The 56,784-nt window shown below is 67.5% G+C and carries 56 protein-coding genes and 4 tRNA genes (1 of these 60 cut by a window edge); 15 read left to right on the forward strand and 45 right to left on the reverse strand.

Features of this window, described 5'->3' with window-relative positions:
- On the forward strand, positions 1–60 hold the 3' portion of the coding sequence (locus tag ACQPYY_RS30660) for an NAD(P)/FAD-dependent oxidoreductase (protein ID WP_433591926.1). The gene continues 1,134 nt to the left of window position 1, outside the view; only the last 60 of its 1,194 coding nucleotides appear in the window; its start codon lies beyond the left edge, outside the window; it ends in the stop codon at positions 58–60.
- Positions 61–155: 95 nt separating this feature from the next.
- Positions 156–938, forward strand: coding sequence for a glutamate racemase (locus tag ACQPYY_RS30665; protein ID WP_433591927.1), 783 nt, complete (start codon positions 156–158; stop codon positions 936–938).
- Positions 939–1,093: 155 nt separating this feature from the next.
- Here ACQPYY_RS30665 and tuf read toward each other — a convergent pair whose 3' ends face one another.
- The 7 genes from tuf to hppD form a co-directional block, all read right to left on the reverse strand.
- The gene (tuf, locus tag ACQPYY_RS30670) at positions 1,094–2,284 is read right to left on the reverse strand and encodes an elongation factor Tu (RefSeq protein WP_328602995.1); all 1,191 of its coding nucleotides are present in this window, start codon (positions 2,282–2,284) and stop codon (positions 1,094–1,096) included.
- 116 nt (positions 2,285–2,400) lie between these two features.
- Positions 2,401–4,506, reverse strand: a complete 2,106-nt coding sequence (gene fusA, locus ACQPYY_RS30675) for an elongation factor G (RefSeq protein ID WP_379092437.1) — start codon at positions 4,504–4,506, stop codon at positions 2,401–2,403.
- Between the two features lie 182 nt (positions 4,507–4,688).
- Positions 4,689–5,159 carry a 30S ribosomal protein S7 gene (rpsG, locus tag ACQPYY_RS30680; protein WP_040813378.1) on the reverse strand — a complete coding sequence of 157 codons (471 nt, stop codon included), beginning with the start codon at positions 5,157–5,159 and terminating at the stop codon, positions 4,689–4,691.
- Positions 5,159–5,533: a 30S ribosomal protein S12 gene (gene rpsL / locus ACQPYY_RS30685; RefSeq protein WP_014353064.1), complete on the reverse strand. Its 375-nt coding sequence runs from the start codon at positions 5,531–5,533 to the stop codon at positions 5,159–5,161. Before rpsL ends, rpsG begins: the two co-directional genes overlap by 1 nt.
- Positions 5,534–5,811: 278 nt before the next feature.
- Positions 5,812–6,375 carry a DUF3558 domain-containing protein gene (locus tag ACQPYY_RS30690; RefSeq protein WP_357281732.1) on the reverse strand — a complete coding sequence of 188 codons (564 nt, stop codon included), beginning with the start codon at positions 6,373–6,375 and terminating at the stop codon, positions 5,812–5,814.
- 11 nt (positions 6,376–6,386) lie between these two features.
- Positions 6,387–6,917 (reverse strand): DUF3558 domain-containing protein, encoded by a 531-nt coding sequence (locus tag ACQPYY_RS30695; protein WP_433591928.1) that lies wholly within the window; start codon positions 6,915–6,917, stop codon positions 6,387–6,389.
- Between the two features lie 69 nt (positions 6,918–6,986).
- Complete coding sequence (hppD, locus tag ACQPYY_RS30700; protein WP_379092429.1) at positions 6,987–8,192, reverse strand: 4-hydroxyphenylpyruvate dioxygenase; 1,206 nt, start codon at positions 8,190–8,192, stop codon at positions 6,987–6,989.
- Between the two features lie 163 nt (positions 8,193–8,355).
- Here hppD and ACQPYY_RS30705 point away from each other — a divergent pair, with 163 nt between their 5' ends.
- Positions 8,356–8,874, forward strand: a complete 519-nt coding sequence (locus ACQPYY_RS30705) for an Lrp/AsnC family transcriptional regulator (RefSeq protein WP_379095708.1) — start codon at positions 8,356–8,358, stop codon at positions 8,872–8,874.
- Here the strand turns inward: ACQPYY_RS30705 and ACQPYY_RS30710 are convergent, their stop codons facing one another.
- The 3 genes from ACQPYY_RS30710 to ACQPYY_RS30720 all read right to left on the reverse strand — a co-directional run bounded on the left by ACQPYY_RS30710 (position 8,875) and on the right by ACQPYY_RS30720 (position 13,246).
- A complete protein-coding gene (locus ACQPYY_RS30710; protein ID WP_433591929.1) occupies positions 8,875–9,987 on the reverse strand; it encodes a winged helix DNA-binding domain-containing protein in 1,113 nt (370 codons plus the stop codon).
- 148 nt (positions 9,988–10,135) lie between these two features.
- Complete coding sequence (locus ACQPYY_RS30715; RefSeq protein WP_433591930.1) at positions 10,136–11,110, reverse strand: NADPH:quinone oxidoreductase family protein; 975 nt, start codon at positions 11,108–11,110, stop codon at positions 10,136–10,138.
- Positions 11,111–11,323: 213 nt separating this feature from the next.
- A complete protein-coding gene (locus ACQPYY_RS30720; protein ID WP_433591931.1) occupies positions 11,324–13,246 on the reverse strand; it encodes a protein kinase domain-containing protein in 1,923 nt (640 codons plus the stop codon).
- A 241-nt stretch (positions 13,247–13,487) separates the two neighbouring features.
- Between ACQPYY_RS30720 and ACQPYY_RS30725 the strand changes: the two genes are divergently transcribed.
- Together ACQPYY_RS30725 and ACQPYY_RS30730 are read left to right on the forward strand one after the other, a co-directional pair.
- Positions 13,488–14,267: an acyl-[acyl-carrier-protein] thioesterase gene (locus tag ACQPYY_RS30725; protein ID WP_433591932.1), complete on the forward strand. Its 780-nt coding sequence runs from the start codon at positions 13,488–13,490 to the stop codon at positions 14,265–14,267.
- Between the two features lie 176 nt (positions 14,268–14,443).
- The gene (locus ACQPYY_RS30730; protein WP_433591933.1) at positions 14,444–15,199 is read left to right on the forward strand and encodes a hypothetical protein; all 756 of its coding nucleotides are present in this window, start codon (positions 14,444–14,446) and stop codon (positions 15,197–15,199) included.
- 146 nt (positions 15,200–15,345) lie between these two features.
- On the opposite strand, the gene ACQPYY_RS30735 is transcribed toward ACQPYY_RS30730, so the two are convergent.
- The gene (locus tag ACQPYY_RS30735; protein ID WP_433591934.1) at positions 15,346–17,013 is read right to left on the reverse strand and encodes an FAD-dependent oxidoreductase; all 1,668 of its coding nucleotides are present in this window, start codon (positions 17,011–17,013) and stop codon (positions 15,346–15,348) included.
- A 229-nt stretch (positions 17,014–17,242) separates the two neighbouring features.
- Here ACQPYY_RS30735 and ACQPYY_RS30740 point away from each other — a divergent pair, with 229 nt between their 5' ends.
- Positions 17,243–17,734 carry a SixA phosphatase family protein gene (locus ACQPYY_RS30740; protein WP_379092408.1) on the forward strand — a complete coding sequence of 164 codons (492 nt, stop codon included), beginning with the start codon at positions 17,243–17,245 and terminating at the stop codon, positions 17,732–17,734.
- A gap of 25 nt (positions 17,735–17,759) precedes the next feature.
- Here ACQPYY_RS30740 and ACQPYY_RS30745 read toward each other — a convergent pair whose 3' ends face one another.
- On the reverse strand, positions 17,760–17,963 hold the full coding sequence (locus ACQPYY_RS30745; protein WP_357091136.1) for a hypothetical protein: 204 nt from the start codon (positions 17,961–17,963) through the stop codon (positions 17,760–17,762).
- Between the two features lie 129 nt (positions 17,964–18,092).
- On the opposite strand from ACQPYY_RS30745, the gene ACQPYY_RS30750 reads away from it, so the two are divergent.
- Together ACQPYY_RS30750 and ACQPYY_RS30755 are read left to right on the forward strand one after the other, a co-directional pair.
- Entirely contained in the window at positions 18,093–18,545 is a 453-nt protein-coding gene (locus ACQPYY_RS30750; protein ID WP_379092404.1) for a MerR family transcriptional regulator, read from the forward strand.
- A 3-nt stretch (positions 18,546–18,548) separates the two neighbouring features.
- A complete protein-coding gene (locus ACQPYY_RS30755; protein WP_433591935.1) occupies positions 18,549–19,559 on the forward strand; it encodes an aldo/keto reductase in 1,011 nt (336 codons plus the stop codon).
- A gap of 75 nt (positions 19,560–19,634) precedes the next feature.
- On the opposite strand, the gene ACQPYY_RS30760 is transcribed toward ACQPYY_RS30755, so the two are convergent.
- Entirely contained in the window at positions 19,635–20,255 is a 621-nt protein-coding gene (locus ACQPYY_RS30760; protein WP_379092398.1) for a GTP cyclohydrolase II, read from the reverse strand.
- A gap of 165 nt (positions 20,256–20,420) precedes the next feature.
- Here ACQPYY_RS30760 and ACQPYY_RS30765 point away from each other — a divergent pair, with 165 nt between their 5' ends.
- The 3 genes from ACQPYY_RS30765 to ACQPYY_RS30775 are packed head-to-tail and all read left to right on the forward strand — an operon-like array spanning position 20,421 to position 22,227.
- Positions 20,421–20,876, forward strand: a complete 456-nt coding sequence (locus tag ACQPYY_RS30765) for a carboxymuconolactone decarboxylase family protein (protein ID WP_379092395.1) — start codon at positions 20,421–20,423, stop codon at positions 20,874–20,876.
- Positions 20,877–20,879: 3 nt separating this feature from the next.
- Positions 20,880–21,200 (forward strand): GNAT family N-acetyltransferase, encoded by a 321-nt coding sequence (locus tag ACQPYY_RS30770; RefSeq protein ID WP_357091126.1) that lies wholly within the window; start codon positions 20,880–20,882, stop codon positions 21,198–21,200.
- Between the two features lie 40 nt (positions 21,201–21,240).
- A complete protein-coding gene (locus tag ACQPYY_RS30775) occupies positions 21,241–22,227 on the forward strand; it encodes a pirin family protein (RefSeq protein WP_433591936.1) in 987 nt (328 codons plus the stop codon).
- Between the two features lie 3 nt (positions 22,228–22,230).
- Here ACQPYY_RS30775 and ACQPYY_RS30780 read toward each other — a convergent pair whose 3' ends face one another.
- Positions 22,231–23,070, reverse strand: a complete 840-nt coding sequence (locus ACQPYY_RS30780) for a helix-turn-helix transcriptional regulator (protein WP_379092389.1) — start codon at positions 23,068–23,070, stop codon at positions 22,231–22,233.
- A gap of 170 nt (positions 23,071–23,240) precedes the next feature.
- Here ACQPYY_RS30780 and ACQPYY_RS30785 point away from each other — a divergent pair, with 170 nt between their 5' ends.
- Positions 23,241–24,266: an aldo/keto reductase gene (locus ACQPYY_RS30785; protein ID WP_433591937.1), complete on the forward strand. Its 1,026-nt coding sequence runs from the start codon at positions 23,241–23,243 to the stop codon at positions 24,264–24,266.
- Positions 24,267–24,268: 2 nt separating this feature from the next.
- On the opposite strand, the gene ACQPYY_RS30790 is transcribed toward ACQPYY_RS30785, so the two are convergent.
- The 3 genes from ACQPYY_RS30790 to ACQPYY_RS30800 all read right to left on the reverse strand — a co-directional run bounded on the left by ACQPYY_RS30790 (position 24,269) and on the right by ACQPYY_RS30800 (position 27,046).
- Complete coding sequence (locus tag ACQPYY_RS30790) at positions 24,269–24,745, reverse strand: PaaI family thioesterase (RefSeq protein ID WP_379092383.1); 477 nt, start codon at positions 24,743–24,745, stop codon at positions 24,269–24,271.
- Between the two features lie 130 nt (positions 24,746–24,875).
- Positions 24,876–26,381, reverse strand: a complete 1,506-nt coding sequence (gene mqo, locus ACQPYY_RS30795) for a malate dehydrogenase (quinone) (RefSeq protein ID WP_433591938.1) — start codon at positions 26,379–26,381, stop codon at positions 24,876–24,878.
- A 128-nt stretch (positions 26,382–26,509) separates the two neighbouring features.
- On the reverse strand, positions 26,510–27,046 hold the full coding sequence (locus ACQPYY_RS30800) for a CGNR zinc finger domain-containing protein (protein ID WP_433591939.1): 537 nt from the start codon (positions 27,044–27,046) through the stop codon (positions 26,510–26,512).
- A gap of 39 nt (positions 27,047–27,085) precedes the next feature.
- Between ACQPYY_RS30800 and ACQPYY_RS30805 the strand changes: the two genes are divergently transcribed.
- Positions 27,086–28,036, forward strand: a complete 951-nt coding sequence (locus ACQPYY_RS30805) for an EamA family transporter (RefSeq protein ID WP_433591940.1) — start codon at positions 27,086–27,088, stop codon at positions 28,034–28,036.
- Positions 28,037–28,153: 117 nt separating this feature from the next.
- Positions 28,154–28,807 carry a hypothetical protein gene (locus ACQPYY_RS30810; RefSeq protein ID WP_433591941.1) on the forward strand — a complete coding sequence of 218 codons (654 nt, stop codon included), beginning with the start codon at positions 28,154–28,156 and terminating at the stop codon, positions 28,805–28,807.
- 18 nt (positions 28,808–28,825) lie between these two features.
- Here the strand turns inward: ACQPYY_RS30810 and ACQPYY_RS30815 are convergent, their stop codons facing one another.
- The 18 genes from ACQPYY_RS30815 to ACQPYY_RS30900 all read right to left on the reverse strand — a co-directional run bounded on the left by ACQPYY_RS30815 (position 28,826) and on the right by ACQPYY_RS30900 (position 51,244).
- Positions 28,826–29,305: a hypothetical protein gene (locus tag ACQPYY_RS30815; RefSeq protein WP_433591942.1), complete on the reverse strand. Its 480-nt coding sequence runs from the start codon at positions 29,303–29,305 to the stop codon at positions 28,826–28,828.
- Positions 29,306–29,444: 139 nt separating this feature from the next.
- Entirely contained in the window at positions 29,445–33,398 is a 3,954-nt protein-coding gene (locus ACQPYY_RS30820; RefSeq protein ID WP_379092366.1) for a DNA-directed RNA polymerase subunit beta', read from the reverse strand.
- Positions 33,399–33,501: 103 nt separating this feature from the next.
- Positions 33,502–36,990, reverse strand: coding sequence for a DNA-directed RNA polymerase subunit beta (locus ACQPYY_RS30825; RefSeq protein WP_357281766.1), 3,489 nt, complete (start codon positions 36,988–36,990; stop codon positions 33,502–33,504).
- A gap of 577 nt (positions 36,991–37,567) precedes the next feature.
- A complete protein-coding gene (locus tag ACQPYY_RS30830) occupies positions 37,568–38,311 on the reverse strand; it encodes a hypothetical protein (protein ID WP_379092360.1) in 744 nt (247 codons plus the stop codon).
- A gap of 12 nt (positions 38,312–38,323) precedes the next feature.
- Positions 38,324–38,998: a hypothetical protein gene (locus ACQPYY_RS30835; protein WP_433591943.1), complete on the reverse strand. Its 675-nt coding sequence runs from the start codon at positions 38,996–38,998 to the stop codon at positions 38,324–38,326.
- Positions 38,999–39,027: 29 nt separating this feature from the next.
- Positions 39,028–40,272, reverse strand: coding sequence for an MCE family protein (locus ACQPYY_RS30840; RefSeq protein ID WP_379092357.1), 1,245 nt, complete (start codon positions 40,270–40,272; stop codon positions 39,028–39,030).
- Positions 40,269–41,495 (reverse strand): MCE family protein, encoded by a 1,227-nt coding sequence (locus ACQPYY_RS30845; RefSeq protein ID WP_379092354.1) that lies wholly within the window; start codon positions 41,493–41,495, stop codon positions 40,269–40,271. Before ACQPYY_RS30845 ends, ACQPYY_RS30840 begins: the two co-directional genes overlap by 4 nt.
- Complete coding sequence (locus ACQPYY_RS30850; RefSeq protein ID WP_379092351.1) at positions 41,492–42,751, reverse strand: MCE family protein; 1,260 nt, start codon at positions 42,749–42,751, stop codon at positions 41,492–41,494. Before ACQPYY_RS30850 ends, ACQPYY_RS30845 begins: the two co-directional genes overlap by 4 nt.
- A 3-nt stretch (positions 42,752–42,754) precedes the next feature.
- Positions 42,755–43,762 carry an MCE family protein gene (locus ACQPYY_RS30855; RefSeq protein WP_379092348.1) on the reverse strand — a complete coding sequence of 336 codons (1,008 nt, stop codon included), beginning with the start codon at positions 43,760–43,762 and terminating at the stop codon, positions 42,755–42,757.
- A complete protein-coding gene (locus ACQPYY_RS30860) occupies positions 43,762–44,838 on the reverse strand; it encodes an MCE family protein (RefSeq protein WP_379095705.1) in 1,077 nt (358 codons plus the stop codon). The genes ACQPYY_RS30855 and ACQPYY_RS30860 overlap by 1 nt, the downstream gene beginning before the upstream one ends.
- Positions 44,839–44,846: 8 nt before the next feature.
- On the reverse strand, positions 44,847–46,181 hold the full coding sequence (locus ACQPYY_RS30865; RefSeq protein ID WP_357281777.1) for an MCE family protein: 1,335 nt from the start codon (positions 46,179–46,181) through the stop codon (positions 44,847–44,849).
- A 70-nt stretch (positions 46,182–46,251) separates the two neighbouring features.
- On the reverse strand, positions 46,252–47,040 hold the full coding sequence (locus ACQPYY_RS30870; protein ID WP_379095702.1) for an ABC transporter permease: 789 nt from the start codon (positions 47,038–47,040) through the stop codon (positions 46,252–46,254).
- A gap of 80 nt (positions 47,041–47,120) precedes the next feature.
- Entirely contained in the window at positions 47,121–47,915 is a 795-nt protein-coding gene (locus ACQPYY_RS30875) for an MlaE family ABC transporter permease (RefSeq protein WP_357091085.1), read from the reverse strand.
- Between the two features lie 10 nt (positions 47,916–47,925).
- Positions 47,926–48,984: an ABC transporter ATP-binding protein gene (locus ACQPYY_RS30880; RefSeq protein ID WP_379092341.1), complete on the reverse strand. Its 1,059-nt coding sequence runs from the start codon at positions 48,982–48,984 to the stop codon at positions 47,926–47,928.
- Between the two features lie 278 nt (positions 48,985–49,262).
- On the reverse strand, positions 49,263–49,643 hold the full coding sequence (rplL, locus tag ACQPYY_RS30885; protein ID WP_379092338.1) for a 50S ribosomal protein L7/L12: 381 nt from the start codon (positions 49,641–49,643) through the stop codon (positions 49,263–49,265).
- Between the two features lie 63 nt (positions 49,644–49,706).
- Positions 49,707–50,270 carry a 50S ribosomal protein L10 gene (gene rplJ / locus ACQPYY_RS30890; protein ID WP_357091081.1) on the reverse strand — a complete coding sequence of 188 codons (564 nt, stop codon included), beginning with the start codon at positions 50,268–50,270 and terminating at the stop codon, positions 49,707–49,709.
- Between the two features lie 355 nt (positions 50,271–50,625).
- Positions 50,626–50,928 (reverse strand): hypothetical protein, encoded by a 303-nt coding sequence (locus ACQPYY_RS30895; RefSeq protein WP_357281779.1) that lies wholly within the window; start codon positions 50,926–50,928, stop codon positions 50,626–50,628.
- A gap of 1 nt (position 50,929) precedes the next feature.
- Positions 50,930–51,244 carry a hypothetical protein gene (locus ACQPYY_RS30900; protein ID WP_379092331.1) on the reverse strand — a complete coding sequence of 105 codons (315 nt, stop codon included), beginning with the start codon at positions 51,242–51,244 and terminating at the stop codon, positions 50,930–50,932.
- A 108-nt stretch (positions 51,245–51,352) separates the two neighbouring features.
- Here ACQPYY_RS30900 and ACQPYY_RS30905 point away from each other — a divergent pair, with 108 nt between their 5' ends.
- Positions 51,353–51,604, forward strand: coding sequence for a hypothetical protein (locus ACQPYY_RS30905; protein WP_379092328.1), 252 nt, complete (start codon positions 51,353–51,355; stop codon positions 51,602–51,604).
- A gap of 92 nt (positions 51,605–51,696) precedes the next feature.
- Here ACQPYY_RS30905 and rplA read toward each other — a convergent pair whose 3' ends face one another.
- The 10 genes from rplA to ACQPYY_RS30955 all read right to left on the reverse strand — a co-directional run bounded on the left by rplA (position 51,697) and on the right by ACQPYY_RS30955 (position 56,691).
- Positions 51,697–52,407, reverse strand: a complete 711-nt coding sequence (rplA, locus tag ACQPYY_RS30910; RefSeq protein ID WP_357091073.1) for a 50S ribosomal protein L1 — start codon at positions 52,405–52,407, stop codon at positions 51,697–51,699.
- Between the two features lie 70 nt (positions 52,408–52,477).
- Positions 52,478–52,912 (reverse strand): 50S ribosomal protein L11, encoded by a 435-nt coding sequence (gene rplK, locus ACQPYY_RS30915; RefSeq protein WP_357091071.1) that lies wholly within the window; start codon positions 52,910–52,912, stop codon positions 52,478–52,480.
- Positions 52,913–53,075: 163 nt separating this feature from the next.
- Positions 53,076–53,879, reverse strand: a complete 804-nt coding sequence (gene nusG, locus ACQPYY_RS30920; protein WP_357281784.1) for a transcription termination/antitermination protein NusG — start codon at positions 53,877–53,879, stop codon at positions 53,076–53,078.
- 138 nt (positions 53,880–54,017) lie between these two features.
- Positions 54,018–54,407, reverse strand: coding sequence for a preprotein translocase subunit SecE (secE, locus tag ACQPYY_RS30925; protein ID WP_379092323.1), 390 nt, complete (start codon positions 54,405–54,407; stop codon positions 54,018–54,020).
- 29 nt (positions 54,408–54,436) lie between these two features.
- A tRNA-Trp gene (locus ACQPYY_RS30930) sits at positions 54,437–54,509 on the reverse strand.
- A gap of 180 nt (positions 54,510–54,689) precedes the next feature.
- Positions 54,690–55,733 carry a fused (3R)-hydroxyacyl-ACP dehydratase subunits HadA/HadB gene (locus tag ACQPYY_RS30935; RefSeq protein ID WP_379095700.1) on the reverse strand — a complete coding sequence of 348 codons (1,044 nt, stop codon included), beginning with the start codon at positions 55,731–55,733 and terminating at the stop codon, positions 54,690–54,692.
- A gap of 200 nt (positions 55,734–55,933) precedes the next feature.
- A complete protein-coding gene (gene rpmG / locus ACQPYY_RS30940; RefSeq protein ID WP_029925945.1) occupies positions 55,934–56,104 on the reverse strand; it encodes a 50S ribosomal protein L33 in 171 nt (56 codons plus the stop codon).
- Positions 56,105–56,146: 42 nt separating this feature from the next.
- Positions 56,147–56,219: transfer RNA gene (locus tag ACQPYY_RS30945), tRNA-Met, on the reverse strand.
- An 81-nt stretch (positions 56,220–56,300) separates the two neighbouring features.
- Positions 56,301–56,373 (reverse strand) — tRNA-Thr (locus ACQPYY_RS30950).
- Positions 56,374–56,609: 236 nt separating this feature from the next.
- Positions 56,610–56,691: transfer RNA gene (locus ACQPYY_RS30955), tRNA-Tyr, on the reverse strand.
- Between the last annotated feature and the right edge of the window lie 93 nt (positions 56,692–56,784).

Below are 56,784 nucleotides of genomic sequence, written 5' to 3' on the forward strand. Positions count from 1 at the left end.
GTCATGAAGGCCCGCGGCGAACTCGCCGCGAACCTGCAGCCGGTGGCTACCGCGGGCTGAACCGGAGCCGGGAACCGTTCGGCTACACCCGGACGACCACGACATTCCGACCCGCGGTTCGCGATCAGGCCGGTGCCTTCACTACCGTGCATGGTGTGATCGTCGCGCTCATCGACTCCGGACTGGGGCTGCTGCCCACGGCCGCCTGGTTGCGGAAGCTGCGGCCCGATCTCGACCTGCTGCTGCTCAACGACCCCGACGGCGCGCCCTGGGGCCCCAAGCCCGAGCAATGGGTCATCGACCGGGTGCTGGACACCGCACGCCTCGCCCTGCGCGAGGGCGCGGAAGTCATTGTGCTGCCCTGCAATACGGCCAGCGTCACCGCGCTCGAACACGTCCGCGCCATGGTCGGGCCCGAGGTGCCGGTGATCGGCACCGTGCCCGCCATCAAGCCCGCCGCGGCCGCCTGCGCGAAGGTCGCCGTCTGGGCGACCGCCGCCACCACCGGCAGCGCCTACCAGGCCGGGCTGATCGCGCAGTTCGGCGGTGACGCCGAGGTCACCGGGGTCGCCTGCCACGGGCTCGCCGACGCCATCGACCGCGGCGACCTCCCGGTCATCGCCGAGGCCATCGCCGACGCCGCCGCCCGCACCCCCGCCGACACCGAGGGCATCGTGCTCGGCTGCACCCACTACCCGCTCGTCCTCGACGACATCCTCGCCGCGCTGCCCGCCGGGGTGCGCGTCTTCGACAGCGCCGAGGCCGTGGCCGGGCAGACCCTGCGCCGCCTGGACGCGCTCGGACGGCCCACCGCGGGAGCGGGCGCCGTCCGCATCCTGGCCTCCGGGCGTCCGGCCCGACTGCCCTCCGCCGCAGCGGCTTTCGAATCCGGCCGCCTGCTCGGCGCGACCTGCGAGGACCGGCTCACCGCCTCCTGACCACTCCCGGACACACGAAAGGGCCGCTCCCCCCGAGGGAAGCGGCCCTTTCGCATGCGGCGACTCGGGAGACGCCGAAAAGGCAAACGGCGCCGCCCCTTTCGGAGCGACGCCGTCTGTCAGCGATTCAAGGAATCACCAGATGATTCAGCGAATCACTTGATGATCTTGGTGACGCGACCGGCACCGACGGTGCGGCCACCCTCACGGATCGCGAAACGCAGGCCCTCGTCCATGGCGACCGGCTGGATCAGCTTGACGCTCATCTCGGTGTTGTCGCCGGGCATGACCATCTCGGTGCCCTCGGGGAGGGTCACGACGCCGGTCACGTCCGTGGTACGGAAGTAGAACTGCGGGCGGTAGTTGTTGAAGAACGGGGTGTGGCGGCCGCCCTCGTCCTTCGACAGGATGTACGCCTGGCCCTCGAACTCGGTGTGCGGGGTGGTGGTGCCCGGCTTCACGACGACCTGACCACGCTCGACGTCGTCACGCTTCAGACCACGAACCAGCAGACCGACGTTGTCGCCCGCCTGGCCCTGGTCCAGCAGCTTGCGGAACATCTCGACACCGGTGATGGTGGTCTTCTGCGACTTCTCGCGGATGCCGACGATCTCGACTTCCTCGTTCACGTTGATCACACCGCGCTCGATACGACCGGTGACGACGGTGCCACGACCGGTGATCGTGAAGACGTCCTCGATCGGCATCAGGAACGGCTTGTCGGTCTCACGGACCGGGTCCGGGATCGACTCGTCGACGGCGTTCATGAGCTCCAGCACGGACGCGGTCCACTTCGGGTCGCCCTCGAGCGCCTTCAGGCCGGAGACGCGCACGACGGGGGCATCCTCGTCGAACTCCTGCGAAGCCAGCAGCTCGCGGACCTCCATCTCGACGAGCTCGAGGATTTCCTCGTCGTCGACCATGTCGGACTTGTTCAGCGCGACCAGGATGTAGGGCACGCCGACCTGGCGGGCGAGCAGCACGTGCTCACGGGTCTGCGGCATCGGGCCGTCGGTGGCGGCCACGACCAGGATCGCGCCGTCCATCTGGGCGGCACCGGTGATCATGTTCTTGATGTAGTCCGCGTGACCGGGGGCGTCGACGTGCGCGTAGTGGCGCTTCTCGGTCTGGTACTCGACGTGGGAGATGTTGATCGTGATACCACGAGCCTTCTCCTCCGGCGCCTTGTCGATCTGGTCGAACGCGAACGCGGCGTTCACGTCCGGGTAGGTGTCAGCCAGCACCTTGGTGATCGCGGCAGTCAGCGTGGTCTTGCCGTGGTCGACGTGACCGATGGTGCCGATGTTGACGTGGGGCTTCGTCCGCTCGAACTTCGCCTTCGCCACTGTGGTCCTCCTGGACTAGTTAGTGCGTGCTTTTTTGCAGCAGTGCGGTTTGTATTACAGGGGGTCGTTCGACGACCACGCGGGGCGGACTCTCGAGAATCCGCCCCGACAGCGAATTACTCGCCGGTCGCCTTGGCGATGATCTCCTTCGACACGTTGGCCGGAACCTCCGCGTACGAATTGAACACCATCGAGAAGTTCGCCCGGCCCTGGGTCTTCGACCGCAGGTCACCGATGTAGCCGAACATCTCCGAGAGCGGAACCAGCGCCTTGACGACACGGGCACCACTGCGTTCCTCCATGGCCTGGATCTGGCCACGGCGGGAGTTCAGGTCGCCGATCACTTCGCCCATGTAGTCCTCGGGCGTGGTGACCTCCACCGCCATCAGCGGCTCGAGGATCACCGGACCGGCCTTGCGGGCCGCTTCCTTGAGGGCCATCGCGCCGGCGATCTTGAACGCCATTTCCGAGGAGTCGACCTCGTGGTAGGCGCCGTCGAGCAGCGAAGCCTTCACGTTCACCAGCGGGAAGCCGGCGAGCACGCCGTACTGCATGGCGTCCTGGATACCGGCGTCGACCGAGGGGATGTACTCACGAGGAACGCGGCCACCGGTGACCTTGTTCTCGAACTCGTAAGTGGCGCCGTCCTCGGCGTCGACCAGCGGAGCAAGCGCGATGATGACACGGGCGAACTGACCCGAACCACCGGTCTGCTTCTTGTGGGTGTACTCGTACTTGTCCACCGTCTTGGTCAGGGTCTCACGGTAGGCCACCTGCGGCTTACCGATGTTGGCCTCGACCTTGAACTCGCGCTTCATGCGGTCGACGTAGATGTCGAGCTGGAGCTCACCCATACCGCCGATGACGGTCTGGCCGGTCTCCTGGTCCAGCTTCACGTTGAAGGTGGGGTCCTCCTCCGCGAACTTCTGGATCGCGGTGCCCAGCTTCTCCTGGTCGGCCTTCGTCTTCGGCTCGATGGCCACCTCGATGACCGGGTCCGGGAAGGTCATGGACTCCAGCACGATCTGGTTCTGCGGATCGCACAGGGTGTCACCCGTGGTGGTGTCCTTCAGACCGATGACCGCGTAGATGTGGCCGGCCACGGCCTCGGGAACCGGGTTCTCCTTGTTGGAGTGCATCTGGAACAGCTTGCCCAGACGCTCCTTCTTGCCCTTGGTCGCGTTGATGACCTGGGCGCCGGAGTCGACCTTGCCGGAGTACACACGGACGTAGGTCAGCTTGCCGAAGAACGGGTGGGTCGCGATCTTGAACGCGAGGGCCGCGAAAGGCTCGTCCGAGGACGGCTTCCGGGTCAGGACCTCGTCCTCCTTGCCGGGCACGTGACCCTGCACGGACTCGACGTTCAGCGGCGACGGCAGGTAGTCGACGACCGCGTCGAGCATGGGCTGAACGCCCTTGTTCTTGAACGCGGAACCGCACAGCACCGGGTAGAGCTCGGAGTTGACGGTCATCTTGCGGATGGCGCCCTTGATCTCCTCGACCGAGAGCTCCTCGCCGCCGAAGAACTTCTCCAGCAGGGCCTCATCGGACTCGGCGACGGTCTCGAGCAGCTCCTGGCGGTACTGCTCGGCCTTCTCCGCGAGATCGGCCGGGATCTCGACGACCTCGTACTGCTCGCCGAGCTTGGTCTCGCCCTTCCAGACCTTGGCGTTCATCTCGACCAGGTCGACGATGCCCTCGAAGGTGTCCTCGGCGCCGATCGGCAGCTGGATGACCAGCGGCTTCGCGCCCAGGCGGTCCTTGATGGTCTGAACGGTGAAGTAGAAGTCAGCGCCCAGCTTGTCCATCTTGTTGACGAAGCAGATACGCGGCACGTCGTACTTGTCGGCCTGACGCCACACCTGCTCGGACTGCGGCTCGACGCCTTCCTTGCCGTCGAACACGGCGACGGCGCCATCGAGCACGCGCAGCGAACGCTCCACCTCGACGGTGAAGTCGACGTGGCCGGGGGTGTCGATGATGTTGATCTGGTTGTCGTTCCAGTAACAGGTCGTCGCGGCGGACGTGATCGTGATGCCGCGTTCCTGCTCCTGCGCCATCCAGTCCATGGTGGCGGCGCCATCGTGAACTTCACCGATCTTGTACGTGATACCGGTGTAGAACAGGATGCGTTCGGTGGTGGTGGTCTTGCCCGCATCGATGTGGGCCATGATGCCGATGTTGCGGACCTTGTTCAGGTCGGTGAGCACTTCCTGTGCCACGGAAATCTTCCCCGCTCGTAGCTAGTTGGGATTCAACGGGATGAGCCAGGGAGTTTTTCCCTGAGCCCTCGGTGTCAACGTCGGGCGCGACGCGTAAGTGCCTCGCTTGCGAACAGCTCGGCTGTCGCGCCCGACATGTGACTCGTCTCCCGGCACTTCCGAACGGAGGGCCGGGCCACAGGTCACCAGCGGTAGTGCGCGAAGGCCCGGTTCGACTCGGCCATCTTGTGGGTGTCCTCACGACGCTTCACCGAAGCGCCCAGGCCGTTGCTGGCGTCCAGCAGCTCGTTGGCCAGACGCTCGACCATGGTCTTCTCGCGACGGGCGCGGGAGTAATTGACCAGCCAGCGCAGCGCCAGGGTGTTGGCGCGGCCCGGACGGACCTCGACCGGCACCTGGTAGGTGGCGCCACCGACACGACGGGGCTTGACCTCGAGGGCGGGCTTGACGTTGTCCAGCGCGCGCTTGAGGGTCACGACCGGGTCGGTGCCGGTCTTCTCGCGAGCCTGCTCGAGGGCGCCGTAGACGATGCGCTCGGCGGTGGACTTCTTGCCGTCCAGCAGGATCTTGTTGACCAGCTGCGTCACCAGGGGCGAGCCGTAGACCGGGTCGTTGATCAGGGGACGCTTGGGAGCGGGACCCTTACGCGGCATTAGCTCTTCTCCTTCTTGGCGCCGTAGCGGCTGCGGGCCTGCTTGCGGTTCTTGACACCCTGGGTGTCGAGCGAGCCGCGGATGATCTTGTAGCGCACACCCGGGAGGTCCTTCACACGACCGCCGCGCACGAGCACCATCGAGTGCTCCTGGAGGTTGTGGCCCTCACCGGGGATGTAGGCCGTGACCTCGACCGCGCTGGTCAGGCGAACACGCGCGACCTTACGGAGCGCGGAGTTCGGCTTCTTCGGGGTCGTGGTGTACACGCGGGTGCACACGCCACGACGCTGCGGGCTCCCCTTGAGGGCCGCAGTCTTGGTCTTGGCGACCTTGTCGCGGCGACCCTTGCGGACCAGCTGGTTGATGGTTGGCATAGACCGGCTTTCCTTATTAGTAACCAGGTGTCTGGAACTTCATGTCTTTGTCATTCGAGCTTTCCGCCCAGTTCCCGCGGCATTTCGCCGCCACGGGGTCGGGCGTGTCGTACGCAGCTCGGAGCCCTTTTCAAGGCACGCTGAAAAGGTCAGCCGCTCTCGCTGGCCTACGTACTGCGCATCAACTTGCCCGAATGCTTCCGGGCACAGCGGTCCACGATACCCGCGGGCTCCATGGGGGGCAAAAGAGGGTCCCCCCGCCGGGGCTGGTAGAGCCCTTATCGGGCCAGATTCAACGTCAACTCCACCAGCTTGCGAGCCGCTTCACAGGGGTCCGCGTGCCGAGATCCGTTGCGGTAGTTGACCCACCAGCCGACGATGCCGGTATCCGCGGCCGGTGCGCTCACACCGCACGAGTCCGGATCGTTCGGGCGGTGCGTCTCGAGCGAGCGCCGGCCCTGCACGGTGATGTCGTTGGTCACATACTTCAGGCGGTCGTTGTTGGCCTTCTCGTTGGCCAGCGAACCGAGCTCGTACCAGCTGAGCGTGACCATGCCGCTGCCCGCGGCGCCGCCCGTCAGATTCCACATGCAGACCGCGCCGTTGAACGACGGCTCCACATACATGTTGTCGCCGACCGCCTTGCCGATGTCGTCGACCGCGACCACCTGGCATTCGCGCAGCAGCTTGTCGAAGTTGGTGTTGATGCGGGGCGCGCCGCCGGTACCGGTGGTGCCGCCCGCGGGCAGCGCGGTGCCCGGCACGGTCTTGCCGCAGCCCGCCAGGGCCGCGGTCAGGGCGAGCACGGACGCGGCGACGGCCAGCTTGCTGCGACGCGGCATGGCGGTCCCCCTCATCCGAGCCGCTGCACGGTCAGTTCGGCCATCTTGCGGGTGCGATCGCAGGGGTTGCCGAGATTGCCGCTGCCGAACGCGCCGTAGGAGATGGACCATTCGAAGAAGTCGTCGTCGAGCTGCACCGCGAGATCGCAGACCGCGTTGCTGGGGTCCAGCGCCTGGAAGCCCTTGCGCCCGCCGACCTCGATGCTGGCGGGGGTGCGGCCGACGCTGGCCACCCACGCCTTCTCACGATCGATGGGACTGCCGCGGTACGAGGCGAAAGTCACGCTGGAGGAACTGATTCCACCCGCCTGCCAATTGCAGCCGGTGGAGTTCTTGAAGACGGTGGTGAGGCTGCCCAGACCACCCAGGTCCCGGACCTCGTCGTCGGTGAGGTGACCGCACTCCCCCACGAACGGGCCCAGCGTCGCCACCTTGGGCGGCGTGCGCAACCCCGGAGCGTCCTCGGAATCCTTGGCTCCCCCACACGCCGACAGCAGCAAGGCGAGGACCGACCCCGCGACGATCGCTGACGCCATTCGCATGGCCTGAACTCTACTGGTTTTGCCGGGTCCGGCTCGTCGCCAGGGTTTGCGGTCGTGTTGCTTTGCTGTTCAGAGGTTTCCGCGCGCGTCCTGTTCACGCTCTATCGCCTGGAACAGGGCCTTGAAGTTTCCCTTCCCGAAACCGAGGGAGCCGTGGCGTTCGATCAGCTCGAAGAACACGGTCGGGCGGTCGGTGACGGGCTTGCAGAAGATCTGGAGCAGGTAGCCGTCCTCGTCGCGGTCGACCAGGATGCCGCGGCGCTGGAGTTCGGCGACCGGGACCCGGACGTGGCCGATGCGGGCGCGCAGTTCCGGATCCTCGTAGTAGCTGTCGGGGGTGTCGAGGAATTCGATGCCCTCGCGGCGCAGCACGTCGACCGCGGTGAGGATGTCGCCGGTGGCCAGGGCGATGTGCTGGACGCCGGGGCCGCGATAGAACTCGAGGTACTCGTCGATCTGGGAGCGCTTGCGGCTCGGGGCGGGTTCGTTGAGCGGGAACTTGACCCGGTGATTGCCGTTCGCCACGACCTTGCTCATCAGCGCCGAGTAGTCGGTGGCGATGTCGTCGCCGACGAATTCGGCCATGTTCTCGAATCCCATGACGCGCCGGTAGAACTCGACCCACTGGTCCATCCGCCCGAGTTCCACATTGCCGACCACGTGGTCGATGGCCTGGAAGATGCGCGCCGGCTGCCCGGGGCGCGGGGCGTACCCGGATCGGCGGGGCTGATAGCCCGGCAGGTAGGGGCCGTAGTAGCGGGAGCGGTCGATGAGGCTGTGCCGGGTGTCGCCGTAGGTGGCGATGGCGGCGGAGCGGACGACCCCGTATTCGTCGCCCTCGTCGTGCGGTTCGACCAGGACGGTCGCGCCCTGGGCGCGGGCGCGCCGGATGCAGCGGTCCACGTCCGGCACCTCGAGCGCGATGTCCACCACCCCGTCCCCGTGCCGATCATGGTGCGCGACAAGCGGACTGGCCGGGTCCACCGCGCCCCGCACCACGAAGCGGGCGCCGCCGCTGCGCAGCACGAACGCCTTGTGGTCACGATTGCCGGTCTCGGGCCCGGAGTAGGCCTCCAGCCGCATGCCGAACGCGGACTGCAGGTAGTGCGCGGTCTGGGTGGCATTGCCGACCACCCACACCAGCGCGTCCCAGCCCAGCACGGGGAAGGGGTCCGCGGCGGCGTCGTGGTCGATCAGGCCGACCAGGCGGCGCAGTTCGTCGTCGCCGGGCAGGTCGCCGGACCGCGGGCGCTGGTGTCCTGCGTCGATGCTCATGTGATCAGGAAAAGCCCACCGGTCGCCACTAGGCAATATCGCCGAAATTCACTGAACACTGTGGTGAATCGCACCACCATCCGCTGCCCGGTGCTGGACAATTTGAATAGCAGCGAACTCACGAGCGGAGGCTCCGCTCGACCCCATGAGTGGAGGCTCCGCGATGTCCCGCACGCCCGCCCGGCTGGATGAACTCGACCTGGCCATCCTCACCGCCATGCACGAGTACCAGAAGGCGGGCATCCTGGAACTCTCCCGCCGCACCCGGGTCGCCCGCGCCACCGTGCAGTCCCGCATCGCGCGCATGGAGGAGGCGGGGGTGATCTCCTCCTACGACCCGCAGATCGACGTCACCGCGGCCGGTTTCGACGTGCAGGCCTTCGTCACCCTGGAGATCGCGCAGGGCGCGCTGGACGCGGTCGCCATCGACCTCGAGGCCATTCCGGGGGTGCTCGAGGCCTACGCGACCACCGGTTCCGGGGACGTGCTGTGCCGGATCGGCGCGGACTCGCACGCCGGGTTGCAGGCGGTGCTGCTGAGCATCGACCGGACCAGTTCGGTGGTGCGGTCGCACAGCGTGGTGGTGTTGTCCACGGTGGTCCCCCACCGCACGCTGCCGCTGCTGCGGACGCTCACGCCGACGGGGTCGAGCAAGGCCCCGGCCTACCGAGCCGCGCACTGATCACGGGCGCAGGTCGGCTCCGGGATCGAGGATCTCGACGGCCGGGGTGCGATCCGGCTCCGAGAAGGCCAGCAGGGCACCGGCTTCCGCCTCCACCGCGGCACGGTCCGCGTTGGACCACGCCGCGCGCGGGCTGATCCGCACAGCCGCGGTGTCGCCCTTGGTGAAGACCTTGTAGACGCCGGAGAGGAAGCCGTCGACCAGGATCGGGGAGACCTGGTTGGCGAACGCGCGCAGCGGCGGGGCGTTGCCGTCGGGGACGATGCGGGTGCGGTCCTGGTGGGACAGCAGGGCGTTGTCGTACCAGCCGAGCAGGCGGACGGGGGCGGGGGTGTCCGGGTCGGCCAGGGTGGCGTCGGCGGCGTCGTAGAGGGTGCGGCCGCGGTCGTCGGTGTAGGTGCGGACGCGGTCGCCCAGTTTCGCGACGGCGGCTTTCATGCCGGTCAGCTTGGACCAGGTCTGCATGTCCATGGTGGTGGCCGGGCCGAAGGCGCGCAGGTAGCGGAGGAGCAGTTCTTCCAGGGGGTAGCCGGGGTCGAGGGGTGCGCCGAGCCACGGCTGGACGCGGGACCAGACCGGACGGCTGCTGTCGCCCCAGCGGCCGCGGGGCGGGGTCTGGAGGACGGGCAGTTGGTAGAGCCAGGCCTGGACGATCGCGCCCGGATCGCGGTCGGGATAGCGCGCGGCGGCGTGCTCGCGCAGGGTGGCGGCGGGAGTCGGGTCGTCGCCCAGCACCGATTCGCCGTGGGCGCGAACCTCTTCCGGGTCCAGGCCGACCAGGGCGCCGTAGTTGAAGCCCTTGCGGAACGGGATCTTCTCCAGCTCCGGCTGGATGTGCGGGGCGATGCGCAGCGCGTCCCGCGGGGTGACCAGGTGAATGGTGCCGCGCATCAAGGTGATTCGCACCAGGGAGCGGTCGTCGAGCGCCGCCGATACCGCGGCCGGGTCGAAATCGGTTGCGCGGCTCCACAGGGCGACGAACGGCGGCAGCATGTCCTGCGCCTGCAGGCCAACGAGGTGATCGCACAGTTCGTGCACGCCGAGCGTGGACCGCTCCAGCAGGTGCTGGCGTTCGAGCAAGGTGCGATTCAGAACCCGATTGGACAGCTTCACGTTTCGTGACGCTACGCGACCCGAACCTGTCACGCCCGCACCGGACGACGCCCACGTCAGCGCGCGGGGAACTCGCGTCCACCACGCTGCGGGCCTCGCGTCCACACGGAGGTGAGGCCCTCGTCCTGCACGAGGGTGCCGTCCCCGCTCAGCGCAGGGTGACGACGACCTTGCCGGTGGCGGTGCGCTTGTCCAGCGCGGAGACGGCTTCGGCGGTGTGCGCGAGGGTATAGATCTGCGGCTCCGGCGGGGTGATCTTGCCGTTCGCCAGCAACGGCGCCACCTCCTCCCACTGCTCGCGCAGGTAGCCCGGGTGGGTCATGACCCATTCGCCCCAGGCCGCGCCGATCACCTCGACGTTCTTGAGCAGCAGGCGATTCACCTTCACGGTGGGGATGTCGCCGGCGGTGAAGCCGACCACCAGGACGCGGCCGCCCGAGGCCAGCGAGCGGATGCTGTCGGTGAAGCGGTCGCCGCCCACCGGGTCCAGCACGATGTCGACGCCGCGGCCGCCGGTCAGTTCCTTGACCGCGGCCAGCCAGCCGTCGGTGAGCACCACGTCGGTGGCCCCGTTGGCGCGCGCGACCTCGGCCTTCTCCTCGGTGCTGACCACCGCGATCACCCGGCCCGCGCCCAGCGCCTGCGCCATGCGCAGCGTGGAGGTGCCGATACCGCCCGCCGCGCCGTGCACCAGCACGGTCTCGCCCGGGGCCAGGCGGCCGCGGTTGCGCAGGCAGAAGTGCACGGTCAGGTCGTTGAACAGCACGCCCGCACCGGACTCCAGGGAGACGTTGTCGGGCAGTTTGAAGACCATGTCGTTCGGAGCGATGGCGACCTCGGCGGCGGCATTGCCCAGCAGCGTCAGCGCGATCACCCGATCCCCGGCCTGGACATGCGAGCCCTCGGGAGCCTCACGCACGATGCCGCCGACCTCGCAGCCCACGACATAGGGCAGCGGCGGCTTCATCTGGTACAGCCCGCGAGTCATGAGGACGTCGGGGAAGGCGATCCCGGCGGCGTGCACGTCGATGACGACACCGCCCGGGTAGGCGACCGGCTCCGGGATATCGAGAACCTCGATCACTTCCGGGCCTTCCAGCTTGCTCACCACGGCTGCGCGCATTCGCGAACTCCACCGCCTCTCCGTACCTTCAGCGGGCGGCTGAGCGCCGTCGGCTGTCCTGCATCCGTACTTGCGTCGGGTGCGAACCTGGTTCTGGACGTACCCGGGGAGTTACCCCAAGCGCCACGAAATCAGTCGTCACGTCGCGCATCGCCACCATACATCCGGTGGCTGGAAGCCGTTGGCCACCGCGTACTTCACAAGCCGGTTCGCTCAGCGGTGGGCGTACTCGATCATGGATTCGTTGGCCGCGACCTGACCGTCCTTGGTGATGACCAGGCCGTACGCGGTGATGCGGTACTGGGTGCCGTCCGTCGGGTTGGTGACGGTGAAGCCGCCGTTGCCGTCGGGCACCGGATCGTTGATCTGGATGGTCGCGCCATCACTGATGCGCAGGCCCTTGTAGTAGTAGCGGCCGGCGGCGTTGCGGCATACGACCAGGCGCGAACGCTCCGTACGGCCGATGACCATGGCGGGATCGCTCGAACCGCAACGCGGGCTCGAGTCGAAACCCTGTGCGTCCGAGTTGGATACGTTCGCGCTGAGCGGGACCAGCGTGGTGGTCGGGGCCATCGTCGGCGACGTGTAGGTACCCGCGCTGTTTCCCGCGTGAGTCGTGGTGACGGTGGCGGAGTCCTTGCTGTCACCGGAGTCGTTGCCGGACAACAGTACCCAGGCCAGTACCGACCCCAGCACCAGGACCACGCCGAGCAGGGCGCCCACCACCAGCGGCAGCGAACCGCGGTCCTTGGCCGGCAACGGCAATGGTGCGGAAGGATGTTCGCGCGGCACGGACTGATCGACGAACCCGGGGAGGTACCCGGACTGTCCGGCGACGGTCTGCCGTAGCACCGTCGGATCGACGTTGCCCGGCGCGACCGGAGACGGCTGCCCCGGGACCTGGTCTCCGCGCGAGTAATCCACCGGACCGGCCGAAGGGCCGACCCGAGAGTTGTCCACAGGCATCCCACGGGAGTGATCCACAGGCCCCGCCGGGAACGCGTGTGCGGCACGCGAATTGTCCACAGGCACAGACGGGTGCGGCTGCGGTCCGGACGGATGCCGCACCGGACCGGACGGGTCGGCGCTCCGCACGGGACCGGACCGGTCGGCGCTCCGCGCGGGACCGGACGGGTCGGCGCTCCGCGCGGGGCCGCCGACCGGCGGATTCATCTGGCGTGCGGGATCGGCCGGGCCCGAAGGATTCTCGAGGTAGTGCGGTTCCGAATGCCCGGGCGGGACCGCCGGATTGCCGATGGTCGGCGGAGCGGGCGGCACCGTCGTGCGGGTCGGTTCGCCGTGCGCGGCGCGCATCAGCGCGGCCCGGGCGGCCCGCGCGAGCTGGCCCGCGGTGGCGTAGCGGCGGCCGGGCTCCTTGGCCATGCCGATGGCGACCACCTGGTCCAGGCCGACCGGGACGCCGGTGCGGACGCTGGGGCGCGGCGGCGGGGTCAGCATGTGGGCGCGGATATTGGCCAGATTGCCGGTCACCCGGAAGGGCGGGCCGCCGGTCAGGCATTCGTAGAGCACGCAGGCCAGCGCGTAGATGTCGGCGCTCGGCGAGACCGAGGCATTGTGCTCGAACCGTTCCGGCGCCATGTAGGCGAAGGAGCCGATGGCATTGCCGGTCTGGGTGAGCTGCACGTCGGATTCGGTGTGCGCGATGCCGAAATCCACCAGGTAGGCGAACAAGTCGCCGGTGAGCAGGATGTTGGCGGGTTTGACGTCGCGGTGCACCAGGCCGCTCTCGTGCGCGGAGTCCAGGGCGGCGGCGATCTGCTCCACCACCGCGACCGCGCGCTCGGGCGGCAGCGGGCCCTCCTCGAACAGGTAGGCCTTGAGGTCGCGACCGCGGACCAGCCGCATGTCGATGAACAGGACCCCGTCCACCTCACCCCAGTCGTGCACCGGAATGACGTGGGGTTCCTGGAGTTTGGCGGCGGTGCGGGATTCCCGGCGGAAGCGTTCGACGTAGGTGGGCTGCCGGGCCAGGTCCACATCGAGCAGTTTCACGGCGACCACCCGGTCGCGCACGGTGTCGTAGGCCTCGTAGACCTCGCCCATGCCGCCGACCCCGAGCAGCCGCCGCAGTTCGTACTGCCCGAACCGCGAACCAGCCCTCTCCCCTGCGGCCACCCGCGTCGTCCTCCCTACTGCCGGATGCACTCCGGGAACCCACCGGAGATACACCTGGAAAGGCTACGGGGCGCACGGCCCGGTGTCATTCCTTCGAACAGCGCACCGGCATTCCTTCGACTCGGCGCGAACGGGTACCGCGAGCCCCGTAGAGTCATGTCACCGACTTCGGTCAGCAGGCGCCGCACCCCCGGCGCCGCTGGATAGACATGCGGCACACCGTGCAGCGCGAGGAGCACCAGTGTCACTCGATGAGCCACTCGCCCCGCTTCCCCAGGAGGGCATGGGCTTCGCTTCCGCGTGGCCGGTGCGAGCCGGCGATGTGGACCCGTATCAGCGGCTGCGATTCGACGCCACGGCCCGCTACCTCCAGGACATCGCCTGGGAGGAAATGCAATCCGGCTTCTTCCACCGCACCGATCCGGCCTGGATCGTGCGGCGCACGGTGGTGGACGTGGTCCGGCCCGTGCACTGGCCGGACCGGGTGGAGCTGCGCCGCTGGTGCTCGGCCATGTCGACCCGCTGGACCAATATGCGGGTGCGCATCACCAGCGACAACGGCGGTCTGATCGAGACCGAGGGCTTCTGGATCAATATCAACGAGTTCACCAATATGCCGACCCGGATCAGCGACGAGGGCCTGGCCGAACTCGCCCGCACCACCGATGAGCACCGGCTGCGCTGGCGGCCCTGGCTCACCGACCCCACCCCGCCGGAATCGAATGTGGACCTGCCGTTCCCGGTCCGCGCCACCGATATCGACCAGTACAACCACGTGAACAACGCGGCCTACTGGCAGGCGGTGGAGCAGTACCTGGTGGATTACCCGAAGCTGCTGGCCGGGCCGCATCGCGCCGTCATCGAGTATGTGGCGCCGGTGCTGGCCCGCCAGCATGTGAGCGTGCGCAGCCGGTACGAGCCGGGCGACCGGGCCGGGCATCCCGCCTCGCTGCGGCTGTGGTTCGTGGTGGGCGGGGTGACGACCACCGCGGTGCGGATCGGACCGCTGCCCGGCGCCTGAGCCGGCCCCGGCGGCGGGCGCGTTGCGCAGCTGCGCCGCGGTGTCACAACTGCGAAATCGATTGACCTCCGGCGACATTCCCCGCGCCACGATGCGTTCGCTGAACGTTTGCCTGCGACACTGAGCGGCAGGTCGATCGCCCAGGGGTGGTGATCGGGGACAGGAGATCGTTCGCCATGCGATTCGCTCACATCGCGCTGCTCGTGGCCGCGCCCGCGCTGGTCGTCGGGATGACGGCCTGTGGCAGTTCCCAGGATTCGTCGAAGAACACCACGTCGACCACTGTCGCGGCAAGCAGCACCACCGCGCCGGGCGACACCACCACCGAGCGTCCCGGCCCGACGCACCCGCCGGTGCCCACCACCCAGACCGCCGCCGATGTCGATTGCGGACCGGTTACCGGAGCAAACGGCCAGAGCGCCAACGTGATCGCCTACGCCAGCTCCGGCGGCGTCCCCGGCTGCACCGAAGCCATCACCGTCGCCACCCGCTACGTGCAGGCCACCCGCACCGGCGACGCCGCCCAGGTGGACGGCTGGACCTGCCGGCCCCAGCCCGACGCCGCGGTCCCGCACCTCTGCTTCAAGGAGGGCTTCCTGATCGGCCTGCGCGGCGGCGCGGCCCCCAACCCGCCCGCGCCCCCGACCACCACGCCCCCGCCGACCACCACCAGCGAGGCCCCGATCGCGGACGCCAACTGCGGCACCGTGACCGACGCGGGCGGCGGCACCCGCACCGTCATCGCCGTCGGCACCGCTGCCGGCCGGGTCGGCTGCACCGAGGCCATCAACGTGGCCACCAAGTACGTACGGCAGGTCAGCAACACCGATGTGGCCACCATTGACGGCTGGTCCTGCAACGCCGTCCCCGGCAACCCCGCCGTCCCGTCCATGTGCGCCAAGGATGGCCTGGTCATCAACCTCGGCAACTGAACCCGTACCCACGAAAACGACTGCGGCCCCACCCGATTCGGGTGGGGCCGCAGTGTCATGGCGCGAGGCCACCGATGCTCTGAGAGCGCACCCCTGGTATCCCTCGGGGTTCGGGGGCGGAGCTCCTGGGAGTCCCGAAAGTTGGGTTACCCCTTGGCGGCCTTCAGCAGGTCCTCGACGCTGGTGAACTTCACGCGGGGGCGACCGGCGGCCTTGCCCGCGGTCTTCTCGGCGGCGTCGATGGCCTTCCAGCCCTCGCGGCCGATCTGGTCGGGCTGACGCTCGGCGAGCAGCGCGTCCAGAGCGGCTCGGTCGCCCTGCGGGGCGGCCAGCTTGCCGTTGGTGTAGTCCTCGATGATCTGATCGACGGTCTCGGTCGAGTCGACCCGGTTGGAGCCGATGACGCCGCGCGGGCCGCGCTTGATCCAGCCGGAGACATACACGCCCTGAACGGGATTGCCGTCGGCCAGGACTCGGCCCTTGTCGTTCGGGATGACGCCGTTGGACTCGTCGAACGGCACGTCCGCGACCGGCTCGCCCCTGTAGCCGATGGAGCGCAGCACCAGCGACGCCTCCAGGCTGCCGGTGCGGTCCGAGGCGCGGGCCACGGTGCGGCCGTTCTCCTCGACCAGCTCGTTGTGCACGTACTCCACGCCCTCGGCCTTGCCCTCACCGGTGACGGCGGTGGGCGAGACCAGGTAGCGGAACACGATGCGCTTGTTGTCCGGGTTGCGGGCACCGGCGGCGTATTCCTGGGCGAGGGTGTACTTGAGCTGCAGCGAGGGCTCGACCTCGGGGCTGTCCAGCTCGGCCTGCGAGGCCGGGTCCAGGACCAGGTCCTCGGGGTCGACGATGATGTCGACGCCCTTCAGGTGCGCCAGCGCCAGGAACTCCGGCGAGGTGTAGGCGGCCTGCAGCGGGCCACGGCGGCCCAGCACCACGACCTCCTTGATGTTGCTGCGGCGCAGCGCATCCACGGCGTGGTCGGCGATGTCGGTCTTGGCCAGCTCGTCGGGATTCACGGTCAGCACGCGGGCCACGTCGAGCGCCACGTTGCCGTTGCCGACGATGACGGCGCGTTCGCCGGACAGGTCGAACTCGCGGTCGGCGAAGTCCGGGTGGCCGTTGTACCAGGCCACGAACTCGGTGGCGGAGTGGCTGCCGGGCAGGTCCTCACCGGGGACGCCGAGGCGGCGGTCGGTGGCCGCGCCCACGGCGTAGATCACCGCGTGGTGGTGGCCGAGCAGCTCCTCGTGCGAGATGTGCTTGCCGACCTCCACGTTCAGCCGGTACTGCAGCGCCTCGCGCCGGAAGGCCGACTCGAACAGGTTGGCCACCGACTTGGTGCCCGGGTGGTCCGGCGCGACGCCCGCGCGCACCAGGCCGTACGGCGTGGGCAGCCGGTCGAACAGCTCCACCTCGACGTCGGCGCGGCGCAGTAGCTCCTCGGCGGCGTAGCAGGCCGCGGGGCCGGCGCCCACGATGGCGACGCGCAGCGTGCCCAGCTCCTTGGGCGCGCGGGTCGGGGCGACCAGCGGCTCGAAGTTGGACTCCAGCGGGTGGCGCTGGAAGTAGGCGGCGTTGATATCGCGGAACCGCCCCAGCGAGGCGAGCAGATCGTCCTCGGAGAAGATCGCGTCGACCGGGCAGGCGTCGACGCAGGCGCCGCAGTCGATGCAGGTATCCGGGTCGATGTAGAGCTGCTCCGTCGTCGCGAACTCGCGTTGCTCGGGCGTGGGACGAATGCAATCGACCGGACACTCGGGTACGCAGCTGGCGTCGTTGCAACAACGCTGCGTGATCACATAGGCCATATCTCGCAGATCCTCGAAACTGTCGCGTGGTGCTACTCCGCTCGGGGTTCGAGCAGGGTCGGTAGAACACGTTCTAATATAGGCGGCATTCCAACGGGTGTCGGCACAGCTGTGTGCCGCCAACCACCAGTGTGCCTCGAGTGTGAGCAGTGTCTCGCGGCGGCACCTGGCACGCACCGCTGTGAGTCCGGTCTCCGGGCTCCGCTCGAGGACACCTACCGTAGTGCGTATGGTGCGGACTCTCATCCTGATGCGGCACGGCAAGTCCGGATACCCCGAGGGCGTGGCCGACCACGACCGCCCCCTGGCCCCGCGCGGGCGGCGCGAGGCGGCGCTGGCGGGCGAGTGGCTGCGCGCCACCCAGCCGGAGATCGACGCCGTGCTGTGCTCGACCGCGACCCGGACCCGGGAGACGCTGGCGGCCACCGAGGTCACCGCGCCGGTGTCCTACGAGACGTCGATCTACGAGGCGTCCCCGCACACCCTGATCGAACTGGTGCAGCTCACCGATCCGGGCGTGGAGACCCTGCTGCTGGTCGGCCACTCCCCCGGAATGCCCTGGACCGCATGGGAATTGGCAGCCAACCGGAACTCCGGTCCGGCCGGGGAGATGAGCGAGAAGTTCCCCACCTCGGCGCTGGCCGTGCTCGAATTCGACCGGCCGTGGGCAGACGCCGACCCGGGCACGGGTGAGCTGGTGCGTTTCCACGTGCCGCGTTAGCCGCCCGGGCCGGGTGGGCTCGGGCTCAGCCGAATAGCTTGCCCTTCCACACCACGACTCCCGCCATGATCAGCAGGAGCAGCAGCGCCCAGCCGAAACCCGCGAGCGCCCACACGACACCGAGCACCGCCACCACCGGCAGGACGGCGATGGCCGTGATCACCGGCTGTTCCTTGGCCGTCTCCAGAGCCGATCGCGCTCTGATCCGATCCATGTCTTTTCCAGGCATGCCCCCAGGGTAGGCCCGGAATCGGCCGATTCGCCGACCGTTCGAATCTTCGCGCGCCCAGCCCTTGCTTGGAGTGCACTCCAACCCAGTAGCGTCGATACCGGGGTTCGGCACAGGAGGGCGAGACCGATGAACGCAGCACCGGCGGCGAGCGACACCGTGGACTTCGAGCGACCGCGGTATTCGATCGGCGAAGCCTCCGAGCACAGCGGGCTCACCCGCGACACGCTGCGCTGGTACGAGCGCATCGGGCTGATGGACTACGTGGATCGCGACCATTCCGGTCAGCGCCGCTTCAGCGACCGCGACCTGCAGTGGCTCGCGTTCATCGGCAAGCTGCGCAGCACCGGCATGTCGGTGGCCGACATGGTCCGCTACGCCGAGCTGGTGCGCGAGGGCGACCACACCTTCCCGGAGCGCCTCGCCATGTTCCGCCGGACCCGCGAGGAGGTGCTGGCGCAGATCGAGGAACTCCGATCGACGCTGGTGGTCCTCGACCGCAAGATCGCGCTCTATCAGAGCGGCCCGGTCTGCGCACCACCGCCGGTCCGGGCGAAGAGCAGTGCAAACCAAGGGGATTGAGAGATGACCAGCACAACGGCGCTGCCCACCACCGCGCTCGGGACCACCCGGGTCGGCGCGCAGGGCTACGGGGCCATGGGGATCAGCGAGTTCTACGGCCCGACCGACGCCGCCGAGGCCCGGGCCACGCTGGAGCGGGCCCTCGAACTGGGCGTGACGCTGTTCGACACCGCCGACATGTACGGCAGCGGCCACAATGAGGAGTTCGTCGGCGAGTTCGTGCGCGCACACCGCGAGACCGTGGTGCTGGCAACGAAATTCGGCCTGGAGCGCCGCGCGGACGACCCCGGCTTCCGGGGTATCAACAACTCGCCGGAGTACATCCGCGCGGCCGTGGACGCCAGCCTGGGGCGGCTCGGCATCGACGTGATCGACCTGTACTACATGCACCGCAAGCAGGACGGCGTCCCGATCGAGGAGACCGTCGGCGTGATGGCGGAACTCGTGGCGGCGGGCAAGGTGCGGCAGCTGGGGCTGTCCGAGGTGACCGGCGCGGAGCTGCGCGCCGCGCACGGCGTGCACCCGATCGCGGCGGTGCAATCGGAGTGGTCGCTGTTCTCGCGGGACGTGGAGCGGACCGTGGTGCCCGCGGCGGCCGAACTCGGCATCTCGTTCGTGCCGTATTCGCCGCTGGGACGGGGCTTCCTGTCGGGCGCCCTGCCCGCCACCGGCGAGCTGGCGGAAGGGGATTTCCGGCGGCGGCACCCGCGCTTCTCCGGTGCGAACGCGGTGAGCAACGCCGAATTGCTGACCCCGCTGCGGGTGATCGCCGCGGCCCGCGGTCTCACGCCCGCACAGGTGGCGCTGGCCTGGGTGCACGCCCGGGCGCAGGTCCACCAGCTGCCGGTGGTGCCGATTCCGGGCACGCGCAGCCGCGCCCGGATCGCCGAGAACGTCGCGGCCGCGACGGTGACGCTGACCGCGGCCGAACTCGCGGAGCTCGACGCGATCGCGGATCGGGTGGCCGGAAATCGCTACGCGGACATGAGCTTCGCCTCGGCCGGCCGCGAATAGTCCCGCCACGCAAACGAACCAGGGCCCCTCGCGCATACGCGAGGGGCCCTGGTCGTTCCGGACCAGCCGATCCGGTCAGCCCACGAGGCGGATGGTGTGGCCGGTGTGCTCGGCCTTCGCCCGCAGGTAGCGGAGGTTGCCGGGGTTGGCGTGGACACCGGTCGGGACGGTGTCGCGCACGGTGACGCCGAGGGCGGTGAGCTGCCGCACCTTGTCCGGGTTGTTGGTGAGCAGGTCCAGCTCGCCGACGCCGAGCGCGGTCAGCATCTGGGCGGCAGCGGTGTAGTCGCGGGCGTCCTCGTCGAAGCCGAGGGCGGTGTTGGCCTGGTAGGTGTCGAGGCCGTCGTCCTGCAGGGCGTAGGCGTCGAGTTTGTTGTAGAGGCCGATGTCGCGGCCCTCTTGGCGCAGGTAGAGCAGGACGCCGCCGGTCTCGGCGATGCGTTCCACGGATTCGCGCAGCTGCGGCCCGCAGTCGCAGCGGGCGGAGCCGAAGACGTCGCCGGTGAGGCATTCCGAGTGCAGCCGCACCAGCGGCGTGGCGGCGTCGAGGTCGGGTTCGCCGAGGATGAGGGCGACGTGCTCGCGGCCGTCCTCGAGACCGTCGAAGGTGACCGCCTGCGCGGTGGTCGAGTAGCCGTCGGCGAAGGCCAGCGGGATCCGCACCCGGGTGCGGACGCCGGCGAGGCTGCTGCTCATTGATTGCTCCAGAGACCGAGGACCGTGTCGTCGATTGGTGAACGACGGATGCGGGCCGGTTATTTCACGGCGGTCCGGAATGACCATTTTTCAGACGAGAAGGCACGGTTCACCTTCTCGGCTTACGATGCAGCCACTATGCAGTCACCTGTTACACATGACCGAGTGTGGATCGACAAGCAGTCGCCCGAGATCTTCCACGCGCTCAACGGTGTCGCGCTCGCGGTGCGGAACGCCGCCGCGGCAGCCGATCTGGACCGGGCCGTCATGGAATTGGTGAACGTGCGGGTGTCCCAGCTCACCGGTTGCCCGTTCTGCCTCGACCTGCACACCCGCGCGGCCCGCGAGGCCGGCGTCACGCAACAGCAATTGGATGTGCTCCCCGGCTGGCGACGCAGTCCGTATCTGTTCACGGAACTGCAGCAGGCGGCGCTCTCGGTGGCCGAGACCGTCACTTCGTTGCCGGATGAGGAAAGCATGGGGCGTGAGTATGCTGCTGCGCGGCAACATTTGTCGGATGACCAGATGTCCGTTCTCATCTGGGCTGCCACCACTATCGGCGCGTTCAATCGAGCGTCGATTGTGAGCAAACATCCGGTGCGGGTGCGGAAGGAGAACTGAACAATGAGCGAACAGGCCGTGGCGGCTACAGTCGTTCGTAATGACGCGCAACACCGGTACGAGGTGTGGTACGGGAATTCGCTCGCCGGATTCAGCGAGTACCGCGAGCGCGACGACAACGACACCACCTTCATTCACACCGAGGTGGATCAGGAATTCAGCGGCAAGGGCCTGGCGAATCTGCTCGCGCAGGAGGCGATCAAGGATGTGATCGCCCGTGGCCGCACCATCGTGGCGCGCTGCCCGTTCATCAAGGGCTGGCTGGACAAGCATCCGGAGTTCGACGAATACGTGGTAGGCAAGGGCATCAAGCGGGATCGGTGAGCCGCGTCGAACGGAAAAGCTGAGCTAGGGAGGTGCGGGTGTGAGTGATCTGGAGCCGCGGCCGGAGGAGTCGCTGTGCGAGTCGTCGGGCCGTCCGGGACCGCGGGCGGAGTTCTTCCCGGCCCGGGAGGTGCCGCTCGGCGGCGTCCGCGGGGTGACCGTGTTCCGGTCGCTGCCGCAGCGGGATCTGCCGACGGTCGGCGCGTGGTGCTTCCTGGACCACTTCGACGGCGCGTCGGAGGCCAACCCCGAGGGCCACGACATCGACCCGCACCCGCACATCGGATTGCAAACCGTCACTTGGCCGCTGGACGGGCGGATCCGGCACCGCGACAGTGTGGGCTCGGATGTGGAGATCGCGCCCGGCCAGCTCAACATCATGACCTCGGGCCACGGCATCGCGCACTCGGAATACCGGGTGCCGGGCCATGTCTCGGGGCACGGACTACAGCTGTGGGTGGCGCTCCCGGGTGAATCCCGGGATATCGCACCGCATTTCGAGCAGCATCGGGAACTGCCCGCCTTCCGGGCGCCGTCGATCGAGGGCACGGTCCTGATCGGCACGCTGGACGGGGTCACCTCCCCGGCCACCGCGTACACCCCGATCGTCGGCGCGGACCTGCGCGTCGCGGCCGGAGCCGACACCGCGCTGCCGCTGAACCCGGCGTTCGAGCACGCGGTGCTGGTGATCGCGGGAGCGCTGAGCCTCGACGGCACGGTGGTCGAGCCGGGCAGCCTGTTCTACCTGGGCAGCGACCGGGACGCGATCCGCGTGCACGACACCGCGGGCGCGCACATACTGCTGCTCGGCGGTGAACCGTTCGGCGAGGACCTGGTCATGTGGTGGAACTTCGTGGCCCGCAGTCACGAGGAGATCGAGCAGGCCCGCAACGACTGGGAGAAGCAGGATGTCGGCCGGTTCGCCGAGATCGCGGGCCACACGCCCGAACAGCGGATTCCCGCTCCCCCGCTGCCGGGACTGCATCTCAAACCCCGCAAGCGGCGCTGCGGCGTCCCCCACGAGTAGGAATCAGCTGCCGGTCATCGACTGGGTTCCGATGACCCGCAACAGATCCAGCTTGTCCTGGGTGTCGGTACCCGGCGCGGGGTAGTAGATCAGCACGTGCCGGGTGGCGCTGGGGGTGAGTAGCGGCTCGCAGATCAGTTCCAGCACACCGACTTCCGGGTGGATCATGCGTTTGACGAGCCCGGTGCCGGTGCCGACCTCGTGTTCGTGCCACAGCCGCTCGAATTCCGGGCTGGCGGCGCGCAGCCGGGCCACCAATTCGGTCACGTCGGCGTCGCCCGCGCGGCGGGCGGAGACCGCGCGCAGGTCGGCGACGTGCTTGTGGCTCATGACTTCCCAGTCCTCCGGCGGGAAGATGGCGCGTGAGCCCGGCTCGGTGAACCAGCGCCACGGAATGCAGCGGTCCAGGCCGCGCCGCCGCGAGTAATCCCCGGACAGCAGGGTGTGCATGCGGTTCTGCACCAGCACCTCGCCCAGGTCGGAGATGACCACGGCCGGGGTGTCGTCCAGTTTTGACAGCACGTGCAGGATGCCGGGCCCCACGTGGCTGTCGCCGCCGCGGGCCGGGGCCTGATGTCCGGACAGATGGAAGAGGTGGTCGCGTTCGCTGTCGGTCAGTCGCAGCGCCCGCGCCAGCGCGGCCAGCACCTGCACCGAGGGCCGCGGCCCGCGCCCCTGCTCGAGGCGGGTGTAGTAGTCGGTCGACATGCCCGCGAGCAGGGCCACCTCGTCGCGGCGCAGACCGGGCGTGCGGCGGCGGGCGCCCGGCGGCAATCCCACGGTCTGCGGTTGCAGCTGCTCACGGCGTCGGCGCAGGAAGTCGGCCAGCTCGGTTCGATCCACCTCACCACTGTCCCCCGTCCCCGGCCCGGTAACCAGGTATCGGCAGTCCCAGCCTGGGCGCGCGGATTCATCCACAGCCGTCCACAGCCCGGCCCGGTAACCAGGGATCGCCGATCCCTGGATCAGCGCTCCTCTCCCGCGCTCCCGGGATCGGGCGCAGTGTTGTTCCCATGACCACGAACCTCAGCACCGTCCAGCTCGGCAAGACCGGGCCCGCCGTCTCCCGTATCGCCCTGGGCGCCATGGGGATGTCGGGCATGTACGGGGCGGCCGACGACGCCGTCTCGATCGCCACCGTGCACGCGGCCCTCGATTCCGGCGCGAACCTCATCGACACCGGCGACTTCTACGGCATGGGCCACAACGAACTGCTCATCCGGCGGGCGCTGGCCGACCGCAAGCGGGAGGACGTCCTGCTCAGCGTGAAATACGGGGCGCTGCGCGGCCCGGACAACAGCTTCGGCGGCGTCGACACCCGGCCGGCGGCCACCAAGAACTTCCTGGCCTACTCGCTGCGGCGCCTCGGCACCGACTACGTCGACATCTACCGGCCCGCGCGGCTGGACCCGAATGTCCCGATCGAGGAGACCATCGGCGGGCTGGCCGAGCTGGTCCAGGCCGGGTACATCCGCCACATCGGCCTGTCCGAGGTGGGCGCGGAGACGCTGCGCCGGGCCGCGGCCGTGCATCCGATCGCGGATCTGCAGATCGAGTACTCGCTGATCTCGCGCGGCATCGAGGCCGAGATCCTGCCCGTCGCACGGGAACTCGGGATCGGCATCACGGCGTACGGGGTGCTCTCGCGCGGCCTGCTCAGCGATTCGGTGCGGGCCGGGCAAGCGCGGGGAGGCGGAGCGCAGTTCGCGCCCAGCGACTTCCGCGCCCACAGCCCGCGCTTCCAGGGCGAGAACCTCGACGCCAACCTGCTGCTGGTGGACGCGCTGGGCAAGATCGCGGCCGAGCGCGAGGTGAGCGTGGCCCAGCTGGCCATCGCGTGGGCGCTGTCGCGCGGCGCCGACATCGTGCCGCTGATCGGCGCGCGGAAGCCGGAGCGCTGGGCCGAAGCCGTTGCGGCGGTGGATATCCGGCTGTCCGAGGACGAGCTGGCCACCATCGAGGCCGCGGTGCCCGCCGACCGGGTGGCGGGCGGGCGCTACGCCCCGGCACAGATGGCCATGCTCGACAGCGAGCGCTGAGACTATGTGCGGCGCGGCCGGATGACGGCGGTGAACGCGGCGCGGGCCACGGGCTTGCCGGTGATATCGGCGATGATCACCGGCACCTCCAGCTCGATCTCGGTGCGGGACTCGATGTTCGCGCGGGTCTCGGCGATGGTCTCGGGCGTCAGTTCGGCGGTGCCGGTGAACGGGCCCTCCTGGCCCTTGGCGCGGGCCAGGTATTCGATGCGGCCGTCGCGGGCCACGATGAAGGTGTCGCCGAGCAGGTCCACGATGCCGGAGATGGACGCGCCCATGGCGGCGGTCTCGGCCAGGCCGAACAGCAGAGCCGCGTGGATGTCGCCATTGTGGTTGAAGTGCTCGGGGCGCGCGGCCATGCTGACCACGCTGCGGCCCGGGCCGTATTCGACGCTCTCGATGCCCGTGAACTGGATGAAGCCGAGCTTCTTGAAGCCCGCCATCACCATGTCGCCCATGGTCGCATTCGCGCTGTCCATCGCGTCTCCCGCCGATCAGAATTGAAACCTGTTCCAATTTCATACCGGGCGGGCAGCGCCTTTGTCCACGGCGGTCCGCGACCGAGGCCCGGCAGTTTCCTGCCGGATCAGCCCACGACTCCCTGAAGAATCAGCCCACCACCCGGCCCGCCAGACCCAGCGCCTCCGCGGTCCGGGCCATGGTCTGCCGGGCCAGCCGCGCGTCATCGGCCAGACTGTGGCCCAGCGTCGGCATCAACTCCCGCAGCCGCGGCTCCCAGATCCGGGCGTAGCGCGGGAAGCAGCGCTGCAGCACCTCGAGCAGCACCACCGGCGCCGTCGACGCGCCCGGGCTCGCCCCCAGCACCGCGGCGATCGACCCGTCCTGTGCGGCCACCACCTCGGTGCCGAACTCGAGCACCCCGCCGCGTTCGGCGTCCGGCTTCACCAGCTGGGCGCGCTGCCCGGCGGTGATCAGCGACCAGTCCTCGGCGCGCGCCTCGGGCACGAACTCGCGCAGTGCGGCCAATTTCTTCTTCCGGGTCGAGGCCAGCTGCCCGGCCAGCAACCGCAGCAACTCGGTATTCGCCTTCAACATGGCCGCGATGGACCCGGCATTGCCCGCCCGCAGCGAGGCGGGAGCGTCGAGCAGCGAACCCTGTTTCAGGAAGCGGGGATTCGCGCCCGCGTACGGCCCGAACAGCAGGGCGCGTTCCCCGTTCACGATGCGAGTGTCCAAGTGCGGCATGGCGATCGACGGCGCTCCCGACAGCGCCTTCCCGTACACCTTGGCGTCGTGCCCGGCCGCCACCTCGGGATTGTCGCAGCGCAGGAACCGGCCGCTGACCGGCAGCAGCCCGTAGCCGTCCGCCTCGGGAATCCCGGCCTTCTGCAGGATCTTCAACGCCCACCCGCCCGCGCCCGCGAAGACGAAGCGGGCGTCGGCCTTCCGGGTGAGCCGGTCGTTGTCGGTGCGCCAGTCCACCCGCAGCTGCCAGGTGCCGTCATTGTTGCGGCGCAGTCCGCGCACCTCGCAATTGCGGTGGATCTCCACGTCCTGCCAGCGCAGCCAATGGAACAGCTGACGGGTCAGCTCACCGAAATCGACATCACTGCCGGTGATATCGCGGGTGGCGGCGATCGGCTCGCCGTGGTCACGGCCGGCGGTGAGCAGCGGGGCCCATTCGCCGATCACCGCGGGATCGTCACTGAACTTCATATTCGCGAAAAGGTGATGCGCGGACATGGTTTCGTGGCGGCGGCGCAGGAAATCCACCTCGGTCTTGCCGCGCGCCAGCGTCATATGCGGGACCGGATTGATGAAGGTCTCCGGATTGCGCAGAATCCCCGAGCCCACCAGCGACGCCCACAATTGCCGGGTCAGCTGGAACTGTTCATTCAGCGCGAGCGCCGGCTCGATATCGATGGAGCCATCGGGATTCTCACCGGTGTAATCGAGTTCGCACAGGCCCGCGTGCCCGGTGCCCGAATTGTTCCAGGCCGCCGACGCCTCGGCGCCGACCTCCGGCAATCGCTCGTAGACCCCGATGGTCCAGCTGGGTTCCAGATGCTTGATCAGCACCGCGAGCGTCGCGCTCATGATGCCGCCGCCGATCAGCACGACGTCGTAGGGACGTAGCGGCAGTTGTGTTCTCATCGTCATTACCTGGAACCCCGATTGAATTCGTACAGCGGGCGTGCCGGCGCCAACGACCGGCCCGCCAGGGCGGCCTCGAGAACACTAATGCCGAAGCGCTCTCAGCGCACGCGGAGGGCGGGGAACACTCAATTCGCGGACTTGCGGGCCCGGTACGCGGCGACCGCGTTGCGATTGGTGCAGGCCGTCGAACAGTAACGACGGGAACGGTTGCGGGACAGGTCCAGCACGATGCCCGCGCAGGAGTCGTCGGCGCAGATCGACAGGCGGGAGAGCTCGTCGGCGCGGATCAGGTCGATCATCGCCATGGCCGTCTCCACGGCGATCCGGACCTGCAGCGGAGCCTGGGGCGGGACCGCGTGGATGTGGTAGTCGAGGCCGTCGTGGCGGACCAGTTCGGGGACCGCGCGATGCTCGGCGAGGATGGCGTTCACCATAGCGACGGCGGTGTCGCGGTCGGCGGTGAGCAGGCGGCGCAGCGGCGCGCGCTGGGCGCGAACCGCCGCGAGTTCGGCGGCGGTCCCGGCATGCGCCCCGGTGTAGCGGTGCTTCTCGAAGAAGGCGTCCAGCTGGGCGATCTCGGTCAGGGTGTCCGGCTCCTCGGCCGAGTTCACCAGCTCGACCGCCGCGGCCATGGAGGCCACCGTGTCATCAGCGAAAAGCACATTGACAGATTACACACGTGACCTTTAGCGTCATTTGTCATGGCGACTTTGACTCATGACAGGACGGTGGTGTCGCACCGGATCCGCTCCGGGCTGATCTGCGCCGCCCTGTCGGCCGCCGCGTTCGGGCTCTCCGGGCCGCTGGCCCGCGGACTCATCGACGCGGGCTGGAGCCCCGCCGCCGTCGTCATCGTCCGCGTCCTCCTCGGCGCGGTCGTGCTGCTGCCCGCCGCCGTCGTGCGATTGCGCGGCGACTGGGACCTGCTGCGGCGCAATATCTCCCTGCTCGCGGGATACGGGCTGCTCGCCGTCGCCACCGCGCAGCTGTCGTATTTCAATGCCGTCGCCCACATGGATGTCGGGGTCGCGCTGCTCATCGAATACACCGCGCCGATCGCCGTGGTGGTCTGGTTGTGGCTGCGCCACAGTCAGAAGCCCAATCGCGCAACCGTTCTCGGCGCGATCATCGGGGTGACCGGGCTGGTGCTGGTGCTCGATCTGCGATCGGGCACCAGCACCAGCTGGGTCGGCATCGCGTGGGCCCTGGGCGCGATGGTCGGCGCGGCCGCCTATTTCATCCTGAGCGCGCACGCCGGGGACGCGGTGCCCGGCACCGTGCTGGCCACCAGCGGACTGCTGGTCGGCGGACTCGGCATCCTGGCGGCGGGCCTGCTCGGCGTCGTCCCGCTGCACGCCACCACCACTCCCGTTGCCTTCCAGGGGTTCACCGTGGACTGGTGGGCGCCGCTGCTCGCGCTCGGCGTGATCACGGCCGCCATCTCCTATGTCACCGGTATCGCCGCCACCCGGCTGCTCGGGTCACGCCTGGCGTCCTTCGCGGCGCTCGCCGAGGTCCTGGCCGCCATCCTGTTCTCCTGGACGCTCCTGGGCCAGACGCCCGCGCCGATCCAATTGTTCGGCGGCGCTTTGATTCTCATCGGCGTCGTGGTCGTGCGACTCGGGGAACCCGACGACACGAATGCGCCATAACGCTTCACATCTCGAGTTGATAACGGTAGTTTGTCGCAAAGGTCGGGAAACCTATCGCAAACTCGAGGACCAGCCACCATGGGTATGACCAAATACGTTGCGCCTGCCTTGCTTTGCTTGACCGCGACCACCGTCGCCGGCACGGCCACCGCCGCGCCCGAGCAGGCCCCCGCGCAACCCGCCCTGCAGATCAAGGGCACCGATCACAGCATCGGCTACGACGTCGCGCTCTCCTCGGACCACCGCTCCGCGGTCAGCACCCTGCAGGCCGGGCAGTTCCTCGCCACCTGGGACGGCGAGGCCGTCATCGTCACCGACGACAAGGGCACCTTGGTCTCCACCGTGCCCCTGAAGTACGACATCGATGGCAAGACAGCGGAATTCACCCCGGTCATCGACCAGAGCAACCGCCGCCTCACCCTCACCCCGGTCGCCGCGTCCGACACCGAGCTGCGCGCTGTCGACGCCCAGCAGCACTTCTTCGACGTGGTCCAGGCCAATATGCCCGCGGTCGCCACCGGCGCGGCGATCGGCGCCACCATCGGCTTCATCGCGGGCTTCCCGCTCGGCCTGTTCGTCCTGGACTTCATCACCGCCCCGCTGCTCGCGGTGGTCGGCGGCGTGGTCGGCGGGGCCATCGGCCTGCAGATGTCCGGCGGCCACGAGGCCTCCGAGGCCGCGCTCGCCTACGTCGACACCCTGGCTCCCGGCGCGTCGAACATCTTCCGGCCCGCCTTCGCCGCTATCCCGACTCCCCCGCCCGCCAACTGACGCCTCCCCCACCGGGATTCACGCCAGGAAGCTGACCGACTCCACCGGCATGCTGTTGTTCCAGTGGTACCACCACACGTTCATCTCGTGTGCGAGGTCGAAACGGAAGGTGTGCCCGTTGCCGGGGCCGTCCACGATCGTCCACAGGCCGTTGGGCTGGCCGATCACCTGACTGACGCTGCCGTCGGTCCAGTCGAATCGGCCCAGCGACGGCGAATCGAGGGCATTGAACGGCAATTCGGCGGTGAAGTGGCCGGATTCGATACCGGGCAGCAGCGGACTAGCGCAGGCCCAGACGTCCGCCTCCCGGTGGACGCTCTGGCCTACGCTGCCGGTCCCCGGAATCAGCGCGCCGGTGAGGACGCCGCCGTGGCGGCAGCCGCCCAGTGCGCCACCGGGATCGGCGGCGGCGAGCGGTAGCGACAGTGAGAGCGGCAAGGACAGCGACAGGGCCGCTCCACAGCAGACGGCCGAAACGAGAGCACTACGAGCGAACACGTCAGCTCCTCCCCTGCAACGGGGGCCGGTTACTTCGTCGCAAACAGCATAGACCCGCGCACCGCGCTCGAGCGGGAAAAGAGTTCGGCCCCCGCTCCGACAGGGAGCGGGGGCCGAATCCTATTGCCTGGCTACACGCTTAGCGGTAATCGCTGAAGCCGTAGTCGTCCAGCGGAACCGCGGCACCGGTGGAGGTGCCGAAGCCGTCCGGGCTGTAGTAGCTGTCGTCGTAGGACGGGACAGCGTACGCCGCCTGGCGGGCCTCTTCGGTCGGCTGCACCTGGATGTTGCGGTAGCGGTTGATACCGGTACCGGCCGGGATCAGCTTACCGATGATCACGTTCTCCTTCAGGCCGATCAGCTTGTCGGAGCGGCAGTTGATCGCGGCGTCCGTGAGCACGCGGGTGGTCTCCTGGAAGGAGGCCGCCGACAGCCACGAATCGGTCGCGAGCGACGCCTTGGTGATACCCATGAGCACCGGACGACCCGAGGCGGGCTCGCCACCCTCCGCGACCACGCGGCGGTTGGCGGACTCGAACTCGGCGCGCTCCACCAGCGAACCCGGGAGGAACTCGGTCGCACCCGAATCGATGATGGTGACGCGGCGCAGCATCTGGCGGACGATCACCTCGATGTGCTTGTCGTGGATGGACACACCCTGCGAGCGGTACACCTCCTGGACCTCGTGGACCAGGTGGACCTGCACCTGACGCGGGCCCATCACGCGCAGCACCTCGTGCGGATCTGCCGAGCCCTCGAGCAGCTGCTGACCGACCTCGACGTGGTCACCGTCGGCCAGGAGACGCTCGGAGCCGTCCTCGTGCTTGAACACCCGCAGACGCTGACGCTTCGACAGCTTGTCGTACAGGACCTCGTCCGACCCGTCGTCCGGGATGATCGTGATCTTGTAGAAGCGGTCGTCGTCCTCGAGCCGCACGCGACCCGACACCTCGGCGATGGGGGCCTTGCCCTTGGGCACACGAGCCTCGAAGAGCTCCTGCACGCGGGGCAGACCACCCGTGATGTCGTCACCCGCGACACCACCCTGGTGGAAGGTACGCATGGTCAGCTGGGTACCGGGCTCACCGATGGACTGGGCGGCGACGATACCGACGGCCTCACCGATGTCCACCAGCTTGCCGGTCGCCATCGAGCGGCCGTAGCAGGTGGCGCAGACGCCGGTGCCGGTGGTGCAGGTCAGCACGGAGCGGACCTTCACCTCGGTGATGCCGGCCTCGAGCAGCGCCTCCAGGGCGGGGTCGCCCAGGTCGTGGCCCTTCTCGACGACGACATTGCCGTTGGCGTCGATCGCGTCGGTCGCCAGGGTGCGAGCGTAGGTGCTGGTCTCGACGTGCGCGTCACGGATGACGGAGCCGTCGGCCTGCTTCTCCGCGATCGGCACCACGATGCCGCGCTCGGTGCCACAGTCGGTCTCGCGCACGATGACGTCCTGCGACACGTCCACCAGACGACGGGTCAGGTAACCCGAGTCGGCGGTACGAAGCGCGGTGTCGGCCAGACCCTTTCGCGCACCGTGGGTGTTGATGAAGTACTCCAGAACCGTCAGACCCTCACGGAAGGAGGACTTGATCGGCTGCGGGATGAACTCACCCTTCGGGTTGGTCACCAGACCCTTCATGCCCGCGAGGGTACGAGTCTGGGTGAAGTTACCCGTGGCGCCCGAGTCGACGATCGTGATGATCGGGTTGTCGGCCGGGTAGTGCGCACGCAGCGCCTTACCGACCTCTTCGGTCGCTTCCTGCCAGATCTTGACCAGGGCGTTGTTGCGCTCCTGGTGGTCGAGAGCACCACGCTGGTACTTCTTCTCGATCTGGTCGGCCTGCGCGTCGTAGCGCGCCATGATCTCCGCCTTCTCCGGCGGAACGAGCACGTCCGACATGGAGACGGTGACACCCGAACGCGTGGCCCAGTAGAAGCCGGCGTCCTTGAGCTTGTCGACGGTCTGCGCGACCACGATCATCGGGTAGCGCTCGGCGAGATCGTTGATGATCGCCGCCTGACGCTTCTTCGGCATCGGCTCGTCGATGAACGCGTAGTCCGCCGGGAGCAGATCGTTGAAGAGCACGCGACCCAGGGTGGTCTTGCAGGTCCACGCGTCGCCACGCTGCCAGCCGTCCGGGAACAGCTCGGCCTCGACATCCTTCGGCGGACGCTGATCGGTCAGGCGGACCTTGATCAGCGAACGCACGGTCAGGTCGCCGCGGTCCACGGCCATCTGCGCCTCGGCGGGCGAGGAGTAGACGCCGAACTCGGCCTCGTCCTTGGTGGCGGCCCGGTACTCGCCGACCGCGCCCTCTTCCAGACGGGTCAGGTAGAACAGGCCGGTCACCATGTCCAGACGCGGCATGGCGAGCGGACGACCCGAGGCCGGCGACAGGATGTTGTTCGAGGACAGCATCAGGATGCGGGCCTCGGCCTGCGCCTCCGCGGACAGCGGGAGGTGCACGGCCATCTGGTCACCGTCGAAGTCGGCGTTGAACGCCTCACACACGAGCGGGTGCAGCTGGATGGCCTTACCTTCGACCAGCAGCGGCTCGAAGGCCTGGATACCCAGGCGGTGCAGGGTGGGCGCACGGTTCAGCAGCACCGGGTGCTCGGAGATGACCTCTTCGAGGACATCCCACACCTGGGGACGCTGACGCTCGACCATCCGCTTGGCGGACTTGATGTTCTGCGCGTGGTTCAGGTCGACCAGACGCTTCATGACGAACGGCTTGAACAGCTCGAGCGCCATCAGCTTGGGCAGACCGCACTGGTGCAGCTTCAGCTGCGGACCGACCACGATGACCGAACGGCCGGAGTAGTCGACACGCTTACCGAGCAGGTTCTGACGGAAACGACCCTGCTTGCCCTTGAGCAGATCGCTCAGGGACTTCAGCGGGCGGTTACCCGGACCGGTGACCGGACGGCCACGACGGCCGTTGTCGAACAGCGCGTCCACCGACTCCTGAAGCATGCGCTTCTCGTTGTTCACGATGATCTCGGGCGCACCCAGATCGATCAGTCGCTTCAAACGGTTGTTGCGGTTGATGACGCGGCGGTACAGGTCGTTCAGGTCGGAGGTCGCGAAGCGGCCACCGTCGAGCTGCACCATCGGGCGCAGCTCCGGCGGGATCACCGGAACGGCGTCGAGGACCATGCCCATCGGCGAGTTGCCGTTGGTCTGGAACGCGGCCACGACCTTCAGACGCTTCAGCGCGCGCAGCTTCTTCTGGCCCTTGCCCGTGCGAATGGTCTCGCGCAGGTTCTCGGCCTCCGCGGCGATGTCGAAGGTCTCCATGAGCTTCTGGATCGCCTCGGCGCCCATGGCGCCGGTGAAGTACTCGCCGTAGCGGTCCTGCAGCTCGCGGTAGATCACCTCGTCGATGATCAGCTGCTTCTTGGCCAGCTTGGTGAAGGTGGTCCAGATCTCGTCGAGCCGGTCCAGCTCACGCTGGGCGCGGTCGCGCAGCTGACGCATCTCGCGCTCGCCGCCGTCCTTGACCTTGCGGCGGACGTCGGACTTGGCGCCCTCGGCCTCCAGCTCGGCCAGGTCGGCTTCCAGCTTCTGGGCGCGGGCCTCGAGGTCGGCGTCACGCTGGTCGGCGACGGTCTTCTTCTCGACCTCCATCTCCGCCTCGAGCGTGGAGAGCTCGTTGTGACGCAGCTCGTCGTCCACCGAGGTGATGACGTACGCGGCGAAGTAGATGATCTTTTCCAGATCCTTCGGCGCGAGGTCGAGCAGGTAGCCCAGACGCGACGGGACACCCTTGAAGTACCAGATGTGGGTGACCGGAGCGGCCAGCTCGATGTGGCCCATGCGCTCACGACGCACCTTGGCGCGAGTCACCTCGACACCACAGCGCTCGCAGATGATGCCCTTGAAGCGGACGCGCTTGTACTTACCGCAGTAGCACTCCCAGTCCCGGGTGGGACCGAAGATCTTCTCGCAGAAGAGGCCGTCCTTCTCCGGCTTCAGCGTGCGGTAGTTGATGGTCTCCGGCTTCTTGACCTCACCGAAAGACCAGTTACGAATGTCTTCGGCGGTCGCCAGGCCGATCCGGAGTTCATCGAAGAAGTTGACGTCTAGCACGTAACTTCCTTTCCCCTGTTCGGGTTGAGTATGAGCAAAAGTTCGCTAAATCCGTTGCCCGGGAAGGCTTCTCGAATCCGATCGGCCTTCCCGGACCGTTCGCTCACTGCGCCAGGTCGTCGACCGTCGCAGCCTCGTTGCGGGACAGGTTGATACCCAGGTTCGCCGCGGCGCGCTCCAGGTCCTCGTCGTCGCCGTCCCGCATCTCGATGGCGGCGCCGTCCGAGGACAGCACCTCCACGTTGAGGCAGAGCGACTGGAGTTCCTTGAGCAGAACCTTGAACGACTCCGGGATACCCGGCTCCGGAATGTTCTCGCCCTTGACGATCGCCTCGTACACCTTCACGCGGCCGACCACGTCGTCCGACTTGATGGTGAGCAGCTCCTGCAGGGTGTAGGCCGCGCCGTACGCCTGCATGGCCCAACATTCCATTTCACCGAAGCGCTGACCACCGAACTGCGCCTTACCACCCAGCGGCTGCTGCGTGATCATCGAGTACGGACCGGTCGAACGCGCGTGGATCTTGTCGTCCACCAGGTGGTGCAGCTTCAGGATGTACATGTAGCCGACGGACACCGGGTACGGGAACGGCTCACCGGAGCGGCCGTCCAGCAGGATCGCCTTGCCGTCGTCGTTGATCATCTTCTCGCCGTCGCGGTTCGGCAGAGTCGAACCGAGCAGGCCGGTCAGCTCCTCCTCGCGCGCACCGTCGAACACCGGGGTGGCGATGTTCGTGTCGGCGGGCTGACCGATCATCTCGGCCGGCAGGTTCTTCGCCCAATCGGGAGAACCCTCGACCTGCCAACCGGTCTTGGCGATGTAACCCAGGTGGGTTTCCAGCACCTGACCGATGTTCATACGACGCGGCACACCGTGGGTGTTCAGGATGATGTCGACCGGGGTGCCGTCCGGCAGGAACGGCATGTCCTCCTGCGGGAGGATCTTGCCGATGACGCCCTTGTTGCCGTGGCGACCGGCGAGCTTGTCGCCGTCCTGGATCTTGCGCTTCTGCGCGACGTAGACACGGACCAGCTCGTTGACGCCCGGGGGCAGATCGTCGTCGTCGTCACGCGAGAACACGCGCACGCCGATGACCTTGCCGGACTCACCGTGGGGCACCTTCAGGGAGGTGTCGCGGACCTCGCGGGCCTTCTCACCGAAGATGGCGCGCAGCAGGCGCTCCTCGGGGGTCAGCTCGGTCTCACCCTTCGGGGTGACCTTGCCGACCAGGATGTCGCCGTCACGGACCTCCGCGCCGATGCGCACGATGCCGCGCTCGTCCAGGTCCGCCAGGACCTCGTCGGAGACGTTCGGGATGTCCCGGGTGATCTCCTCGGCGCCGAGCTTGGTGTCGCGAGCGTCGATCTCGTGCTCCTCGATGTGGATCGAGGTGAGCACGTCGTCCTCCACGAGGCGCTGCGACAGGATGATCGCATCCTCGTAGTTGTGGCCTTCCCACGGCATGATCGCCACGAGCAGGTTCTTGCCCAGGGCCATCTCACCGTTCTCGGTGCACGGACCATCGGCGAGCACGTGCCCGGCCTCCACGCGGGTGCCCTCGTCCACGATCGGACGCTGGTTGGCGCAGGTGCCCTGGTTGGAACGCTCGAACTTGCGCAGGCGGTACGAACGACGGGTGCCGTCGTCGTGCATGACGGTGATGAAGTCGGCCGAGACCTCTTCCACCACGCCGGCCTTCTGGTTCACGACCACGTCACCGGCGTCGACCGCGGCACGCAGCTCCATACCGGTGCCGACCAGCGGCGACTCGGAACGGATCAGCGGCACGGCCTGACGCTGCATGTTCGCGCCCATGAGGGCACGGTTGGCGTCGTCGTGCTCGAGGAACGGGATCATGGCGGTCGCGACCGACACCATCTGGCGCGGCGAGACGTCCATGTAGTCGACCGCGCTGGCGTCGACGTATTCCATTTCCTCGTTGCCGTGGCGGGCGAGGACGCGGTCCTCGAGGAAGCGGCCGTCCGCGTCGACCGGCGAGTTCGCCTGGGCGCGGATGTGGCGGTCCTCTTCGTCGGCGGTGAGGTACTTGACCTCATCGGTGACGCGGCCGTCGACGACCTTGCGGTACGGGGTCTCGATGAAACCGAACGGGTTGACCCGCGCGTAGACCGAGAGCGAACCGATCAGGCCGATGTTCGGGCCTTCCGGGGTCTCGATCGGGCACATGCGGCCGTAGTGCGACGGGTGGACGTCACGGACTTCCAGGCCGGCGCGCTCACGGGACAGACCACCCGGGCCCAGCGCCGACAGACGACGCTTGTGGGTCAGACCCGAGAGCGGGTTGTTCTGGTCCATGAACTGCGACAGCTGCGAGGTGCCGAAGAACTCCTTGATCGCCGCCACGACGGGACGGATGTTGATCAGGGTCTGCGGGGTGATGGCCTCGACGTCCTGGGTGGTCATGCGCTCACGCACGACGCGCTCCATACGCGAGAGACCCACGCGGATCTGGTTCTGGATCAGCTCGCCAACCGTCCGCAGACGACGGTTGCCGAAGTGGTCGATGTCGTCGACGTCGACCGGGACCTCGGAGCCGCCGGGGGCGGTCATGAGGCGATCGCCCTGGTGCAGACGGACCAGGTACTCGATCGTCGCGACGATGTCTTCCTTGGTCAGCGTCGAGCCGGTGACCGGCTGGTCCAGGTTCAGGCCCAGCTTCTTGTTGATCTTGTAGCGACCGACGCGCGCCAGGTCGTAGCGCTTCTCCTTGAAGAACAGGTTCTCCAGCAGGGTCTGCGCGGACTCCTTGGTCGGCGGCTCGCCCGGACGCAGCTTGCGGTAGATGTCGAGCAGCGCCTCGTCCTGACCCGGGGTGGAGTCCTTCTCGAGGGTGGACATCATGATCTCGGAGAAACCGAAGCGCTCGGTGATCTCCTCGGTGGTCAGACCCAGCGCCTTGAGCAGCACGGTGACCGGCTGACGACGCTTGCGGTCGATGCGGACACCGACGGTGTCGCGCTTGTCGACGTCGAACTCCAGCCACGCGCCGCGCGACGGGATGACGCGCACGGAGTGCAGCGTCTTCTCGGTCGACTTGTCGATGGAGGAGTCGAAGTACACACCCGGCGAACGGACGAGCTGCGACACGACGACGCGCTCGGTGCCGTTGATGATGAACGTGCCCTTGTCGGTCATCATCGGGAAGTCACCCATGAAGACCGTCTGAGACTTGATCTCACCGGTGTTGTTGTTGATGAACTCCGCGGTCACGAACAGCGGAGCCGCATAGGTCATGTCCTTGTCCTTGCACTCCTCGATGGAGGCCTTGACCTCTTCGAAGCGCGGGTCGGAGAAGGACAGCGACATGGAGCCGGAGAAGTCCTCGATCGGAGACAGCTCCTCGAGCACCTCCTCGAGGCCCCCGGTGGGGTTGGTGACGTCGCCGCGCGCGGTGGCACGCTCACGCCAGTCTGCTGAACCGACCAGCCAGGCGAACGATTCGGTTTGTAGATCGAGAAGTCCGGGAACCTCCAGGGGTTCACGAATCTTCGCGAAAGACACCCGCTTCGGGGCTCCGGGGATACCGGCCTTGGTCTGGGTGGAGACTGCCAAGATGCGTCCTTCCAGCACCTAACGCGCGTCGCGTGGTGGTCCGCGACCGTCGCTTGTCTGCTACGAATTCCGCTGGTTACGACCCGAACGAAACCCGAACAGCAGACAGCGGAAGTAACACCGGAAGGCGAAACTTTCGTGATGCGATCGAGGTATGGACAGGAGGCAGCCAGCGCAACGTCCAAAACTACACCCAAACCTACGGGGGTGTCAAAGTACCACCCGTGGCGATCCGTGGGCGTCAACTTCGCCCCGGTGTGTCTGTGTCGATATTCCCGGCGTTCAGATCGCCGATACCGCCACAGCCGAGTGGCGGTCTTCACAAGTGTCCGGCCGGGCCTCAGAGTCCGCTGGCTGCGTTCACAGTGCCCACGCCGGCGAGTTGTCTCCTGTGACAGCCGCCGCTGTTGTGAATAGCGTGACGGCTAGGACGAAAGTCGTCAAGTGGCGGGCCGAGTTGACAAAACGCGAGATCGCCTGTCGCAGAGCAAGATCACCCTCCGACGTCGCGCAATGCCGGAAAGACGGCGGCGAGCAGGCGATGTGACGACCGACTTACCGGTGATCCCCGACTCCCGCCGGGGATCTCCACGGCCTACTTGTCGGTGATCTCCGAGGCCAGCCAGTGGCCGTCGGTCTTCTGCATCCGCAGCACGATCGGGCCCGACGCGAGGGGCTCGGGCTTGCCGTCCTTGACGGCGGAGATGTTCAGATTCACCAGCAGCTCGGCCCGGTCGCCGGTGAGCAGCGTCACGCCGATCGGGTCGGTCTTGACCGTGGTGTCGGTCTGGGTCTGCTTGATGGTGTCGACCGTGGTGTCGACGAACTTGGCGAAGTCCTTCTGCATCTTCTCGGTGAGGACCGAGTTGACCGAACCCTTCCACTTGTCGATCTCGGCGGCCTTGTAGCCGTAGAGCGTGGTCAGGGCGTGGTCGGCGGCGGCCTTGACCTCGTCGGTGGCCGCGTTGTCGACGTAGGCGAGATTGCCGGAGCCGGAGTTGGGCTTGCTCACCCAGTGGTTCACCGCACCCACGATCGCGAAGGCCAGCAGCAGGGCCGACAGCGCCGCGCAGACGGTCGCGATGCCCCAGTTGGGCCAAAACCCGCCCTGTCCGGTCAGCTTGGAATACTGTTGCGAGGCACGGTCTTTGGCCGGGCCCCGGCCGCGGATACCGGCCCGGACCCGACCGCGCGGGGTGGCGCGCGAGGCGGTGTTCTCGGAACGCTCGGTGGTGGACCGGGCGCTCACGTCCGCGGCGGTGGTCCGCGACGCGGTGCCGCGCTGGGCGGCCGGGCGGCGCGGGGTGACGCGATTGACAGGTCGTTTCCGGTTGGCCATGGTCACTCCCTCCTAGTTGCCCGGCTTGGGCGCCGTGGTCGGCTGCTGGGCGGGCTGTCCGGAGCCCAGCGGCACCGGTTCGCCCAGGTTCTGCGCCTTCTCGGCCTTCCAGGTGCTGCCCTGCTTGACCAGGTCGAGGGTCCACAGCTGGCGGAAGGAGGCGGGCTGGCCGCCGGGCCAGCTGCGGGTGATCTTCAGGACCGCGAAGGCCGAGGCGTGGTCGCGTTCACTGTTGAGCGAGGTGAGCGTGATGCCCTCGACCGCGGACTCGATCCGGGTCTTGGACTCCTGGGCGGTCTGCTTGAGCTGTTCCTGCCCGTCCTCCTGCTGCTTCAGCAGGTCCCCCGTCATCGATGACCGGATGTTCGCCAGCGACCCGTCGATGTCGTCGGGATTGATCGACATGAGGTTGACCGCGGCCTGGCGGGCATCGGTGAGGGCGGCGTCGCGGGCCTCGGCCCGGGACTCGTCCTTGCTGTCCCCGATCCACAGGAACCCGATGACAGCGGCGGCGACGACCGAGACGGCCAGCAGACCGGCCGCGCCGATCCGGGCCAGGGTGCGCGGATCGCGAGGTTCGGTGGTGACGGCGTCGGCCCGGGACGCGTCCGGGGTCGTGTCGGGAACCGGCTCGACCGCCGGCTTCTCGAGGTTCGCCCCCGATTCGCTGTCCTTGTCCTGGCTCACGCCGCCACCATACTTTCCTCTCCTGCCGGTCAGTGCTTGGGAGTGATGCCCATGAGGGTGGACAGCTGGGTGGCCACCGGGTTCAGGTTGAGCTTCTCCGGGTCGTACTTGGGCTTGTCGTCCCACGGCTGCGCGACATTGGGGTCGGCCAGTTCGGCGCGGGCCCCGCCGCGGACGGCGGTCTCGCTGCCCTGCGGCACCGCACAGGTGGCCGCGGTGTTGAGCGGGAAGTCGTCGCGGGTGTCGTCGAAGTTGGGGTTCTGGGCCTTCATCTGGTCCAGAATCCGTTGCGTGCCTTCGTATCCCACCGTGCAGGCGGGCGGGTTGTTGGTCTCGAGCACCAGGCCGAAGTGGGTGGTGCCGTCACCGGGCGCGGTGGAGGAGCCACCGAGCGGCAGCAGCGGCAGCATGGCCAGCACGGGGCCGATGGCGTAGAACTTCGGCGAGATGGCCTGCAACAGGACCCGCAGGTTGGTGAGGTCCTTGGTGAGGGCCGGACCGCTCTCCTGCAGCAGGCGGTTGATCGAGGAGCCCGCGTCGGTGCCGGTGCCGATGAGGCGGCGGACGTCCGGGTCGCTGGACTTCAGCTGCGCGGTGAGCTTGTCGAGGCCGTCGCTGAACTGCAGGATCGCCGGGGACTGTTCGGCCTGGGTGCCCAGCACGGTGTGGGCGGACCGGATCAGGGCCAGGGTCTGCTGCAGGTTGTCGCCGCTCGCGGTGGCGGTGAACTTGTTGAGCGAGTCGATCAGGATCTTGAGGTCGTCGCCCTTGCCGTCGAAGGCCTTGCCGAGCTCGGTGATGGTGGTGGACAACGCCTTCAGGTCGGTGGTGCCGGCGAAGGTGTCGACGCTGGTGAGCAGGTCCTCCACGTGGATGGGCAGCTGCGCGCCGGTGATGACCGAGCCGTCCTTCAGGTACGGCCCGCCGTCGCTGGAGGGCAGCAGGTCCACGAACTGTTCGCCGATGGCGGAGCGGTCGGCGACCACGGCCTTGGCGTTGGCGGGGACCTTGGGCTTGGAGGAGTTCATCTCCAGGGTGATGAGCACGCCGTCGGGGGTGATGTCGAGGTCGCCGACCCGGCCGACGGGGACACCGCGGTAGGTGACCTCCGCGCCCTTGGACAGGTTGCCGGTCTCGGTGGCCTGCACCTTCACCTTGTACAGCCCGAAGCCGAGCATATTGTCCAGCCGCACGTATTTGGCGCCGACGAAGACGACGCCGAGCACGGCGATGATCGCGAAGGCGATCAGCTGATTACGCACCAGACGAGTCATCGCGGACCACCCACTCCCAGCTGCTCGAGGATCGATCCGAGCGGATCGGTCGGTCCCGGCTGCCCGGTGGGCCGCGCCACGGTGGGCGGCAGGGGCAGCAGCGAGACGGTCGGCCAGCCGCCGCGCGGCCCGTTGCCGTTGTAGTACGGGTTGGTCGGATCCACGTTGACCTGACGGCCCGCGGGCGGCAGGTACTGCGGATCCGGCTTGCCCACACCGAGATTCGACAGCAGGCCGCCGATCTGCAGGTCCACCGAGAGCCAGGTGTTGACCTGGCCGCCGAACGCGGACTTGATGGCCTCGTCCGGGAACGGATAGGTGGGGATGAGCGGGAACGCGGTCACCAGGTCACCGGCCGACGCGCCCAGCGCCTGCAGCGTGGGCCGCAGCGAGGACAGGTCGGTGATCAGGTTCTCCTTGGACTTGTCCAGCACGTCGATCCCGGCCTGGCCGACCCGGTCCAGCTGGGTCAGCAGCTGGATCAGTTGCGGCCGTTGCTCATTGAGGATCTTGATGCCCGCGGGCAGCTCGTCGAGGATCTTGGTGATCTGGGTGGTCTGGGTGCTCACCCGGCTGCTCAGCGTGTTCAGGCTGTCCAGCGCGCGGGTGATGTTGCCGACCTGGTCGTCGAGGCCCTTGATCAGGGTGTTGGCCTGGTTCAACAGGTCCCGGACCTTGCCCTCGCGGCCGTCCAGAGTCTTGTTGAGCTCCACGATGATCGGCTGCAGCTGCGCCACGCCGCCGCCGTTGAGCAGCAGCGACAGCGCGCCGAGCACCTGCTCCACCTCGGTGGCGGTGCGGGTGTTCTCGACGGGGATGCGAGCCCCGTCCTTCAGGCGCGCGGAGTCGGCGTCCTTGGCGGGCGCGGACAGCTCGATGTACTTCTCGCCCAGCAGGTTGGTCTGCTTGACCTCGGCCCGGGCATTGGCGGGCAGGTTGACGTCATCGTTGACCAGCACCTGCACGCTGGCTTCCCACGCGTTGTCGGGGGCGATGCGGATCTTGTCGACCCGGCCCACGGCCACGCCGTCCACCTTCACCGTGGACTGCGGGACCAGGTCCAGCACGTCGGCGAAGCGGATGTCGAGGTGCAGCGGATGCTTGCCGATGTTCGGGCCGCCGGGCAGCGGAATGCTCTCCGCGCCACAGCCCGCCGCCACCAGCGTCACCGCGCCGAGCGAGGTGGCGACCAGCGCCGCGCGCCGGATCCGGTTGGCGCTCATCGCTGTCCACCTTCCTGCTGCGACGGCGGCAGCTGGTCGGACGGATTGCCGGGCACCGAGCCGGGCACCGCGTTGCGCTGTTCGTTCTCGCCGCTGAGGATGCCGAAGGGCAGCACCAGCGACGGCGTCTTCACGCCCGCGGTGAGCTGGTCGGTGATCAGCTTGCAGTTGTTCAGGATTGGGCCGAGCTGCCGCGAGATGGCCTCGAACTTGGGGTCGCCGGGACGCAGCTTGCCCAGGTCCAGCATCTTGCAGACGACGCCGAACGGGTCCTGCAGATCGGTGAAGTTGGGGCGCATGTCGAGCGTGCCGGTCTCACCGTTGTGCACGTTGATCAGGTTGCTCAGCGCGGTCGGGATGAGCGGCAGCGCCTTGGCCAGATCGTCGCGCTGATCGGCGAGGGTCTGGGTGACCTTGGTCAGCGCGTCCGCGTTGGACTGCACCAGTTCCCGGTTGTTGTCGATGAACCGGGCCACGTCGCCGAGCGCGACCGAGAGCAGGCTCAGCGCGTCGCCGAGGGTTTGGCGCTCGTCGGACAGGAACCCGGCCAGCGAGGCCAGCTGGGTGTTGAAGGTCCGGACCTGCGCGTCGTTGTCGGCCAGGGTCTGCACGAAGGTCTGCAGGTTCTTGACCGTGTCGAAGATGTCGGTGCGCGAGTCGGAGAGCGCGTGCGCGGCCCTGGAGAGCTGGGTGAAGCTGTTGCCCAGCGCGTCACCGTTGCCGGCCAGGTTCTCGGCGCCGGTGCGGGCCAGCTGGTTCAGCGCGCCGTCCTTGTTGGCGCCGTTGGGGCCGAGCGCCTCGGACAGTTCGGTGATGCTCTTGTAGAGGCGGTCCACCTCGACCGGGGTCGCGGTGCGCTCCTTGGGGATGGTGGCGTTGCGGCCCATCTTGGGTCCGCCCTTGTAGGCGGGCGCGAGCTGGATGTACCGGTCCGACACCACCGAGGGGGTGATCTGGGCGGCCTTGGCGTCGGCGGGGATGTCGTACTTACGGTCGACCTTCATGACGACCTCGACCACGTCGCCCTTGGGGGTCACCGAGTCCACGTGGCCCACCGGCACGCCCAGGACCCGGACGTCGGAGCCCTTGTAGATGCCGATCGACTTGTCGAAATACGCGGTGATCTTGGTGGTTTCGAGCCGGTCGTAGCTCCACCACGCGACGCCCGCGAGTGCGACCGCCAGGACGGCCACCAGGGCGATGATCTTGTTCTTACGGCTGGTGCCGCTCAACGCGGTCAGCGGATTCTTCGCCACGAGTTACCCTCCCAACTTGCGAATCGGATCGCGGTTGCCCGGAATATCGGGCAGCGCGGGCGGAATCAGGTTCGTGATGACCGCGTCGAACCAGCGGCCGGTGCCCAGCACGTTGGAGTACAGCCCGTAGAAGGGCGCCGCCAGCGTGAGCGTCTTGGACAGGTCGGCCTGGTGGTCGTTGAGCAGGTCGATCGTCTTCTCGAGGTTGGTCAGCGCCGGGCCGATCTGCTCCTCGTTGTCCTTGACCAGCGCGGTCAGTTCCGCCGCAACGGTTTTCGCGCCGGCCAGCAACTGGTGGATGGCCTGCTGGCGGACATTGAGTTCCGCGATCAGCTGGCCGCCGTTGGCGAGCAGCCGCTCGAACTCCTGATTGCGGTCGGCCAGCACCTTCGAGGTGGTCCGGGTGGCGGCGAACAGCTTCTTGAGCTGGTCGTCGCGCTTGGCCAGCGACTCCGAGAGCCGGGCCACGCCGTCGATGGACCCGCGCAGCTGCGGCGGGGTCGCGGAGAAGGCGTCCGAGAGCACCTGGAAACTCTGCGCGAGCTGCCCGGTGTTGGTCTCCTCGATGTTCTTGGCGGCATCGCTGAAGGCGTCCACCACATCGTAGGGAGACACGGTGCGCGACAACGGAATCCGGTCACGCGGGTTCGCGGTGCGGTCGCCCTTGGGGTCGAGCGCCAGGTACTTCTGGCCCAGCAGCGTCTTGATCTGGATGGACGCGCTGGTCTCGTTGCCGATCCAGGCGTCCTGGGTGCGGAAGTCGACCAGCACCTTGTCGCCGTCGAGGCGGACATCGGAGACCGCGCCGACCTTCACGCCGGCGATGCGGACCTCGTTGCCCTTCTTCAGGCCCGCGGCCTCGGAGAACTCGGCGGTGTACTTGGTGCCCGCCCCGATCAGCGGCAGCTTGTCCAGGTTGAACGCGGACAAGGTCACCAGCAGCACCAGGATCAGGCCCAGCCCGCCCATGAATGCCGGACTGCGCTTGCCCATGACAATGCGGTCATCCATCAGCGGCCTCCCTTCCCGTGGCAGCGCGGCGCCGGGTTCGTGTAGATCGGCTGATTCACCGTCGGCAGATTCTGGAGCGCGGGCGGGAAGTTCAGCTGCGGCGCGTCCTTGGTGCCCGGCCCCGCGACGATGTCGATGCCGCACAGATAGAACTGGAACCAGGAGCCGTAGGAGGCGGCGCGGCCCAGCTTCTCCATCTTGATGGGCAGGTTGGTCAGGCCCTCTTCGACCTCGTCCTTGCGGTCGTTGAGGGTTCCGGTCAGCTGGTTCAGGCCCGCGATCGCGCCCTGCAGGTTCGGCCGCACCGGTACCAGCAGGTCGGCGGTCGCCTGGGCCAGACCGCCCAGCGAGGAGACCGCGGAACCGATGGTGCCGCGCTCGGCGTTCAGGCCGGAGACCAGCGCCTCGGTGTTCACGATCAACTGGTCGAGCTGGTCGCCGCGCGAATTGATGCTGTCCAGCACCAGATTCAGGTTCTTGATCAGCTCACCGATCACCGCGTCCTTGTCGGCGATCTTGTTGGTCAGCGAGGCGGTGTTGGCCACCAGGTCCGCGATGGTGCCGGACTCGCCCTGGAAGACCTGGATGATCTCGTAGGACAGCTTGTTGACGTCCTCGGGGGTGAGGGTCTGGAACAGCGGGCGGAAGCCGTTGAACAGCTCGGTCAGATTGACCGCGGGCTTGGTGCGCTCCAGCGGGATCGTCGCGCCCTTGTTCAGCTTGCGGCCCTGCTGCCCGGTCCCCTGCTCCAGCGCGATGTAGCGCTGGCCCACCAGGTTCCGGTACTTGATGGTCGCCGTGGTCGAGGCGGGCAGCCAATCCCGGTCGGTCAGTTCGAATTCCACATTGGCCAGGCGCTTGTCCACGATGGCCACATTGGTCACCTTGCCGACGCGGACACCCGCGACCCGGACCTCGTCGCCCTTGTTCAGGGAGGTCACGTCGGTGAAGCGGGCATTGAACTTGGTGCCGCCGCCACCGTAGTTGGCGATGGTGAGCGCCAGCACGCCCGTCAGGAAGACCGTGACGAGAATGAAGGCGATCAGTTTGGTCAGCGTCGGCCCGAGGCCACGCAACAGATCCTTCACTTGACGCTCACCTCACTGCCGCGGAAGGCGGGCGCGGCGATCTTGGTGACCCAGCTGGGCACCTCCTCGGGCGAAACGCCGTGGGCGGCACCGTAGATCGTGCCCAGCGCCTGGGACTCCTGCGGCGAGTACGCGGTCGTCGGCGTCTGGGGCCCGTACACCTTGTACTGCGGCGCCTGCATCCGGCCGATGTTCTGGTCACCCGGGTTCCGGCTGGGCGGCTGGTAGGAGCCGTCATTGGCGGAACCGTCGGTGTACTGACCCGGATCGGTGAAGGGCGGGTACATCGGAATGCAGAGCGGGCCGCGCGAATCGAACCAGCGCGGCTCGTCCTGGTTGGGAACGTAGCGCCCGCGCGGGTTCACGATCGAGACGCTCACCCGCGAACCCGGCATGTCGGTGCCCTTGCCGAAGAGCGTGTCGATGCGCGGCTTCAGCTCGGCGAAACCGGCCAGCGCGCAGCTGTAGCTGGGCGAGTACTTGGCCAGCTGCTCCAGCGCGGGCCGCGAGTCCGCGGCCACGTCGATGATGTTGTCGCGGTTGAGCAGCAGGAAGTCGGCGGTGGTGGTGGCGCTCGGGGTGAGCGTCGCCAGCAACGTGTCGATCTGCGACTTCTTCTGCACCACGGTCGCGTTGGTGGTGCGCAGGTTGTCCAGCGCGGACACCAGCTGCGGCGCGGCGTCGGAGTAGGTGGTGGCCACGTCGGCCAGGCTCTTCAGATCGTCCTGCAGGGTCGGCATCACGCCGTTCACCTGGGTGACGATGTCGTCGAGCCGGTCGATGGTCTTGCCCAGCTCCTCGCCCTGCCCCTGCAGCGCGTTGGACAGCGCGCCCAGCGTGGAGGACAGGTACTGCGGCGGAATCGCCTGCAGCAGCGGCAGGATGTGGTCCAGCAGCTGGCTCACCTCGACGGCGTTGCCGGAGGTGTCCTGGTGCAGGGTGAGGCCCTCGGTGAGGTGGCCCTGCGGGCTGTCCGGCCACACCAGGTCGATGTAGCGCTCACCGAACAGCGTCTTGGGCAGCAGCCGCGCGGTCACGTTGGACGGGATCTTGTCCGCCTTGGCGGGGTCGATGGCGAGGTCCAGGTGCACGTTCTTGCCGTCGTAGCTGCTCGAGCGCAGCTCGCCGACGGTCACGCCGCGGACCTTCACGTCCGCGTTGCGGGTCAGCGCGTTGCCGACGGTGTCGGTGACCAGGTTGACCCGCACCGTATCCACGAACTGCTTGTTGTAGACGGCGATGGTGGTCCACAGGAACAGCGCCACCAGCGCGAAGAACAGCACGCCCAGGGTCCGCTTCTTCAGCGTCTGCCCGCGCTCCGGGTTGCTCATGCTGACTCCATCCGGGATGAGCGGGCGGCCTGCGTGGTTACGCAAGCTGCCTCCTCCGGCCGCTGACCGTTCATCCCGCCACCCGCACCGTCGTCGTCGTGCCCCAGATCGCCAGGGACAGGAAGAAGTCCAGCACGTTGATCAGCACGATCGCGGCGCGCACGGCGCGGCCCACGGCCACGCCGACGCCCGCGGGACCGCCGGTGGCGTTGTAGCCGTAGTAGCAGTGCACGAGGATGATCACGAACGCGAAGACCAGCACCTTCACGAACGAATAGAGCACGTCCTCGGGTGGCAGGAACAACGCGAAGTAGTGGTCGTAGGAGCCGCTCGACTGCCCGTTGAAGTAGATGCTGATCAACCGCGAGGCCAGGTAGGTGCCCAGCAGGCCGACCACGTACAGCGGGATCACGGCGAGGAAGCCCGCGATGGCGCGGGTGGTCACCAGGAACGGCACCGACGGCACCGCCATCACCTCGAGCGCGTCGATCTCCTCGGAGATCCGCATGGCGCCCAGCTGCGCGGTGAACCCACAGCCGACCGTCGCCGAAAGTGCCAGCGCCGCAACCAGGGGCGCGAGCTCACGGGTGTTGATGTACCCGGTGAGGAAGCCGGTGAGCACGCCCGAGCCCAGCGCGTCGAGCGCCTTGAAGCCCTGCAGGCCCACCACCACACCGACCGAGGCCGACATGAACACGATGACGCCGATGGTGCCGCCGATGACCGCCAGCGCGCCCGACCCGAAGGTCACCTCGGCCAGCAGCCGGGTGACCTCCTTGCGGAAGTGCACGATGGTCCGCGGGATGGCGCCGATCGCCCGCGAGTAGAACGACATCTGGTCGCCGGCCTTGTCGACCATGTTGACCGGAGCCATGAGCGCGGGCTTGACCCGGCGCGCCGACCGGGAGAAAACGGTGGAGCGCTGCGAAACGACCATTGTCACGCGCCCTTTGCGGGTACGACCTGAAGATAGATCAGGGTGAGGATGAGGTTCAGGAAGAAGAGCACGAGGAACGTGATGACCACCGACTGGTTCACCGCGTCGCCCACGCCCTTGGGTCCGCCCTTGGGATGTAAGCCCTTGTAGGCGGCGATGACGCCCGCCACCACACCGAAGATCAGTGCCTTGATCTCACCGATCACCAGGTCGGGGATTTGCGCGAGGGCGGAGAAGGACGCCAGGTACGCGCCCGGGGTGCCGCCCTGCAGCCCCACGTTGAAGAAGTAGCCGCCGCAGATGCCGACGACCGAAACCATGCCGTTGAGCAGGAAGGCGACCAGCATCATGCCCAGCACGCGTGGAACCACCAGGCGCTGAATGGGATCGATGCCGAGCACTTCCATGGCGTCGATCTCCTCGCGAATGGTGCGCGAGCCGAGATCGGCGGCTACGGCGGAGCCCGCGGCTCCGGCGATGATCAATGCGGTCACCACCGGTGCGGCCTGCTGGACCGTGGCCAGCACGCTGGTCGCGCCGGTGAAGTTCTCCGCCCCCAGCTGCTTGATGAGCGAGCCGGTCTGCAGGGCCACCACGGCGCCGAACGGGATTGCCACCAGTGCGGCGGGGAGGATCGAGACACTCGCGATGAACCACGATTGCTCGATGAACTCCCGCCACTGGAAAGGCCGGCGGAACGTCTTCCGGAACACGTCGAGAAAGAGTCCGAAAACATTGCCGGCCTGGGCAAGTCCCGACTCGACCGAGGTGCGCAGTCGCGTCGAGGAGGGGTTCACGGGCGGTATGTTACCCGTTAGTTAGGTTCTGTCGAACCGTGGAGTCGTAGCCACCCTGGTACGCGGGCATCACCTGCGTGTCGGCATCGCCGTTCTCGGCCATCGACTCCCGGATCGCCTCCTGCGCGGCGGGCGGCAGGGTGTGCATGATCTGGCGGACCCGCTCACGGCGACGGCCCACCGCGCCACGCACCGGCATGCCCGGCTGCGCCCGCATCTGCGGGATGATGCCCTCGATCTCCTCGGCGCCACCGGCGTGGTGACCCGAGTCGAACATGGCCTGCTCGCGGGCCATCTGGGCTTCGTCCTTCTCCTCGGACATACCGATGGGGCCCTGCATGCGGCCGTTGAGGAACTGCTTGACCACCGGCTCATCGGAGGTGAGCAGCACCTCGCGGGGGCCGAACATGACCAGGTTGCGGCGGAACAGCATGCCGATGTTGTCCGGCACCGTACGGGCCAGGTTGATGTTGTGTGTGACGATCAGGATCGTCGCGTCGATCTGCGCGTTGATGTCGATCAACAGCTGCGAGAGGTACGTGGTGCGAACGGGATCCAGACCGGAGTCCGGCTCGTCGACGAGGATGATCTGCGGGTCCAGCACCAGCGCGCGGGCCAGGCCGGCACGCTTGCGCATACCGCCGGAGATCTCGCCGGGCAGCTTGCCCTCGGCGCCGAGCAGACCGGTCAGCTCGAGCTTCTCCATGACGATCTTCTTGATCTCGGATTCGCTCTTCTTGGTGTGCTCGCGCAACGGGAAGGCCGTGTTGTCGAACAGGTTCATCGATCCGAACAGCGCGCCGTCCTGGAAGAGGACGCCGAACAGCTTGCGGATCTCGTAGAGCTCCTTGTTCGAGCAGGTGGTGATGTCGGTGCCGTCGATATAGATCGAGCCCTTCTCCGGACGGAGCAGACCGATCAACGACTTCAGGAAGACGGACTTACCGGTACCCGAAGGGCCGAGCAGAGCGCTTACTTCCCCCGACGGCAGCGTCAGCGAGACGTCCTGCCAAATACGCTGGGATCCGAACGACTTCGTGATGCCTTCGGTCCTGACCTCGACGCCCACGCCAACCTCCACTTTCTCCGACGAGCGCCCTACATGTGGGACGTTCCGCCACAAATTTCGCGCGGTGTGGCGCGTCACAGTAGGTCCGGTCACTGTATCGCATATATACCGTCTCGGACACCGGGACCTGACCGGTCGGTAGCAACATTCGCATTGCGGTACCGATCACGCGCCAATCACGGCAGCAGAATACGCGAAAAGGGCGGTCCCACAATGGGAACCGCCCTTTTCACAATTACCGCGCCACCGGGGTTGCGACCCCGGTGAGACACACCGTCTTACTTGATGGTGATCTTGGCGCCGGCCTCTTCGAGCTTCGCCTTGGCAGCCTCGGCGGCGTCCTTGGCGACCTTCTCCAGGATCGGCTTCGGGGCGCCCTCGACCAGGTCCTTGGCTTCCTTCAGGCCCAGGCCGGAGACGATCTCACGCACGACCTTGATGACCTGGATCTTCTTGTCGCCGGCACCCTCGAGGATGACGTCGAACTCGTCCTGCTCCTCGGCGGCGTCGGCCGGAGCAGCGGCGCCACCGGCGACGGCGACGGCGACCGGAGCGGCAGCGGTGACCTCGAACTTGTCCTCGAACGCCTTCACGAACTCGGACAGCTCCAGCAGGGTCATGCCGGCGAAGGTCTCGAGCAGCTCATCAACGTTGGCCATTGATATTTCCTTTCGGTAGTTCCGTCACCGCGCCGCGGCGACGAATAGGTTTGGGGTAGTGACTTATTCGGCGTCGGCAGCAGCGTCGGCGGCCGGAGCGGCAGCGCCACCCTCGGCCTGCTTCTTCTCCTGCAGCGCGGCCATGAGGCGCGCGACCTGGTTGCCGGGGGCGGCGAACAGGCCGGCAGCCTTCGACAGGTTGCCCTTCATGGCGCCGGCCAGCTTGGCCAGCAGCACCTCGCGCGACTCGAGGTCGGCGATGCGCTCGACCTCGGCCACGGACAGCGCAGCGCCGTCCATGTAGCCGCCCTTGATGATGAGCGCCTTGTTGTCCTTGGCGAACGCCTTCAGCGCCTTGGCGGCCTCGACCGGCTCGCCGGTGATGAAGGTGATAGCGGTCGGACCGACGAACAAGTCATCCAGGCCAGCCACGCCCGCCTCGGCGGCAGCGCGCTTGACCAGGGTGTTCTTGGCGACGGAGTAAGTAGCGTTCGCGCCGAGCGCACGACGCAGCTCGGTGATCTTGCTGACCGACAGACCGCGGTACTCCGTGACAACCGTCGCGGTGGACGCCTTGAACTGCTCGGTGATCTCCGCGACCGCGGTGACCTTCTCAGAATTCGCCATACTTCGCCTCCTCTCTGGATGGTCGGTTCTCGTATGAACTACCGAGTTCCGCCAACAGGGGCCGGCGACAAAGCTAACGCCCCGGTCGCAGAGCGAACCCGGGGCGTACAAGAAACGATCGCGATCTCTCGCGGGTTTCCCGACCTCGGTTCTCCCTGCGTGGGTCGCCGGCAATATCGCCGGACCTTCAGCCGCCTGACGGCAGCAACCAACGGTCTTCGGTAGAACGATGTGGGGTGATCACCGAAACTCCGGAGAGCATGTCGATGACCGTCGTCCAATATAGCGGACCAGCATCGATACGCCAAAACGGGGTGCGGAGAGCAGCGCAGGCCCGCTCGATCGCCGTGCGCTGCTACGCACTGCCGAAGTAGAGGTTGTCCAGCATCTTGCAGTGTTCGGGACGGTTGGGGTCCTGAGTGCCCTGGCCGGTGCCCGACCCCGAGCCGAGCGGGCAGCCCAGCGCGATCGCCGATCCGGCGTAGGGGAAGAAGAGCACGATCAAGGGCAGGGTGCCCAGCGGGCCGGAGCCGTCGGCCAGCGAACCGCTGTCGGCGATGGCGGTCGGCGGTTCGAGGGGCTGGGCGGATGCGACGGGCGCCGCGATCGCGCCCGCCGCCACCGTGGCGGCGGTCAGGGCGAAAACGAGTCGGCGCATGTCAGCGCACCCCGCTCAGGGTGCTGCTGCCCGAGAAGAAGGCGTACATCAGCTGACATTGCGGTGTGGTGGAGCGAGGAGCGTCCCAGTATCCGCAGCCCAGCAGCTCGGCGGATCCCAGGAATGGAATCCCCACCAGCACCGCCCCTGGCAGCAGGTACAGCAGGGACCCGTCGCCCCAGTTCGTGGGGATGGCGGATCCGGAATCGGCGACCGGCGCGGGCACCAGCGTGACAGGCTCGGCAACGGCGGCTGGGGCGGCCAGCAGTCCGGCGAGGAGAGCGGATGCGGTGAGAGTCAAGGCGAGGCGGCGCATGTGCGCACCCTGTCATCGAATTTCCGGACGCGACAGACTGTAAAAATGGGGTATTTCAAAATGGCTGATCTCGGATAGTGTCGGCGCAACTGGTTCCAGGAGGAAGCAATGACCAGAACGGTCTCGAAAGTCCTTGCCGCCGTGGCGCTTTCCACCGCGATCGCGGGCCTCGCCGCGGCTCCGGCGAACGCCGATGTCACGTTGCCCCCGCGCACGACCGGATCGGCGGGCGTCGACGCCGGATCCGCCCTGCTCCAGACCGGATCGGCCGCCATCGTCACCCCGATCGTGGGAACGCTCATCCGATCCCTGTGCACCATGAGCACCGGCGACCCGATCTGCGGCCTCCACGACCTGTGACGCTCGGGGCACCCCGCCAACACCAAGGGCCGGCACGATTTCTCGTGCCGGCCCTTGGGTGTTCTTGCGTCGCTACGCTACGCGGAAGGGACTCAGTCCTCTTCGGCGAAGTTGCGGGTGCGGTTCGGATCCACCGGGATGCCCGGTCCGGTGTTCGTCGAGAACGTCACCTTCTTGACGTAGCGGCCCTTCGCGGTGGAGGGCTTGACACGCAGGATCTCGTCGAGGGCGGCGCCGTAGTTCTCGGCCAGCTTCTTCTCGTCGAAGGAAGCCTTGCCGATCACGAAGTGCAGGTTGGCCTGCTTGTCGACGCGGAAGTTGATCTTACCGCCCTTGATGTCGTTGACAGCCTTGGTGACATCGGGGGTGACCGTGCCGGTCTTCGGGTTCGGCATCAGGCCACGCGGGCCCAGCACGCGAGCGATACGACCGACCTTGGCCATCTGGTCCGGGGTGGCGATCGCGGCGTCGAACTCCAGCCAGCCGCCCTGGATGCGCTCGATCAGGTCCTCGGCGCCCACGGCGTCGGCACCGGCGGCCTCGGCCTCGGCGGCCTTGTCACCGACGGCGAACACGATGACGCGGGCGGTCTTACCGGTGCCGTGCGGCAGGTTGACGGTGCCGCGGACCATCTGGTCGGCCTTACGCGGGTCGACACCCAGACGGACGGCAACCTCGACGGTCGCGTCGGTCTTGGTGGTGGCGGTCTCCTTCGCGAGCCGCGCGGCGGCCAGCGGAGCGTAGAGAGCAGCGCGGTCGACCTTGGCGGCCGCCTCGAGATAAGCCTTGCTTCGTTTTGCCATGTTGATCTGTCCTTGTCTAAGTCAGAAGTGGTGCGGGACAGGCGGTCCCTCCCACCGAGCCGGAAGGCTCTTACTCCGCGATGGTGATACCCATCGAGCGGGCAGTACCAGCGATGATCTTCGCCGCGGCGTCGATGTCGTTGGCGTTCAGGTCTTCCTGCTTGGTCTTGGCGATCTCACGGACCTGGTCCATGGTGATCTGCGCGACCTTGGTGCGGTGCGGCTCGGCGGAGCCCTTCTGCACACCGGCGGCCTTCAGCAGCAGACGCGCGGCGGGCGGCGTCTTCAGCTTGAAGTCGAACGTGCGGTCTTCGTAGACCGTGATCTCGACCGGGATGACGTTGCCACGCTGCGACTCGGTCGCCGCGTTGTACGCCTTGCAGAACTCCATGATGTTGACGCCGTGCTGACCCAGCGCCGGACCCACCGGCGGAGCCGGGTTGGCCTGGCCGGCCTGGATCTGGAGCTTGATGAGCCCAGCGACCTTCTTCTTCTTCGGGGGCATCTTTCTTCCTTGGTTAGGTTCCTTACGGATCACCCGTAAGCCTTTTCCGGGACTTGCGCCCAGGGCAGCTCGAGATCAGGCCCTAGGCACAACCCGGCAAGTCTACGTGAACGCGAAAAAGGCGGTGACACCGGGTGAAACCCGGGCCACCGCCTCCCTGCGACTAAATCTTGGCGACCTGCGTGAACGCCAGTTCGACCGGAGTCTCGCGGCCGAAGATCGAGACCAGCACCTTGAGCTTCTGCTGCTCGGCGTTGACCTCGGAGATGCTGGCCGGCAGGGTCGCGAACGGGCCGTCCATGACGGTCACCGACTCGCCGACCTCGAAGTCGACCTCGATGATCGGCTTCGCGACGGCGGTGTCGCCACCGGTCGTGGCGGCGGCAGCGGCGGCGGCCGGCGCGGCGGCCTTCTTCTGCTGCGCGGCCGGGACCAGGAACTTCACCACGTCCGGGATGGTCAGCGGCGAGGGACGCGAGGTGGCGCCGACGAAACCGGTGACACCGGGGGTGTTGCGCACCGCGCCCCACGACTCGTCGTTCAGCTCCATGCGGACCAGGATGTAGCCCGGCAGCACCTTGCGGTTGACGTTCTTCTTCTGGCCGTTCTTGATCTCGGTGACCTCTTCGGTCGGCACCTCGACCTGGAAGATGTAGTCCTCGAGACCGAGGTTCTGCACACGGGTCTCGAGATTGGTCTTCACCTTGTTCTCGTACCCGGCGTAGGAGTGCACGACGTACCAGTCACCGGGCGCGCGACGCAGCGCGGCGGTCATCTCGGCGACCGGGTCGGCGGGCTCGTCGGAGATCTCGGCCGCGGGCTGCGCGGGCTCGGCCTCTTCGGCGTCCGCCGCGAACTCGTCGGCGTCGGCGAAGCCCTCAGCGTCCTCGACGTCCGCGGTGGTCTCTTCGATCACCACGTCATCCACCGGGAATTCCTCGGTTGTGCCGTTCTCCGGGGTGCTCACTGGGGCACTCGCTTCCTTAGTCGTCACGTAATCCTCTGCGCGCCGGGGCAAGGCATAGCCCGGCGGATGTTCCCGCTCCCCGCCTCTGCCCGGGGGCCGGTCACCGGCCGCGACGGTCAGACGCGGTCACCGTGCCGCCTAGCCGAAGAGCCAGTTGACACCCTTGATGAACGCCACATCCAAACCGCTGATGTACGCGATGATGAAAATCACGAACACCAGGACAACGCTCGTATAGGTGACCATCTGCTTGCGGTTGGGCCAGATGACCTTGCGAAGTTCCGCGATGACTTCCTTGAGGAACTTCATCAGGCTCTTGAACGGATTGCCCGAACCGCTCTGCCCGGCCTTCTTGCCTTTGCCGGACTGCTTGGTGGCTGCCTTGGCCGAATCCGACGGTCGTTCGATCGTCGCGACGGCGCTGGACGACGCGGCGCGGGTGCGCCGGGCGGACCGCTTGCCGCTCGGACGAGCCACCGCGGCGGTGTCGTCGCCATCTTCGTGGCGAGTGTCCCGCTCGTCGCTCACGTCGATCCTCTCTAAGTCGGCATCCAGGGCAGGGGCGACAGGACTTGAACCTGCAACCTGCGGTTTTGGAGACCGCTGCTCTGCCAGTTGAGCTACGCCCCTTCGGCTGGACGGGGTTGCTTCCAGCCACTGTTCTTTTCAGTTGTACTACAGGGTCATTTCATACAACACGCGCCGCTCCTCGGAGCAGCGCGCATCGGCTGGTGACCCCAGATTTTCGAGTGTACGTTACCCCGACTGACGATCGCCAATCGGGGTGTCGCGGCCTACCCGGGTTTCCGGTCAGCCGAGCTGCACCGTCGCGGTGGCGCGACCGAAGATCTTGCGGCCCTCCGACTTCGCCACGATGGCGATCACCGCGGTGCGGGTCTCGGGGTCCACCGACTTCACCTTGCCGGTGTACTCGATCTCCGCGGGACGGTCGACCGGGACGTACACGGGGCTGGTGAAGCGGACGTTGTACTCCTTGACCGAACCCGGGTCGCCCAGCCATGAGGTGACGAAGCCGCCGCCCAGGCCCATGGTCAGCATGCCGTGCGCGACAACGTTTTCCAGGCCGACCAGCTTCACGACGTCGTCGCTCCAGTGGATCGGGTTGGCGTCGCCGGAGACGCCGGCGTAGTTCACCAGGTCGCCGCGGGTCAGCAGCACGGTGCGGGCGGGCAGTTCGTCACCGGCGGCGACATCCTCGAAGCGGCGGGTCTGCGCGCTGGCCACCACGGTGCTGGCCGGCAGCGCCGCCACGGACTGGTCGGGGGTGTCGACCTCGATGGGCTCGCCCGCGTCGGCGGCGTCCGGGCCGACCCCATGCATGAGCACATTGCGCACGGCGTCACCGATATTGGGGTCGATGTCACCGCCGCTGCGGCCGATCAGGGTGGTGTAGGTGGTGAGCACCAGTTCGTCGTTCTGGGCCAGCACGTCATTGCGGGTGACGATGATGTCGCCGCCGAAGGCCTGGCGGAACGAGTGCAGGTAGACGACGCAGGACAGCTGGTCCCCGGCCCTGATCGGACGGTGGAACTCCAGGATCTGGTCCGTCTGCATGATCTGGCTCAGGTCGTAGCCGGTGACGATCTGCTCGAAGAGCTTGCGCTGGGCCAGGATTCCGACCAGCGAGATGAAGGTGAGGGGGGCGACCAGGCCGTCGTGACCGTGCGCGGCGGCGGCGTCCTCGTCCCAGTGCACCGGGTGGTAATCCTGCACCGCGCGGGCGTACTCGCGTACTTTCTCGCGGCCGACCTCGTAGTAGTCCTCCACCCGGTAGTGGTGGCCGACCATGGCGGCGGCGTGCGCGGCAGGGTCGAAGAGCTCGGATTCGACCATATCGGCCTCGATATCAATCTCAGTGTTGATCGTCACGGCAGGAAGTCCCTATCTGCTCCCAGGAAACGGGAACGGGCGAGAGCGCAGAACCACCGGTATATACGCCAAGTGCCGGACCGGGTCCCTTGTCCCTTTCTAAGAGACGAAGTGACTTACCGATCCGGCACTCTGTCCACGCGGTCGATTCGCGCGGGATTAAGTTAGCGAGACTCGCGATGCGCCCGGTGGGTACCGCAGTTCGGGCAGAACTTCTTCAGCTCGAGACGGTCCGGGTCGTTACGCCGATTCTTCTTGGTGATGTAGTTGCGGTGCTTGCACTGCTCGCAGGCCAAGGTGATCTTTGGCCGGATATCAGTGGACTTCGCGGCCACGATTGCCTTCTTTCCGGTCAGCCTGATTGGGATATCAGTATGTAGCGATGGCCGGACTTGAACCGGCGACACAACGATTATGAGTCGTTTGCTCTACCGACTGAGCTACACCGCCATCTGGTGTCGGTACTTGACGGCGGGGAGGTCCCGGGTCCTGCTAGGAGAAGCCGAGCCGTTCACCACCGGCAATCCGGCGAGCCCCCTAACGGAATCGAACCGTTGACCTTTTCCTTACCATGGAAACGCTCTGCCGACTGAGCTAAGGGGGCGTGTCTGTCTTGCTCCGGTCTGGACCGGGGCGCTGACGACTTGAACGAGATTACACACATCCCCGCGCACTCTCCAAACCGCCTGGTCATCGACCGTTTTCGAGACCGGGTAGATGCCCCAGGCCGCAGGACGGACGGCCTGCCGTGGACTACGCGCCTAGCCCGTCCGGCGCGGCGCGCCCCGACCCGCGAAACGCAAAGAGCCCCGCAGACTTCTGTCTGCGGGGCTCTTGCAGTGGCGGATGAAGGATTTGAACCTCCGAAGCATTACGCGGCTGATTTACAGTCAGCTCCCTTTGGCCGCTCGGGCAATCCGCCGGGGTACGCCTTCCAGCGCTTCAGCAGAATACCCTGAACCCACGCCCGGAATGCAAACCGGCTGGATACAGCCATGCCGGAGCGGCTAGCGTC

This window comes from Nocardia sp. CA-145437, from assembly GCF_050956485.1.
Lineage (GTDB): Bacteria > Actinomycetota > Actinomycetes > Mycobacteriales > Mycobacteriaceae > Nocardia.

Coding starts and splice junctions, on each gene's coding strand:
- hppD (WP_379092429.1), bottom strand. CDS start 8,192: ATGAGCATCGACGCAGGACACCAGCGCCCGCGGTCCGGCGACCTGCCC.
- ACQPYY_RS30690 (WP_357281732.1), bottom strand. CDS start 6,375: ATGCCGCGTCGCAGCAAGCTGGCCGTCGCCGCGTCCGTGCTCGCCCTG.
- rplK (WP_357091071.1), bottom strand. CDS start 52,912: ATGCCCCCGAAGAAGAAGAAGGTCGCTGGGCTCATCAAGCTCCAGATC.
- ACQPYY_RS30855 (WP_379092348.1), bottom strand. CDS start 43,762: ATGGATGACCGCATTGTCATGGGCAAGCGCAGTCCGGCATTCATGGGC.
- ACQPYY_RS30715 (WP_433591930.1), bottom strand. CDS start 11,110: ATGCGCGCAGCCGTGGTGAGCAAGCTGGAAGGCCCGGAAGTGATCGAG.
- ACQPYY_RS30935 (WP_379095700.1), bottom strand. CDS start 55,733: ATGGTCGAATCCGAGCTCTTCGACCCTGCCGCGCACGCCGCCGCCATG.
- ACQPYY_RS30705 (WP_379095708.1), top strand. CDS start 8,356: ATGTCCCGCACGCCCGCCCGGCTGGATGAACTCGACCTGGCCATCCTC.
- ACQPYY_RS30745 (WP_357091136.1), bottom strand. CDS start 17,963: ATGCCTGGAAAAGACATGGATCGGATCAGAGCGCGATCGGCTCTGGAG.
- ACQPYY_RS30905 (WP_379092328.1), top strand. CDS start 51,353: ATGACCAGAACGGTCTCGAAAGTCCTTGCCGCCGTGGCGCTTTCCACC.
- rpsG (WP_040813378.1), bottom strand. CDS start 5,159: ATGCCGCGTAAGGGTCCCGCTCCCAAGCGTCCCCTGATCAACGACCCG.
- ACQPYY_RS30790 (WP_379092383.1), bottom strand. CDS start 24,745: ATGGACAGCGCGAATGCGACCATGGGCGACATGGTGATGGCGGGCTTC.
- ACQPYY_RS30870 (WP_379095702.1), bottom strand. CDS start 47,040: ATGGTCGACAAGGCCGGCGACCAGATGTCGTTCTACTCGCGGGCGATC.
- ACQPYY_RS30760 (WP_379092398.1), bottom strand. CDS start 20,255: ATGAGCAGCAGCCTCGCCGGCGTCCGCACCCGGGTGCGGATCCCGCTG.
- ACQPYY_RS30830 (WP_379092360.1), bottom strand. CDS start 38,311: ATGGCCAACCGGAAACGACCTGTCAATCGCGTCACCCCGCGCCGCCCG.
- rplL (WP_379092338.1), bottom strand. CDS start 49,643: ATGGCCAACGTTGATGAGCTGCTCGAGACCTTCGCCGGCATGACCCTG.
- mqo (WP_433591938.1), bottom strand. CDS start 26,381: ATGAGAACACAACTGCCGCTACGTCCCTACGACGTCGTGCTGATCGGC.
- ACQPYY_RS30865 (WP_357281777.1), bottom strand. CDS start 46,181: ATGAGCAACCCGGAGCGCGGGCAGACGCTGAAGAAGCGGACCCTGGGC.
- ACQPYY_RS30845 (WP_379092354.1), bottom strand. CDS start 41,495: ATGAGCGCCAACCGGATCCGGCGCGCGGCGCTGGTCGCCACCTCGCTC.
- ACQPYY_RS30785 (WP_433591937.1), top strand. CDS start 23,241: ATGACCACGAACCTCAGCACCGTCCAGCTCGGCAAGACCGGGCCCGCC.
- rplJ (WP_357091081.1), bottom strand. CDS start 50,270: ATGGCGAATTCTGAGAAGGTCACCGCGGTCGCGGAGATCACCGAGCAG.
- ACQPYY_RS30695 (WP_433591928.1), bottom strand. CDS start 6,917: ATGCGAATGGCGTCAGCGATCGTCGCGGGGTCGGTCCTCGCCTTGCTG.
- ACQPYY_RS30895 (WP_357281779.1), bottom strand. CDS start 50,928: ATGCGCCGACTCGTTTTCGCCCTGACCGCCGCCACGGTGGCGGCGGGC.
- ACQPYY_RS30750 (WP_379092404.1), top strand. CDS start 18,093: ATGAACGCAGCACCGGCGGCGAGCGACACCGTGGACTTCGAGCGACCG.
- rplA (WP_357091073.1), bottom strand. CDS start 52,407: ATGGCAAAACGAAGCAAGGCTTATCTCGAGGCGGCCGCCAAGGTCGAC.
- ACQPYY_RS30735 (WP_433591934.1), bottom strand. CDS start 17,013: ATGGCCTATGTGATCACGCAGCGTTGTTGCAACGACGCCAGCTGCGTA.
- ACQPYY_RS30840 (WP_379092357.1), bottom strand. CDS start 40,272: ATGACTCGTCTGGTGCGTAATCAGCTGATCGCCTTCGCGATCATCGCC.
- ACQPYY_RS30900 (WP_379092331.1), bottom strand. CDS start 51,244: ATGCGCCGCCTCGCCTTGACTCTCACCGCATCCGCTCTCCTCGCCGGA.
- ACQPYY_RS30730 (WP_433591933.1), top strand. CDS start 14,444: ATGCGATTCGCTCACATCGCGCTGCTCGTGGCCGCGCCCGCGCTGGTC.
- rpsL (WP_014353064.1), bottom strand. CDS start 5,533: ATGCCAACCATCAACCAGCTGGTCCGCAAGGGTCGCCGCGACAAGGTC.
- ACQPYY_RS30740 (WP_379092408.1), top strand. CDS start 17,243: ATGGTGCGGACTCTCATCCTGATGCGGCACGGCAAGTCCGGATACCCC.
- ACQPYY_RS30805 (WP_433591940.1), top strand. CDS start 27,086: ATGGCGACTTTGACTCATGACAGGACGGTGGTGTCGCACCGGATCCGC.
- ACQPYY_RS30755 (WP_433591935.1), top strand. CDS start 18,549: ATGACCAGCACAACGGCGCTGCCCACCACCGCGCTCGGGACCACCCGG.
- ACQPYY_RS30770 (WP_357091126.1), top strand. CDS start 20,880: ATGAGCGAACAGGCCGTGGCGGCTACAGTCGTTCGTAATGACGCGCAA.